General features: G+C 42.7%; 38 protein-coding genes and 4 pseudogenes. 22 read left to right on the plus strand and 20 right to left on the minus strand.

Features of this window, described 5'->3' with window-relative positions:
- The 8 genes and pseudogenes from DWZ47_RS24345 to DWZ47_RS24385 form a co-directional block, all read right to left on the minus strand.
- Nucleotides 1-339: fimbrillin family protein (locus DWZ47_RS24345; RefSeq protein ID WP_117514984.1), on the minus strand; the 339-nt coding region annotated here is incomplete at its 3' end.
- 56 nt (nt 340-395) lie between these two features.
- Nucleotides 396-1,676: a fimbrillin family protein gene (locus DWZ47_RS24350; RefSeq protein WP_117514986.1), complete on the minus strand. Its 1,281-nt coding sequence runs from the start codon at nt 1,674-1,676 to the stop codon at nt 396-398.
- A gap of 336 nt (nt 1,677-2,012) precedes the next feature.
- Nucleotides 2,013-2,303 carry a helix-turn-helix domain-containing protein gene (locus DWZ47_RS24355; RefSeq protein ID WP_008771115.1) on the minus strand — a complete coding sequence of 97 codons (291 nt, stop codon included), beginning with the start codon at nt 2,301-2,303 and terminating at the stop codon, nt 2,013-2,015.
- Between the two features lie 120 nt (nt 2,304-2,423).
- Complete coding sequence (locus DWZ47_RS24360) at nt 2,424-2,621, minus strand: reverse transcriptase domain-containing protein (RefSeq protein ID WP_008775183.1); 198 nt, start codon at nt 2,619-2,621, stop codon at nt 2,424-2,426.
- Nucleotides 2,599-2,949 (minus strand): reverse transcriptase N-terminal domain-containing protein, encoded by a 351-nt coding sequence (locus tag DWZ47_RS24365; RefSeq protein WP_004308130.1) that lies wholly within the window; start codon nt 2,947-2,949, stop codon nt 2,599-2,601. Before DWZ47_RS24365 ends, DWZ47_RS24360 begins: the two co-directional genes overlap by 23 nt.
- Before the next feature lie 971 nt (nt 2,950-3,920).
- Nucleotides 3,921-4,682: a glycerophosphodiester phosphodiesterase family protein gene (locus DWZ47_RS24375; RefSeq protein WP_004308129.1), complete on the minus strand. Its 762-nt coding sequence runs from the start codon at nt 4,680-4,682 to the stop codon at nt 3,921-3,923.
- Between the two features lie 43 nt (nt 4,683-4,725).
- Nucleotides 4,726-6,515: pseudogene (locus DWZ47_RS24380) on the minus strand (RagB/SusD family nutrient uptake outer membrane protein).
- Between the two features lie 18 nt (nt 6,516-6,533).
- Nucleotides 6,534-6,809, minus strand: a pseudogene (locus DWZ47_RS24385) (hypothetical protein); the annotation flags it as partial.
- Between DWZ47_RS24385 and DWZ47_RS24390 the strand changes: the two are divergent.
- Nucleotides 6,800-7,018, plus strand: a pseudogene (locus tag DWZ47_RS24390) (helix-turn-helix domain-containing protein); the annotation flags it as partial. The pseudogenes DWZ47_RS24385 and DWZ47_RS24390 sit on opposite strands and share 10 nt — an antisense overlap.
- 69 nt (nt 7,019-7,087) lie before the next feature.
- Here the strand turns inward: DWZ47_RS24390 and DWZ47_RS24395 are convergent.
- The 5 genes and pseudogenes from DWZ47_RS24395 to cobU form a co-directional block, all read right to left on the minus strand.
- On the minus strand, nt 7,088-8,317 hold the full coding sequence (locus DWZ47_RS24395) for a site-specific integrase (protein ID WP_117514990.1): 1,230 nt from the start codon (nt 8,315-8,317) through the stop codon (nt 7,088-7,090).
- Between the two features lie 423 nt (nt 8,318-8,740).
- On the minus strand, nt 8,741-9,274 hold the full coding sequence (cobC, locus tag DWZ47_RS24400; protein ID WP_117514992.1) for an alpha-ribazole phosphatase: 534 nt from the start codon (nt 9,272-9,274) through the stop codon (nt 8,741-8,743).
- An 8-nt stretch (nt 9,275-9,282) separates the two neighbouring features.
- Nucleotides 9,283-10,029 (minus strand): adenosylcobinamide-GDP ribazoletransferase, encoded by a 747-nt coding sequence (locus DWZ47_RS24405; RefSeq protein WP_004321880.1) that lies wholly within the window; start codon nt 10,027-10,029, stop codon nt 9,283-9,285.
- Nucleotide 10,030: 1 nt separating this feature from the next.
- Complete coding sequence (cobT, locus tag DWZ47_RS24410) at nt 10,031-11,068, minus strand: nicotinate-nucleotide--dimethylbenzimidazole phosphoribosyltransferase (RefSeq protein ID WP_008998847.1); 1,038 nt, start codon at nt 11,066-11,068, stop codon at nt 10,031-10,033.
- 2 nt (nt 11,069-11,070) lie between these two features.
- Nucleotides 11,071-11,578: pseudogene (cobU, locus tag DWZ47_RS24415) on the minus strand (bifunctional adenosylcobinamide kinase/adenosylcobinamide-phosphate guanylyltransferase).
- A 136-nt stretch (nt 11,579-11,714) separates the two neighbouring features.
- Between cobU and DWZ47_RS24420 the strand changes: the two are divergent.
- Together DWZ47_RS24420 and DWZ47_RS24425 are read left to right on the plus strand one after the other, a co-directional pair.
- On the plus strand, nt 11,715-14,471 hold the full coding sequence (locus DWZ47_RS24420) for an outer membrane beta-barrel protein (protein WP_070782892.1): 2,757 nt from the start codon (nt 11,715-11,717) through the stop codon (nt 14,469-14,471).
- A gap of 52 nt (nt 14,472-14,523) precedes the next feature.
- The gene (locus DWZ47_RS24425) at nt 14,524-15,156 is read left to right on the plus strand and encodes an AAA family ATPase (RefSeq protein WP_004299434.1); all 633 of its coding nucleotides are present in this window, start codon (nt 14,524-14,526) and stop codon (nt 15,154-15,156) included.
- Between the two features lie 90 nt (nt 15,157-15,246).
- Here DWZ47_RS24425 and DWZ47_RS24430 read toward each other — a convergent pair whose 3' ends face one another.
- Entirely contained in the window at nt 15,247-16,911 is a 1,665-nt protein-coding gene (locus tag DWZ47_RS24430; protein ID WP_004321876.1) for a putative transporter, read from the minus strand.
- 269 nt (nt 16,912-17,180) lie between these two features.
- On the opposite strand from DWZ47_RS24430, the gene mutA reads away from it, so the two are divergent.
- From mutA to DWZ47_RS24480, 10 genes are all read left to right on the plus strand, one after another.
- Entirely contained in the window at nt 17,181-19,082 is a 1,902-nt protein-coding gene (mutA, locus tag DWZ47_RS24435; protein ID WP_004299438.1) for a methylmalonyl-CoA mutase small subunit, read from the plus strand.
- A 1-nt stretch (nt 19,083) separates the two neighbouring features.
- On the plus strand, nt 19,084-21,231 hold the full coding sequence (gene scpA, locus DWZ47_RS24440; RefSeq protein ID WP_004299440.1) for a methylmalonyl-CoA mutase: 2,148 nt from the start codon (nt 19,084-19,086) through the stop codon (nt 21,229-21,231).
- A gap of 227 nt (nt 21,232-21,458) precedes the next feature.
- Nucleotides 21,459-22,079 carry an RNA polymerase sigma-70 factor gene (locus DWZ47_RS24445; protein ID WP_004312400.1) on the plus strand — a complete coding sequence of 207 codons (621 nt, stop codon included), beginning with the start codon at nt 21,459-21,461 and terminating at the stop codon, nt 22,077-22,079.
- A 119-nt stretch (nt 22,080-22,198) separates the two neighbouring features.
- Nucleotides 22,199-23,182, plus strand: a complete 984-nt coding sequence (locus DWZ47_RS24450) for a FecR family protein (protein WP_004299446.1) — start codon at nt 22,199-22,201, stop codon at nt 23,180-23,182.
- Nucleotides 23,183-23,214: 32 nt separating this feature from the next.
- Nucleotides 23,215-24,360, plus strand: coding sequence for a hypothetical protein (locus tag DWZ47_RS24455; protein ID WP_022199125.1), 1,146 nt, complete (start codon nt 23,215-23,217; stop codon nt 24,358-24,360).
- A gap of 179 nt (nt 24,361-24,539) precedes the next feature.
- On the plus strand, nt 24,540-28,061 hold the full coding sequence (locus tag DWZ47_RS24460) for a SusC/RagA family TonB-linked outer membrane protein (RefSeq protein ID WP_022199126.1): 3,522 nt from the start codon (nt 24,540-24,542) through the stop codon (nt 28,059-28,061).
- Nucleotides 28,062-28,080: 19 nt separating this feature from the next.
- Nucleotides 28,081-29,838: a RagB/SusD family nutrient uptake outer membrane protein gene (locus DWZ47_RS24465; protein ID WP_022199127.1), complete on the plus strand. Its 1,758-nt coding sequence runs from the start codon at nt 28,081-28,083 to the stop codon at nt 29,836-29,838.
- Nucleotides 29,839-29,862: 24 nt separating this feature from the next.
- Nucleotides 29,863-31,422, plus strand: a complete 1,560-nt coding sequence (locus DWZ47_RS24470; protein ID WP_061448595.1) for an endonuclease/exonuclease/phosphatase family protein — start codon at nt 29,863-29,865, stop codon at nt 31,420-31,422.
- A 256-nt stretch (nt 31,423-31,678) separates the two neighbouring features.
- Nucleotides 31,679-33,853, plus strand: a complete 2,175-nt coding sequence (locus DWZ47_RS24475; protein ID WP_022199129.1) for a DNA topoisomerase 3 — start codon at nt 31,679-31,681, stop codon at nt 33,851-33,853.
- Between the two features lie 764 nt (nt 33,854-34,617).
- Nucleotides 34,618-36,657: a hypothetical protein gene (locus DWZ47_RS24480; RefSeq protein WP_061448596.1), complete on the plus strand. Its 2,040-nt coding sequence runs from the start codon at nt 34,618-34,620 to the stop codon at nt 36,655-36,657.
- Nucleotides 36,658-36,738: 81 nt separating this feature from the next.
- On the opposite strand, the gene DWZ47_RS24485 is transcribed toward DWZ47_RS24480, so the two are convergent.
- Nucleotides 36,739-37,605 carry a formylglycine-generating enzyme family protein gene (locus DWZ47_RS24485; RefSeq protein ID WP_061448597.1) on the minus strand — a complete coding sequence of 289 codons (867 nt, stop codon included), beginning with the start codon at nt 37,603-37,605 and terminating at the stop codon, nt 36,739-36,741.
- Between the two features lie 250 nt (nt 37,606-37,855).
- On the opposite strand from DWZ47_RS24485, the gene DWZ47_RS24490 reads away from it, so the two are divergent.
- Nucleotides 37,856-38,914 carry a linear amide C-N hydrolase gene (locus tag DWZ47_RS24490; RefSeq protein ID WP_022199491.1) on the plus strand — a complete coding sequence of 353 codons (1,059 nt, stop codon included), beginning with the start codon at nt 37,856-37,858 and terminating at the stop codon, nt 38,912-38,914.
- Between the two features lie 110 nt (nt 38,915-39,024).
- On the opposite strand, the gene DWZ47_RS24495 is transcribed toward DWZ47_RS24490, so the two are convergent.
- Nucleotides 39,025-40,389, minus strand: coding sequence for a dipeptidase (locus DWZ47_RS24495; protein ID WP_004299465.1), 1,365 nt, complete (start codon nt 40,387-40,389; stop codon nt 39,025-39,027).
- Nucleotides 40,389-41,465: a chorismate synthase gene (aroC, locus tag DWZ47_RS24500; protein ID WP_004306728.1), complete on the minus strand. Its 1,077-nt coding sequence runs from the start codon at nt 41,463-41,465 to the stop codon at nt 40,389-40,391. The genes DWZ47_RS24495 and aroC overlap by 1 nt, the downstream gene beginning before the upstream one ends.
- Before the next feature lie 161 nt (nt 41,466-41,626).
- On the opposite strand from aroC, the gene DWZ47_RS24505 reads away from it, so the two are divergent.
- Nucleotides 41,627-42,193: a calycin-like domain-containing protein gene (locus DWZ47_RS24505; protein ID WP_117514994.1), complete on the plus strand. Its 567-nt coding sequence runs from the start codon at nt 41,627-41,629 to the stop codon at nt 42,191-42,193.
- On the opposite strand, the gene DWZ47_RS24510 is transcribed toward DWZ47_RS24505, so the two are convergent.
- A complete protein-coding gene (locus DWZ47_RS24510; RefSeq protein WP_117514996.1) occupies nt 42,190-42,975 on the minus strand; it encodes a porin family protein in 786 nt (261 codons plus the stop codon). The genes DWZ47_RS24505 and DWZ47_RS24510 overlap by 4 nt on opposite strands.
- Before the next feature lie 32 nt (nt 42,976-43,007).
- The gene (locus DWZ47_RS24515) at nt 43,008-44,093 is read right to left on the minus strand and encodes a PCMD domain-containing protein (protein WP_022199492.1); all 1,086 of its coding nucleotides are present in this window, start codon (nt 44,091-44,093) and stop codon (nt 43,008-43,010) included.
- A gap of 133 nt (nt 44,094-44,226) precedes the next feature.
- On the opposite strand from DWZ47_RS24515, the gene DWZ47_RS24520 reads away from it, so the two are divergent.
- Complete coding sequence (locus DWZ47_RS24520) at nt 44,227-45,513, plus strand: serine dehydratase subunit alpha family protein (protein ID WP_117514998.1); 1,287 nt, start codon at nt 44,227-44,229, stop codon at nt 45,511-45,513.
- A 127-nt stretch (nt 45,514-45,640) separates the two neighbouring features.
- Here the strand turns inward: DWZ47_RS24520 and DWZ47_RS24525 are convergent, their stop codons facing one another.
- Nucleotides 45,641-46,219 carry a peptidylprolyl isomerase gene (locus tag DWZ47_RS24525; protein ID WP_004306740.1) on the minus strand — a complete coding sequence of 193 codons (579 nt, stop codon included), beginning with the start codon at nt 46,217-46,219 and terminating at the stop codon, nt 45,641-45,643.
- 481 nt (nt 46,220-46,700) lie between these two features.
- Here DWZ47_RS24525 and ilvD point away from each other — a divergent pair, with 481 nt between their 5' ends.
- The 6 genes from ilvD to DWZ47_RS24555 all read left to right on the plus strand — a co-directional run bounded on the left by ilvD (nt 46,701) and on the right by DWZ47_RS24555 (nt 54,947).
- Nucleotides 46,701-48,500, plus strand: coding sequence for a dihydroxy-acid dehydratase (gene ilvD, locus DWZ47_RS24530; protein ID WP_117515000.1), 1,800 nt, complete (start codon nt 46,701-46,703; stop codon nt 48,498-48,500).
- 124 nt (nt 48,501-48,624) lie between these two features.
- Nucleotides 48,625-50,319 carry a biosynthetic-type acetolactate synthase large subunit gene (gene ilvB / locus DWZ47_RS24535; RefSeq protein ID WP_004326144.1) on the plus strand — a complete coding sequence of 565 codons (1,695 nt, stop codon included), beginning with the start codon at nt 48,625-48,627 and terminating at the stop codon, nt 50,317-50,319.
- A 57-nt stretch (nt 50,320-50,376) separates the two neighbouring features.
- Complete coding sequence (ilvN, locus tag DWZ47_RS24540; RefSeq protein ID WP_004299476.1) at nt 50,377-50,934, plus strand: acetolactate synthase small subunit; 558 nt, start codon at nt 50,377-50,379, stop codon at nt 50,932-50,934.
- Between the two features lie 5 nt (nt 50,935-50,939).
- Nucleotides 50,940-51,683, plus strand: coding sequence for an acyl-[acyl-carrier-protein] thioesterase (locus tag DWZ47_RS24545; RefSeq protein WP_004326143.1), 744 nt, complete (start codon nt 50,940-50,942; stop codon nt 51,681-51,683).
- Between the two features lie 67 nt (nt 51,684-51,750).
- Nucleotides 51,751-52,794 (plus strand): ketol-acid reductoisomerase, encoded by a 1,044-nt coding sequence (gene ilvC / locus DWZ47_RS24550; protein WP_117515002.1) that lies wholly within the window; start codon nt 51,751-51,753, stop codon nt 52,792-52,794.
- Between the two features lie 191 nt (nt 52,795-52,985).
- Nucleotides 52,986-54,947 (plus strand): LruC domain-containing protein, encoded by a 1,962-nt coding sequence (locus DWZ47_RS24555; RefSeq protein ID WP_117515004.1) that lies wholly within the window; start codon nt 52,986-52,988, stop codon nt 54,945-54,947.
- The last annotated feature ends 178 nt before the right edge of the window (nt 54,948-55,125 follow it).

Genomic DNA, 55,125 nt, shown 5'->3' on the forward strand with positions numbered 1-55,125 from the left:
TCGTGCCTGATAGGGATAGTAGAAATAATAGTGTTCGTCCAACAGCCCGCCTGTGAGCGGTGTCGGACTTTCAGTTTTCCATACGAGACCGCCCGTGTCGGCATCCCTCTCGGCTGTCAGTTTCACGTTGGAATAGACTGTTTGAGTGCCCCGCACCACGTATAGGCCGCAGGCCCCGCCTTCGGAAAACTTGGTTTGGCAGCCATTCTCCACAGTACGGGTGGTTTTGCGAACAGCCGACGTATATCCACCATCGGTAACGGAGAAAGTAAGTTGCTGCGCCTTGTCTTGGTTGCCCGGGAGCTCTTCTTGCGTACAGGCGGCAAGCGATAGGAGCACCGCCGCCGGAATCGAATGTAGAATGCTTTGCTACAGTTTCTTTCTTTTTAATGTGATTAAAAAGCGCACACGGCACGCACATTGAGTGCGCCGTCCTTTTCGCTGAGCTGTGCGAAGGCATTGTAGAAATACACGCTAAAAGCGCCATTCTTATTACTGGGGCTCTCCGAAGAAGACCAGAAACGTTTATGGTTATTGCGCGGTGACAATGCGTCACCGCCAACGGCGGAGATGGAGACTTCGACTATATCCCTCGTCTCTGTGTTGTCCCGTGTGTACGCAATATTATCGACATCCTTATAACATAGCATGTGCAGTTCCTTTACCGACGGCAAGAACCATCCGGGGCTGTTTGCCGGGGCTGGATTATTTGCGATAAATGTTTTCAGGACCTCAGCAGGATTGACCAAGGCATCGGTTTTGCCGTTTGTCTTGCAATATCCGTTATACGCCCACAGCACTTTCGTGTTCTGGTAACCGAGTATCCTGTTTATGTTGCCGGTCGCATCGAAACCAGTGGCAATGTTTACGTACTCATCCTTATCGACAGGATTGAAATCTGTTCCTCTTTGAAAATCCGCCACCCAGTCGTTAACGTTTTGCCACGAGACGTTGCCCGGAGCATCTTTAATCGACACGGCAAGGCCATGGGTGCAATTGGGATGTTCTTTCACCATAATCTTGTCGAAATCCAGAGACGCCGGCGTGATCCGTCCTTCAGGATTGGTCTCTGCCGGTGTCCAGAAGACGATGGCCGCCACGCTTGCCTTCTGCTCCTCGGTCAGGGTAGTACCCTTAGGCAGCAGGTTGCCGTCGGCGAGCAGGTAATCTCCCCGTTGCATCGTGTAGTCCTTTACAGTTGTCACCGCGCCGTCCACCTTGTATCTCTTGTAACTGCCGGTAGAAAGGCCGGACGGGGTTATGGTGAACTCCTTGCTTCCCTCGTCATAATGTCCTTCGATAGTCGGTGCGGGAGTCGCGTGATTCACCAAGTAGCGGTATGTACCATCGTTCACGCGCAGCGGCTGGGCAATGCCAGAGAATGTAGTGGCGGGTGACACGGCGTAATCAGGAATCCTCTCGTCGGTAAACTTGTATTTAACGGTATTCGGCATCTCGATGACGGCCAATGCCATACGATGGTTCATGGTGAAAGAGAGGTGGAGGGTGTTGTCTTCCCCTGTCGTTGCGGAGCCTTCGGCAGTCATCAAGTCGGAGGCGGTATATGCCGCATGAGTACTTTGGTCGTCCTGAGGCTGCCAAGCGGAAACCAACGGGGCGAAGAATTCCGTGTCGGTCAAGGCTGAGCCTGTGGGAGTGGCAGTCTTTCCGCTCATATCCGTTTAGTAGGGATAGTAGAGGTAGTAGTGCTCATCCGACAATCCCCCCACAAGTGTCGTGTTGTCCTTGGACTTCCACACGAGGTCGCCCGTGGCGGCATCCCTCTCTGCGGTCAGTTTCACGTTGGAATAGAGGGTTTGAGTGCCGCGCGTCACGTATCGCCGTCAGGCATGTTTTTCCTGCCGCTATGAACAACGGCGGGGGTATATGGTTATCCGGATGTTGCCGATGGAAAAAATCGGCTGGAAGAAGAAATAAATTTCTCGCAACGTTTCACAACAGCTTTGACCTGATGCTTTTCAACACACGCCACACCGTCATGCCTGAGAGCTTTATTCTCTTCCTAAGCAGATAGTTGGCAATCCGTTGCGCTCCCCATCTTCTTGTCTCACGCACAGATTAAGGATAATGGTTTCAATTTCAGGTGTTATCTTCATATTGGCAAGTCTTGATGAACGTTTAGACTTATCGGACAATTCCGACTTGCCTTGTTCTTTCTCGCAATTTATCCAACGGTATAACGTGGAACGGGTAATCCCGCACCGAAGGGCAGTTTTTGTCACAGAACCCGTTTCGACGTATAGCTCAAGCCATTTTTGGCGCATCCGTATATCTTCTTTCATGCTACGAAGATACGGATTAAGATTTGCCAACGAAAAGAAAAAGTGTAGCGTATCTATTGATACTTTGCAATTAAATACTACTCCGCTTTTCAGCCATCTCCTTAATACCAGCCTGTCAATCTACACATTGTTGAGAAGCCATTCATGATTAATATGATCAAAACAACCCTTAATGTCACCTTCCAGTATCCATTGTGGTAAACAGTCTCTACTCAACCATCTATGAAGTGCGTCTATTGCATCCGCAGTACTTCTAAACTTTCTGAACCCATATGAGTTCGCATCCGCTTCACTTTCAGTTATAAGTTCTAAAGCCATAAGATATATCCTGCACGGCTCTGTCCTTCATGGTTGGTATTCCCAAAGATCTTGTCTTGCCATTTGCTTTGGCTATGTTGACCTTCCTCAGCGGGAAGGCCTTATATCCTCTCCTTTTCAATAAACATATAGCTTCTATTTTCTTGGCATCAGTGTCCCACTTCATATGGTCAACCCCTGCCGTACGTTTACCTTTATTGGAAGTTACTTTCCTTATCGCCAATGCCTTGGCTTCGTAGGAAGTGGCAAGTAGGTACCGTAAGGCCTTTACCTTGTTGTACCTCTTTTCTTTGTGGGCCTTTGCTATTCGGACCTGCAGTTTTCTCACTTTACGCTCATATTTGGAAGAATCGATATCTTTTCATGTCGTGTTTCGTACGGTTAAAGATGCACACTCGGCTTTTGCCTTGCTCATTTGCAGTTTCTTCATTTTATTAAAGTTCTACAATCGTTTCACAAAGAATTACCCTGCGGAAGTCTGCCTGATTTCGCATGGGGTGATGTTTAAACCTCTATCCTCCGCATTACACAGAATCATTCACTTTCTCCGCAATCCTTTACCCGCACCACATTCGGCTTTTCTTGCAATTGGCTTACCTGCCTGACATAGACAGGAGAAATACGGGTTTACCAAGTTCCGTACAAGTAACTGACGCCCGACTTAGAGCCCGCCCCTCCACCGCCAGTATGATGTCCGTGTAGCCTTACATTCCCAAAAGACTATCCTGACTACCCACCTTTTGGCTATAGCTTATAAATATCCGTAAGCTATTTCTTTATTACGATGGTGTAGCGATTCACATATGTTACTCATATCAGTCAGCCTAACAGCCTATACATTGGATATTTCTGTAAAGGACTGCATTGTCAAGAGGGCTTCGCACTAAACCATGACTGGTAAAGCACGCCTCTTTAGACTATTATTGACAGAACAATAGGTTCAGGCACAGTGCTGAACAATTACTTGTACGACTTCTTGTCGCACGGAATACCTAAAGATACAAAAAGGCCAACTAATTCGCAATAATTTGGCTATGAATTAGTTGGCTAATTTTATATTATTTAACAAATACCCCTATTCAGTTCGATTAATGGAGCTGAACTATAAATTTGGACGTTTGCCTTCTTATACAAGATTGACATTCATTGTTTCCGCTATTGTTTTGTTTTCAATCAGCATTCAACTGTATCAACATGAACAGTCGTTTGAAAACTTGAAACTCATTTTCCAAAAACATAAATAATCAACAGATTATTAAAGGTAATCAGTTGGACTATACATTATCTCAGAAAATATATCTATTTGACCTTCATTATATCTTTCAACAGTCCCAACGGCTCATCTGTAGTGATAAAGTCGACTTTATCCCAAAAGTATTGCATGTCCTCTTTTTTATTAACCGTCCATACATTCACTTTTAGCCCCAAGGCATGGCAACTTTCAATCCAATCGGTATAACGGTAAAATTCAGAGAAGTGATAATCCGGTCCGGCACTACCCAATTCTTTCAGTTGTTGTGGAGATAAGTCCCCTTTCAGATAATATACAGGAGTGCTTGTGGGAGCCTGACGGATCAGTTCCTTTAATGCGTGAGACGAAAAGGTGATATATATCATCCGGGGTTCGAGTCCCATCTTCTTTATCATCGAAACGATCTCTTCAACAGCTTTTATCTCCCGTTCGGGTTTACTATGAGCTTTCAACTCCAGCACCAGCTTCAAAGATGTTTTCCGCTTAGCTGTTTCCAGAAGCTCTTTTAAGGAGGGTACGCATTCTCCATTCGCTAACCATAACCCGGTTAATTCCTTCAGAGTGGACTCTTCAACCTTATGCCCTTGAATAATCCCATCATGGCTAACCACCAAACCATTATCTTTTGTCAGCCAGACATCAAACTCCGAACCATAACATCCTATAGAATCCGCTTTCAACAAAGATGTAATGCTATTCTGTGCTGATCCTTGGGTTTTCCAGAAACCACGATGGGCAATCACCCGTGTTTGTGCCGAAGTATTGGCAATCATAAACATAATTGCCAATAAACACATTACCTTTTTCATTTTGTCCTTTCCTCTAATTGTTAGTTATATAAGAGCTGATTCTCTAGTATCCCGGATTCTGCACTAGATTGGGATTTACTTCTATCTGATCTTGTGGAATAGCAAGCCAATAGTTCTTGGGAGCGGTAAAATTACGAACGCCGGTTTCTTTCATGTCCGTAAGTTTATAAAAACTATCAGCGGTTTTTCCGGATAATGTCCAGGATTTCTGATAACGCATCATTTCAGTATGGGCAATTTTCCAACGGCGCATATCATGGAAACGTCTGCCTTCCATAGCCAATTCAATGGAGCGTTCATCATGTAATATTTCGCGCAACTTCTCTCCTGAAGGAATACCACCGGCTTTTGCCCATGAATCTGCAAAGGTAGGTAATCCGCAACGTTCACGTACTTTATTCAAATAGGACAGACTGGCAGTACTCAGTGTGCCGCTATATTCGAAATCCGCTTCTGCATAACTCAGATAGAGTTCGGCCAGACGCATATAAGGAAAGCACCAACGGTTGTAGGTTATTTGATCGGTAGTCCTATTATAGGTATCATATTTAGACACCCATTTCTGACAATAATAACCGTTGTCCGTTTGATACTCATCCTTGGCATTGCCATTATTCTGCTGCATTTCACCACGTCTGCATTTGAGCACTATTGTCTTTCCCTGCACGTCATAATTTCCACGATCAAAGCCAATAGAGGCATAAAAGCGCGGATCACGATTCCTGTGAAAACGTACCGTACTATCACCTGGTGCAATGGAATACGGATCAAGCTTCTTAGTCTCGGGGTCATCTGCCCAAGGTAGACCGTTCTTGGTATAATACCTACTCACACAATCCCACGTCGGGAATAAGGACCCTCTAAAACCTTTGGTCGAATAACTTGTAAATTCAACACGAGGAGCCATATTCTTGATACAGTAGGAAATAGTTCCCTGTTCAGCAAAGCCAAACAGGACTTCATTCCAGTTAAATCCGCTACCACTGATCCCATCACCGACAAAGGCTTCATGATAGTTTTTCTTCCCTTGCTCCAAGTCATTGGTCGAATTTCCATAAAGTTTGTAACCGTTCTCTTCGCAAAGGTCTATGGCCTCTTTGGCAGCATCCATCGCTCTCTTCCACTTTTCCCGGTCATAAGTCTGGTTAATCAGAAAAGTGCCGTCGGGGTTTTTAAAGTCGGAATAAAACTCACTATTCCCATTGACTAACGGCGAGGCGGCATAAAGCAACAGCCGAGCCTTGAAAGCCAAGGCAGCAGAAGAGGTAGCCCTGTTTCTCTTACTTGAATCCCATACGCCAGGAAGTAATCTAGCTGCTTCCGAATATTTATTGGCAATGAAATCGACACATGTATCATAAGGAGAACGGGAGGTCATCATCTCGGCCGGAGAACTTTCCATTGGTATTTCCTTGTCAATAATAACTATCGGTCCATAGTACTCCAGCATGATCTGATGATAATACCCGATCAAAAACAGCGCTTCACCTTTCCACCAGCTCAGGTTTTCGGGGGTAATGTCCGATACCCTATCCAGATTATTAAGCACATTATAGCAATTGCGGATACTTTCCCATACTGCTTTCTTCACAGCACCCTGCGGATAAGATTTTGCTGTATTGCTCCATAATGAGTAATAAGTCGTTGTTGGGGATGGAAATAGTTAGGGATATTCGCGTAGCAAGACAGTACCATTCCTTCAGCCTGATATTGTGTCCGGTAGATATCATCCACGGTAGCAGTACCTTGCGGAACCACATCAAGAAAATCACATGATGCCATCATTAAACAGCCGATTGCCGACAGGCATAACTTTGTATATATATTTTTCATAACTTATTCTGTTCTTAATTAATAATGAAACTGAATCCCGATCTTGGCCGTGCGCTGTAGCGGATATTTCAAACCATTCCCACTTCCCATTTCAGGATCCCAGGTACTGAACGGAGAGAATGTCAGCAAATTAGTACCTGCTGCATACACACGCAGCCACGGGAAGAAGGAATAGCCCAGTTCGGCATTCTTCAGGCGCAGGAAAGCTGCGTTACGTAGGTAATAAGTGCTGGTTTGCGCATTGTTCGTGATAAATTCGGGTGATAATCGGGGATAGGCGGCACCGGCTACGTCCGACAATTGCAGACGAACATTATTTAAGTGGAGATGAAGTATGCCGAATGCTCCATGTTTCCAAGCGTACATTACAAACACTACGGGATGAAAAGGCAATACCTTATACCTCAATTACTGCCACCGGAGGTAAACTGCTCTATCCGGAAAGCGGGTTATACGAGGTACTCAAAAAGAACTATAAAGATTTCAGGCGTTACTTGAAATAGCAATCTGCCGGAATATGAATATGAAAAACACCCTCCATTATGGCCGAAGGGTGTTTTTTTAATTTATTTCTAATCGGCCAAGCGATATACAGAACCAATTTTGTCACACATCCTATCCGTATCTTCCCCAACCTTCGGATTGATCAGTTCAGCATAGACCTGTGTGGACAGAATCGATTTGTGTCCTAATACTTTTTGCAAGGTCTCTAACGGCATGCCTTTCAATATAGCCAAAACTGCAAAGGTATGTCTTCCAATATGAGGAGTGATATTTATATTGCAATTACACTTTTTCCCTAAAATCTTAAAACTACTTTTCATGGTTTCATAATCACCAACGGGGAAAACGCAATCAGGAGAATCCTTCTTTTTGTTATCACCCTTATATTTTTCTACAAGTTCAATTGCTATGGGCAATAATTTCACGACGTATGCTACACCTGTTTTTGTACGGTTTCCCATGAGCCATGTGCCACCGTCAGAATCTGTATGGATATTCTTATAGGTAATTGCTTTCAAATCTGCGAAGGCGAGACCTGTGAAGCACATGAAAAGAAGCATGTCACGCATAGCTTGCTGACGTTTATACCTCAATTCTATATGTATAAGTCTTTGCAATTCTTCTTCGGAAAGGAATGAACGTCTTTTATATCCCGGCTTACATCCAAAACTGGTGAAAGGATGAACTTTTATCAAACCTTTCTCTTGAGCGACATACATTAACCATTTCATGGTATTGACACGTCCAAATGCTGTAGAACTGGCCGAGCCGCATGTACCTAACATCCAATTATAATAATCTTCAATAAAATTTTTATCGAGTTCATCAAGTGTAATGTCCTCAACATGCTTTTTATCCTTCAAGAAAAGCAGTGTGCTCTTATAATCAGCAACTAAACCAAGATATGTACTTTTTGCTTTTTCCTTGCCTACTTTCTCCTTATATGATTCAAGTTGTTCCCTGAAAAGTGCCATAAGGGTGTGGGAATCCTCTTTAAAACCGACATAGCGGCTATAGACTTTCTTGGCTGTGACAAAACTATCATGATCGCAAATGTATTGATAATGCTTGGCTATTTGAGCTTTGGCATTATCAAGTTCTTGGTTTAACATTCTGGCTTCTTCGGATTTCCCTTTAGCCCGGTTAGCTTTGGCATCCCATAAGGAAATAGACACTTCTTTTTTACAGCTAAAACAAGCTGTGGTCTTGTTGATGGTTATACGTCCCATTACAGGCACTTTACCATTCTTAATCGATTGATTTTTAGTGTAAAACAACACTCTGAATGTACTTCTCATAACTCAACTTTTTTAGTTACAAATTTAATTACTATTGAGCTATTTGATGTTATGAAAAATAATGCAATATATTGAAAATTAATGTGTTACATCCGATTAGTAGGCAAATTGGGAGAGGTAACAGATAAGTAACATAACTCACTCCCAAATATGCTCTATTTAGCTTTATTCACCACATCTGACTAAAACATTAGTTTTATAACTATTTGAATTTTAATTGGTTTGCACTATCTTTGCGCATCTTTAAAAAACACTTTGTTTCAAATAATGAAACATTTCGTTTCTCGGTGCGAAACACTTTGTCCCAAGTAATGAAATAAAGTGGAACTGCCGTCAACCGAAAATTCTCCAGTAAGTAATTATTAAACAAGGTGTGAGGGTAAAGACATCGCAAACTTATTAGAGATATCTACACCTGTTTGTTTACGGGCACTCTTGATATAGAAAAACTCCTCCGTAGGCAGGTACTGCCTGAAATGCTTCTTCCTGGTGAATCAACTTTGCATAAATCTGTGCGCAAATCAATACGCCGCCATGAGCAAATACTACTATATTTTCAGCCTCCTTTTGTTTGATTTCGTCTAAAAATGCGGCTACTCGTCTATATTGGTCGGCAAACGATTCTCCATTGGTTGCTTTTACATTCATGTAGTCGTCATACCAGCATTGGAGATTCGGGTCTTTGATTTTATTAAAATACTGCATTTCCCAATCTCCGAAATTAAGTTCCAGTATTCTTGGGTCACGGATGGCATCTCCGAATCCGCAATACTGTGCCAGACGGGTGCATCTGGATAGAGGACTGGTGTAAGCCATATCAAAGTGAATGGATTCGATTTTAGCTTTGGTTACGGCTGCTTCTATCTCAAATGTAGGACGTAAAGGAACGTCTGACTGACCGTAACAAAGACCTTTAGGAACGTCGACAGAGGTATGTCTGATTAGATAAATATTCATAGGTTTACTTATTTTATATAGATAGACATCACTGCTCCCAGCCAGAAACTCATTTCGCTTAAGAGAAATAATGCACCGCAACAATCTCCGGTATATCCGTTCAGACGTCGTTTCATCATCCGGCAGATAAAGAAGAATACCAGAATGGGAAATATACATACGGGCCAGTAGCTTGGAGGAAGTAATAGGAGAGGTAGTATTCCACCCATCGCAGACATTACGATCTCCCCAAAACTCATTCTTGTATATACTGTTCCGGATTTGCTATCTTCTTCTTTCCGTGCATAGGGCAGGTAATTGATGATATTGGAAGAAATGAATTTACTCCAGGTATCTCCGCTTAGTAATAAGAAAGGAGTAACTGCTAAGGGAAGTGCGACCAGTAGATTGTAAGCAAATAAATAATAGATGATTAATCCCAAAACTCCATAGCTTCCGATATGGGAATCTTTCATGATGCGTAATGTGCTTTCTCTGTTCGTCCCACCTCCGAATCCATCGAAGAAATCGGCCAATCCATCCTCATGCAATGCTCCTGTGATAAGTAAACGTGAAGTCAGTGCCAGGATTACGGCTACTCCGTGAGGTAGAATAGTACTGGCTCCCCAGAAAATCAATGCCATCATTCCCCCGGTCAGCCAGCCACTGAAACTCCAATAATTGACAACGTGTTTGAAACACTCCTGCGGAACTTCTTTTATTTTCCAGAAAGGCAATCGTGTAAAGAATATGAGGGCGGCAAGTATCTGGTTCATTTTAGAAATATTTAGTGATGGAAGCATGAGCAAATGAATCCATTTCATTCAGCATTTTCACAGCGGAATCCACAATGGGATAGGCACAAACGGAACCGCTTCCTTCTCCAAGTCTTAATCCGAGATTGAGTAGGGGACGTGCTCCGAGATAATCCAATAATAGCTTATGTCCGCTCTCGTCTCCCTGATGACCGAATATGGCGTAGCTCATCACTTCCGGATAAAGGCGTGAAGCGGCAAGAATACAATTGGTCATTATAAATCCATCAATTAAAATAACCATTCCCAGTTCTGCAGCTTTGAGCATTGCTCCTACGGCCATTACCATTTCGTAACCTCCGAAACGGCAGAGGATTTCTTCTGCGGAATGCTCTCCCGGATATTGTTCGAGAGATCTTTTCAGAACTTCGTATTTGTGGTTTATTCCCTGGTGATTGAGTCCGCTTCCTGCACCTACACATTGATCTAATGGGATTCCGGTGAAGCAAGTCATCCATAGAGAAGAGGACGAAGTATTTCCGATTCCCATTTCACCGAAGCTAATGATATTGCAGCCTTCCTGGTGAGAAGTGTCTACACATTGGACACCATGCTCCAGGCAAAGTTCCATCTCTTCAGGTGTCATGGCTGCTTCATGAAGGAAATTGCGTGTTCCTCTTCCGACTTTCATATTAATGATACCTTTTTCATAAGGTAAATCATAATCGACTCCTGCGTCTACAATTTTAAGAGTGAAACCGTGCTGTCGGCACAGGAAGTTGATCCCTGCTCCCCCATGAAGAAAGTTGCTGATTTGTTGCCAGGTTACTTCTTTAGGAGATGGGCTGACTTTTTCTTCTACGATGCCATGATCTGCGGCAAAGATTATATTTTGAGGATGAGTTAATCGTGGAGAAAGGGATTGTTGGATCAGTCCGATTTGCAAAGCAATTTCTTCCAGTCTTCCAAGCGATCCTTTAGGCTTGGTCAGATTATTGATTTTGTCAATCAGAGCTTCTTTGATAGCTTCATCCGGCTTTTGAATATGAAACGTTTTCATGTTTATTTTATTTTTACGGGAATACCACTTGCCATGAGATATACATCGTCGGCATGCGATGCGATATATTGATTGGTCCAACCTTGCAAGTCTGTGAATTTACGTTGCAGTTTGTTCTCGGAAACTCCCCCCCAACCAATCTCATTAGTTACAAATATGAAAGTGGCATCCTGCTGGGTAAATTTGTCGAATTCTTTTTTAACAGCTTCCAATGAGGAGGCAACGTTAGAATCAAACTCCATAAAGAAGTTAGTGCACCAAAGAGTTACACAATCTATCACTACGACTCTGCCCGCTACATTGTGACGGCTCAATTCTTTTTCTTCTTCTATATTGGTCCATTCAGGACCGCGGTTCTTTTGATGGCGTTCCACCCTTTTTCTGAATTCTTCGTCCCATATCTTGGCAGTGGCCAAGTAAACCGGTGACGTAGTAAGTTCATGCGCTTTTTTCCGCAAACGAACTTTTACCGGATCGTTGTCCTCCTGTGATTAGTATAATCCTTTTCATTAAGTTGCTGATTGAATAATGGATGGACAAAGGTATAAAAAATAACTCTGGGATTAACCGTTTTACGTAAAAGTTATTAACTTTGTCCCGATTTGTTTTAGATCAACATAAATATCAGACTTAACTACTATTAGATATGAACGCTTGTAAGTTAGTGGGATTGCTTTTGCTGCTACTTTGGGGACATACTGCTCTGTATGCTCAACAAGTGAGAACTGTGCGAGGAAGAGTGCAGACAGTGGAAGCCGGCAGTAATGAGAAGCGGGTATTACCATCTGCCAGCATTGTTATTTTGGCGAAAAGCGATTCTGCCTTTATCAAGGGAATAACAAGTGATAAGAATGGGCGTTTCATTCTTAATTATCAACCGCAGAAGAAAAAGAAATACCTGTTGAAGGTCTCTTTTATGGGAATGCAATCTGTATACCGGGCACTGGAAGACTCTGTATCGGTGAATATCGGTACAGTGGTATTGAAAGATGATGATATTCAGATTAGTGAAGTGACGATAACGGGAAAATTGCAGGAAGTAGTGATGGAGGGAGATACTACGGTTATCAACGCTGCCGCTTTTAAAACTCGTGAAGGAGCTTATCTGGAAGATTTAGTGAAGCGTGTTCCCGGATTGGTATATAATAAGAAAGATAATTCGTTGACATACAACGGACAGCCCATCAGTGAAATCAATGTAAATGGCGAAGCTTTTTTCTCCGGAGATAAAAAGACGGCACTCGAAAATCTTCCGGCAGACCTGATTAGTAAGTTGAAAGTATATGATAAGAAATCGAAAGAAGAGGAGTTCACCGGAATTAGTTCAGGAGAAAAGAAATATGTACTCGACTTGCAGACTAAGGATGAATTGAATAAAACCTGGCTGACAAATGCAACGGTAGGATACGGGAATAACCAGAAGAAGGATTTCGAGGGGCAAGTGAATTATTTTAGTAAAGACGGAGATAATCTTTCTTTTATCGCACAGTCTACCAACAGATACCAGAATAGTACGTACAAGGATAATATCAACAATTCGGTAGGAATGAATATGACTCATAAATTCGGTAAGAAATTCTCCCTGACCGGAAGTGTGAACTATAATTTGAACCGGAACGGAAATCTTTCTTCCATTTATCAGGAACAGTATTTGCCGGCAGGTAATCAATACTCTGCGTCTACTAACGAAAGTAACTCTAAGGGGCGGTCGATTAGTTCTAACTTCATGGGAAGCTGGGAAGTAGATAAACGTACACGTATACATTTTACCGGTAATTTAGGAATCTCTCCTAATAGGAATGAAAACAGTAGCCAGAATGCATCTTTTGATGCTCCTCCCGGCATAAGTCATGAGAGCTTGTTTGATGACTTTGAATCTATTCCCCGGGATATAAAAGTGAATCGTAGTGAGAACCGGTCGCGTTCGGAGAATCAGTCGAACCGTTATAGCTGGATGATGAGTATTATGAGACGTCTGAATGAAAAAGGTACAACGCTGGCATTGAATATCCTGAACTCGGATTCGTGGGGAGATAATGAAAGTTTTTCGCTTTCTAAAACTACTTATTTCCGTCTTGAAGATAAATTGGGAAATGATTCGGTGCTTTTTCGTAACCAGTATTTGAAGTCGCCTCAAAAAAATAATTCATGGAGAGTCGGGATTACCTTTGCCCAGCCTATTGGTAAGAAGATGCATTTCCGGGTAGCATATAACTGGGATACTAACTATGAGCGTGATAATCGTGATACGTATGAATTATCTTCTCTGACGAAGTCGGAAGTCTTTGGTGAACTACCTCCCGACTATGAAGCAGGGTATGTGGATAGTTTGAGTAATCGGAGTCATAGTCGTACGAATGGCCATAATCTGGATGTGGGGCTTAATTACTCTGATGATACCTGGATGTTTAATGCCTCATTAGGGATGACTCCGCAAAAACGTGCCATTGAACGGAAAATGGGAAAGCTCTATGCGGACACTACCATGCATACTATCGACTTTCAGCCTATGATATGGGTGAATTGGAAAAAGAAAGAGGCCCGGATCACTTTCAATTATAGCGGTAGAACCCGGCAACCCTCCTTATCAGATTTAATGCCGCTGACGGATAACAGTAATCCGTTGTATATCACCCGGGGAAATCCGGATTTGAAACAGATGTTTTCTCATAGTGTCCGTGTGAGCTTTCAACATTCAAAAAAAGGTATATCTGCGAATATCGGCGGGCAGATGGAACAAAACAGTGTGACGCAGGTAGTGCTATATGATGCAAAAACCGGCGGACGTGAGACATCTCCTATTAATATTAACGGAAACTGGAATGTATATGGAAGTGCCAACTGGTGGAAGCGTCTGGGACATTTTTCCTTGCGGTTGGATATGAACGGTAATCATAGCAATCGTGTCAGTATGATTAATGAAGACAAGAGCCTCGAACCGAAGAAAAGTACGACACGTGATACCGGATTGGGGTGTGACGCGAATGTATCTTATCAGCCCACCTGGGGAGGTATTGATTTCTCTACTTCCTGGAATTATCAGTATTCGCTTAATTCTATCAATGATAACGATACCTATACGCGTAATTATAGTTTTCGTCTTGAGGGGTACGTTGATCTTCCTTTTGGCTTGCAATTACGGACTGACGGGGCTTATTCTTTCCGTAATGGTACGAATATCCGTAAAGGCGAAGATGACCAGATGTTGTGGAATGCAAGTGCCAGCTGGCGGTTCTTGAAAAAGAAAGAAGCGGAACTGTCTGCTTATTGGGCGGATATTCTCGGAAAGAGGAAAAGTTTCGGCCGTACGACTTCTTCTGATGGTTTTTATGAGTTCCGTAACCAGGAAATAAAAGGATATTTCATAGTCACTTTCAAATATAACTTTCGTTTGATGATGTGATTTTTAGAAAAAAGTCGTATGTTTGCTACAGAACCATAAAACAAAATGTACTATGAGCGGTAATTATGTTATCAATATCGGCCGTCAGTTAGGTAGCGGCGGAAAAGAAATAGGAGAGAAGTTGGCAGCCCGTTTGGGAATCAACTTCTACGACAAGGAACTGATTAATCTGGCTTCGGAGGAAAGTGGATTGTGTAAGGAGTTTTTTGAAAAGGCTGATGAAAAAGCCTCGCAGGGTATTATTGGCGGACTGTTCGGTATGCGTTTCCCTTTTATCAGTGAGGGAGCTATGCCATGTAACAACTGCTTGAGCAATGATGCCTTGTTCAAAGTACAGAGTGATGTGATCCGTCATCTGGCAGCAGAAAGATCTTGTGTCTTTGTCGGACGTTGCGCAGATTATATTCTGAGAGAGCATCCTCGTTGCGCTAATGTTTTTATTTCAGCCTCTAAAGAAGATCGCATAGCGCGGTTGTGTGGCATGCATCATATTGATGCGGAAGCTGCAGAAGAAATGATCGAAAAAGCGGATAAGAGACGTTCGGAATACTATAATTATTATAGCTATAAAACGTGGGGAGCAGCAGCTACTTATCATTTGTGCATCGATTCTTCTTCTTTGGGAATTGAAGAGACAGTGCGGTTCATTGAAGAATTTGTAGTAAAGAAACTGCAGCTTGTATGACAGGATAGAAAAGCAGATTGAAAAAATAAATAAAGCCGGCGTATTCCATTTGGATATAGCCGGCTTTATTGTTTATATGCTAAACTTGATTTACATCATTGCTAATAATATCATCTGTCCCGTCAGAATACGGAGGAACATCGATAACGGATAAACTGTAGAGTATCCCACTGCCGGAGCATCTCCGGAGGTTGTTTGATTGGCATAAGCCAATGCCGGTGGGTCGGTATTACTACCGGCTATCAATCCCATCAGGGTGAAGTAGTTTACCTTATAATATAATCTTGCGATGGTGCCGATGATAAGTAGCGGGATAACGGTGATAAGGAAACCGGAACCTACGTATAGTAATCCGTCTCCCTCGACTACCGTTTGCACGAAATTGGCACCGGCATCTATACCGACACTGGCAAGGAAGAGAACGATACCGATTTCACGAAGCATCAGGTTGGCACTCATGGTTGTATAAGTCACTAAATGCAGCTTATGACCGAAACGGCCGATAAGAATTGCCACTACCAGCGGTCCGCCTGCCAAACCTAATTTTAAAGGAGTCGGCATACCTGGGAATGCAATCGGAAGACTACCCAGAAGGATACCTAAGAAGATACCAACGAAGATCGTAACAATGTTCGGTGTATCCAAGCGTTTTAACTGATTACCCAGTACACCGGCAACACGTTCCACTGCATCTTGCTGTCCTACCACCATAACGCGGTCACCTACCTGAAGTATCAGATTCGGATCGGCAAACAGGTCCATACCGGAACGGTTGATACGAGTGACATTGACCCCATACATACTACGGAAGTGCATAGAACCTAATGTTTTACCATTGATTTCCGGTTTGGTAACCAGAATACGACGGGAAACCATTGGGAGGTCTTGTTTTTCCCAGTCGAGCTCCACTTCTTTTCCGATAAATACTACAATTGCAGGAGCGTCTTCTTCCGAGCAGACGATAAATAACTGGTCGCCTATATTAAACACTGTTTCATGGTCGGGAATACTTACATGACCATCATGGCGAATTCGGGAGCAAACGAACTTACGGCCCAGGAAATTCTTGATTTCAATCAGCGTTTTTCCACTAATTGATTCATTGCGAACTTCCAGGCTCATCATGTGAGGTTTGTGGTGTGAATCTCCACTTTGGATTTTCAGGCTTTCTTCTTCTTTCGCCATATTGACACGGAAGATGTAACGGATGGCAATGATAGAACCAATGATACCTACCACACCGAGGGGATAAGCACATGCATAACCGAGAGCAATCTGCGGACCGGTATAATGCAACTGATTCAGAGCCTCATTGGCAGCACCAAGTCCCGGAGTATTTGTCACTGCTCCGTAAAGGATACCTACCATCATCGGCAGTTCTACCCGGCCGTTCCAGAGGTAATAAAGCCCCAGTGCGACAGCAATATTTAACACTACGATGCCTACAGCCAACAGGTTTAATGTCATTCCTCCTTTTTTGAAAGAGGAGAAGAAAGATGGCCCCACCTGAAGACCGATACAGAATACGAACAAGATCAATCCGAATTCACGGATGAAATGTAGGATGTGTGTATCGGCTGTGAAGCCGAAATGTCCCATTAGGATGCCGGCAAACAAAACAAATGTGACGCCCAAAGAAACTCCGAATATCTTTATCTTACCAAGATACACGCCGGCAGCCACTACAAATGCGTAGAGGAGCACGATGTGAGCTACGGAGCTGGGGTCCCATAATAAACTTTGTAACCAATCCATAATATAGCAGTTTTTATAATGTTTTTCTAAAAACGAGTGCAAAATTACTCATAACATTGGAGCTAATCAAATAAAAGAAGAACTAAAAATGAAGAATTTCTATGTAGATTGTATGCACTTGACGAATCGGGGCGTCCTGTGCGAATTTTCCCTAAAAAAGAGATTCGTTTTAACTTATTGGTTATATTTGCAGGTCGAACGACTGACATTTAGAAAGAGATAGATAAAAATAAAGACAATATTAATCTTGTTTTAATTTTAAATAAACTATGGCAGACAAAAAAGAAAAACTCTTCTCAGACTTTTCTCCTGCCTCCACCGAACAATGGATGGAGAAGGTTACAGCCGATTTAAAAGGTGCTGATTTTGAGAAGAAGCTCGTTTGGAAAACAAACGAAGGGTTTAAAGTGAAACCTTTTTACCGGATGGAAGATCTGGAGGATTTAAAAACTACTGATGCACTTCCTGGAGAGTTCCCTTATTTAAGAGGAACTAAAAAAGACAACAATGCATGGTTGGTTCGTCAGGAAATTAGAGTAGAATGTCCGAAAGAAGCCAATGCGAAAGCACTGGATATCCTAAATAAGGGTGTTGACTCACTTTCTTTCCATGTGAAAGCAAAAGAACTTAATGCGGAATATATTGAAACACTGTTAAGTGATATTCAGGCAGAGTGTGTTGAACTGAATTTCTCAACCTGTCAGGGGCATGTGGTTGAGTTGGCTAATCTGCTGGTAGCTTATTTCCAGAAGAAAGATTATGATGTGAAGAAACTGAAAGGTTCTATCAACTATGATTTCTTCAACAAGATGCTGACTCGTGGCAAGGAGAAAGGTGATATGGTACAAACAGCCAAATCTTTGATTGAAGCCATTCAGCCGCTTCCTTTCTATCGTGTGCTGAATGTAAACGCTTTATCATTGAATAATGCAGGCGCTTATATTTCTCAGGAACTGGGTTATGCTCTGGCTTGGGGAAATGAATATATGGGTCAATTGACTGATGCCGGTATTCCTGCTGCCATAGTAGCCAAGAAAATCAAATTTAATTTTGGTATCAGTTCCAATTATTTCCTTGAAATAGCGAAATTCCGTGCGGCACGTTTGCTTTGGGCAAATATTGTAGCTTCTTACAATCCCGAATGTGTGCGTGATTGCGAGAATAAAGGTCCTAACGGAGAATGTCGTTGCGCAGCAAAAATGGCGGTTCATGCCGAAACTTCTACTTTCAATCTTACTTTGTTTGATGCACATGTAAATCTGCTTCGTACACAGACTGAAGCCATGAGTGCTGCATTAGGAGGCGTAGACTCTATGACGGTAACTCCGTTTGATAAGACTTATGAGACTCCGGACGAGTTCTCAGAACGCCTGGCTCGTAACCAACAACTGCTGCTGAAAGAAGAATCTCATTTTGATAAAGTGATCGACCCTGCTGCCGGTTCTTATTATATCGAGAATCTGACTGTGGCTATTGCAAAACAGGCTTGGGAACTCTTCCTTGCTGTAGAAGAAGCAGGTGGCTTCTATGCGGCATTGAAAGCAGGAACTGTTCAGGCTGCTGTGAATGAGAGCAACAAAGCTCGTCATAAAGCAGTTGCACAGCGTCGTGAAGTGCTGTTGGGTACCAACCAATTCCCGAACTTCAATGAAAAGGCTGGCAATAAGCAACCTGTTGAAGGTAAGTGTTGTTGCGGAGGTGACTCTCACACTTGCGAAAAAGAGGTGGATACTCTGGTGTTCGATCGTGCTGCCAGTCAGTTTGAAGCATTGCGTCTCGAAACAGAAGCATCAGGCAAACGTCCGAAAGCGTTCATGTTAACCATTGGTAATCTGGCCATGCGTCAGGCACGTGCTCAATATTCTTGTAACTTCCTGGCTTGTGCCGGTTATGAAGTAATTGATAATCTGGGATTTGAGACAGTAGAAGCAGGAGTAGAGGCAGCTATAGCTGCAAAAGCTGATATTGTTGTTATCTGTTCCAGCGATGATGAATATGCTGAATATGCAATTCCTGCTTTCAAAGCACTGAATGGTCGTGCTATGTTTATCGTTGCCGGTGCTCCGGCTTGTATGGACGACCTGAAAGCTGCAGGTATCGAAAACTTCATCCATGTTCGTGTCAATGTATTGGATACCTTGAAAGAGTTTAACGCTAAACTATTGAAGTAAGATGAGAAAAGATTTTAAAAACATCGATATATATGCCGCATTTCAGCCGACTAATGGTGCTGAATGGCAAAAGGCTAACGGTATCTCCGCTGACTGGAAAACACCGGAACACATTGAAGTGAAGCCTGTTTATACAAAAGAAGACCTCGAAGGAATGGAACACCTTGGCTATGCTGCCGGACTTCCTCCTTATCTGCGCGGTCCGTATTCAGTTATGTACACTCTTCGTCCTTGGACCATCCGCCAGTATGCCGGATTCTCTACCGCCGAAGAATCAAATGCATTTTATCGCCGTAATTTGGCTGCCGGTCAGAAAGGTTTGTCAGTGGCATTCGACTTGGCTACTCACCGCGGTTATGACCCCGATCACGAACGTGTAGTAGGTGACGTAGGTAAAGCCGGTGTATCTATCTGTTCATTGGAAAATATGAAAGTGCTGTTTGATGGTATCCCATTGAACAAGATGTCTGTGTCTATGACAATGAATGGAGCTGTACTTCCGATTATGGCATTCTATATCAATGCCGGTCTGGAACAAGGTGCTAAACTCGAAGAAATGGCCGGTACTATCCAGAATGATATTCTGAAAGAATTCATGGTGCGTAATACTTATATTTATCCGCCTGCATTCTCTATGAAGATTATTTCTGATATTTTCGAATACACTTCGCAGAAGATGCCTAAGTTCAACTCTATCTCTATCTCCGGTTATCACATGCAGGAAGCAGGCGCAACCGCGGATATCGAGTTAGCTTATACATTGGCCGATGGTTTGGAATATCTTCGTGCAGGAACGGCAGCAGGCATTGATATTGATGCATTTGCACCGCGTCTGTCTTTCTTCTGGGCGATTGGAACCAATCACTTTATGGAAATAGCCAAGATGCGTGCTGCACGTATGTTGTGGGCAAAGATTGTGAAACAATTCAATCCGAAGAACCCGAAATCACTGGCGTTGCGTACTCACTCGCAGACTTCCGGCTGGTCACTGACCGAACAGGATCCGTTCAATAACGTAGGACGTACCTGTATTGAGGCTATGGCTGCAGCTTTGGGGCATACTCAATCTTTGCATACCAATGCATTGGATGAGGCTATTGCTCTTCCAACAGATTTTTCTGCACGTATTGCACGTAATACACAGATTTACATTCAGGAAGAAACTTACATCTGCAAGAACGTTGACCCATGGGGTGGTTCTTACTATGTAGAATCTCTGACGAACGAACTGGCACACAAGGCTTGGGAGCATATTCAGGAAATTGAAAAACTGGGTGGTATGGCGAAAGCTATCGAAACAGGTATTCCAAAGATGCGTATCGAAGAAGCTGCTGCACGTACACAGGCTCGTATCGACAGTGGTCAGCAGACAATTGTCGGTGTGAACAAGTATCGTCTGGAAAAAGAAGCTCCGATTGATATTCTTGAAATTGATAATACAGCCGTTCGTCTTGAACAGATTGAAAACCTGAAACGTTTGAAAGATGGACGTAATCAGGCTGAAGTGGACAAAGCATTGGCAGCAATTACCGAATGTGTGAAGACTGGCAAGGGTAACTTGTTGGAATTGGCTGTGGAAGCAGCTCGTGTTCGCGCAACATTGGGTGAAATTTCTTATGCTTGCGAACAGATAGTAGGACGTTATAAAGCAATAATTAGAACGATATCAGGCGTGTATTCATCAGAAAGTAAAAACGATAGCGACTTCAAACGTGCTTGTGAACTGGCCGAGAAGTTCGCGAAGAAAGAGGGGCGTCAACCTCGTATCATGGTTGCAAAGATGGGACAGGACGGTCACGACCGTGGTGCTAAAGTCGTAGCAACCGGTTATGCTGACTGTGGCTTCGATGTGGATATGGGACCGTTGTTCCAGACTCCGGCGGAAGCTGCTCGCGAGGCTGTTGAAAACGACGTTCATGTAGTAGGTGTTTCTTCACTGGCTGCCGGACATAAGACATTGGTTCCGCAAATTATTGAAGAACTGAAGAAACTGGGTCGCGAAGACATTGTAGTGATTGCCGGTGGTGTTATTCCTGCACAAGATTACGATTTCTTGTATAAGGCAGGTGTAGCTGCTATCTTCGGTCCGGGTACTCCGGTAGCGAAAGCTGCTTGTCAGATTCTGGAAATCCTAATGGATGAAGAATAAGGAAAACTTTCTTATTGACAGATTGTATATGCAATAAGTGGGAAACCATGAATTAATAGAAAAAAGGGTCAGTTACTGACCCTTTTTTTGTATCCTATTATTGAAAACTTCCTTTTTGGCGTTTTATAAAAAAGTACCTCAAATTTGATTTATTGAAAAAATATTCATAATATTGTCATCACTTTGTTAACTGTTGACCCGTACCTTTGCGCATAAATTTCTAAACTATGGTAGATTTCATGGATGATAAACAATTATTGGGAGAGCTGAAAAGAGGCAATAATGCAGCTTTTGAGTTTCTGTTCAAGAGTTATTATCCTCGTTTGCGAGGGTATGCTATTCGTTTTATAGAAGATGAAGAAACGGTTCGTGATATTATTCAAGAGTGTTTCTTACGATTTTGGGAACGTCGCGAAATGTTATCTGCCTTCTCACTTACTTCTCTTCTTTTTTCTATGGTCCGCAATGGATGTCTAAATTATCTGAAGCATCGCTCGATTGTTGAAAAGTACCGGGTGGAGTACCTGGCAAAGGTGGATGGGGAAGAAAGACTCTACTATGCAGACTTTATGCAGGATGCAGAACATAAATTATTATACAAGGAATTGCAGGAGCAGATTGCCCTTGTGCTTAATCAGTTGCCGGACAGGTCGCGTGAGATTTTTTTGTTAAGCCGTTTCAGGGGATTGAAGAACAGAGAAATCGCAGAAAAACTACAAATATCTACCACAGCAGTCGAAAAGCATATAGCAAGGGCTTTGCAATATTTCTCCCGGCATTTCAGCGAACGCTATCCGGTGGATCTGTATATAGTGATATTGGCATGGCTGATGATGGAGCAGAAATAATCAATGCACTCTTCGATTATATAAAGAATAAGAAGCAGGAAAGTTTTTTTCTGCTTTTTTTGTTTCAGAGGTTGGGTAAAAGAAATATGGGTTGTTACATCTTATAGAAAGTGAATATAATGAAGCAAGAAGAAAATATCCGTGAATTGGCTATTCAGTATTTTGAAGGACGCATATCAAGAGCTGACGAAAAGAATCTGTTCGAATATATCGAACAGGTGGAAGGTGGCTATGGCAGGTTCCGTCAATGGGAGAGAGAATGGATGAATCACCGGAATACCGATTCGGAGACAGATGCCGAATGGGAAGCTTTGAAGCATAAGATGTATACGCAGGAAGCGATTGTCCCGTTATTGAAAAAGTCGAAACCTGGTATATGGAAGATAGCCCGTATCGCTGCCGTTATAGCATTGATTGTCGGTACTACGTTGGGTATTCAACAGGCTATTTACTTGTTTACGCCAAAGACTTTTTTTGTTTGCGAAGCTCCGTTGGGGGATAAGAGTAAGATACAGCTTTCGGATGGTACAGTTGTATGGCTGAATGCAGGTTCCGTATTAAGATATTCGAATCATTTTAATACAGCCGACCGGGTGGTGGAGCTGGAAGGAGAGGGGTATTTTGAGGTGACTAAACAGAATGGAAAGCAATTTACAGTAAAGACGCATGAATATGATGTGGTGGTAAAAGGTACGAAATTTAATGTATCTGCCTATTCAGACGATTCGTATATAACAACCACCTTGCTGGAAGGAGCAGTAGAGTTGAATTATAAAGAAGATCAGATACGGATGTCTCCGGGAGAATCTATTTCTTTGGATTTGGTAACAAGACAGTTGAAAGGAAAGAAAGTAAATGCACGTCAGGCAATGGCGTGGGCGGAAGACAGGATTGAATATGATGACATTACGTTAGGAGAGATGGTGAAGAAGCTTTCACGTCAGTACGATGTGCATATTCAGTTAGAGTCGGAGAAATTGGGCGATATGAAGTTCCGTGTTTCGTTGCGTAATAAAGAGACAATCGTAGATGTAATGGATGCACTGAAAGAAATCATACCTATCAAAGTAGAATATAAGGAAAAGGATATATATATAAGATAAGAACTCAATGTTTAATTGTAAAGAAATCAAGTATGAATATTACTCAAATAGGCAGATTTGGGATGCTGTTGATGATGGCATCTGTTGCAATCTCGTGTTCTGACCCTAATCCTTTGGACTCATACACTCGTGTTCCGTTCGAAAAAACGGAAACGGATGACGGAAATAGTGATGGTGACGGAGACGGTGCCGGCGGTTTGTTCGAGAAAGGAAACGGAACGGACAGCAAACCTTATATGATAATGAATGCTACGCAGATCAGAAATATGCGTAGTGTGTTGAAATCGGGAATGAAAGTTTATTTCCAGTTAGGTGCTGATATTGATATGGCAGGCATTGATGACTGGCAGTCGTTGAATGGTTCCGGTGATTTTCCTTATGAAATAGATTTTGACGGAGACAGCCATGTCATTAAGAACTTCAAATGTTCTGCCGGTGATTATCCAAGTTTCTTCGGAGTATTGTGCGGTGATTGTCGTAATGTGGGCTTTGTGAATGCTTCTGTATCATCTGCTCGGCAGGGGATTGGAATTATTACCGGTTATCTCGGACTTAAAGATAAAGGTAACGGAAATAAGACAGGAAGAATTGTGAACTGCTATACGACCGGCGAAGTAATCGGTTCTGGTGCGGCAGGTGGAATAGCCGGTGTATTGGCAAATAGCTATGATGGGCAAGAAAGTTATATAAAGAACTGTTATTCAAATGCAACGGTCAGCGATCAGGCGGCAAGTGGCGGAAAAGCAGGCGGTATTGCCGGACGGAAAGTAGGTGTCGGCGGATTTATTGAGAACTGCTATGCATACGGAGCAGTCAGTGCAACTAAAGGAGGCGTAGGCGGTATTTTGGGACAAATCGACAAAAGTTGTGACATTGCTATCAAGAACAGCGCAGCATGGAGTAACTTGACCGGAGTGGATGCTTCGTCAACCGTAGGACGCATTGTTGGGGTCTCTGCTTCATTAGGCAGTTATGAGAATTGTTACGCCTGCGAAAGTATTGTACTCAAAGTGAATGAAAAAACGATTACCGCATCAGACGAATCATCAGCCACGGGAACAACTTTTCACGGAGTGGCGAAGTCAGCGGAAGAACTGGGGAATATCATCGTAGCCTGGAATCCGAATCTTTGGAAAAAAGGAACGAACGGTTATCCGATATTCCAGTGGTCTGAATAAATAAAGCCAGTCGATACAAAAAAGCAGAAATAATCTGCTTTTTTGCTTTTATAGGGGTTGGGCAGATGAATGATGAGTTGTTTTATCTTATAGAAGCGATTCAGAGAAATACTACAATCGAATATATATATCCTTAAATATAAATCACTTTAAATTGTAACAACTTAATTGATAAAATTATGAATGACCGAAGAAACTCATTTTTTAGACTGTTTCTCCTGATTCTGTTGTGTTTGGGCGTCCAGTCACTACGGGCGCAGACAGTTACAAAGGTCTTTAAAAATGAGCCGCTGAAGGCGGTATTGAAAGAAGTTGAGCGGCAGACGAAGTACTCCATTATCTATAAAACGGACGAGGTTAATGAAAACAAGAAGATAACGGCTTCCTTTCAGCAGGCAACTGTTAATAATGTGCTTGCTACTGTTTTGGATAAGGATGTAGAGTATAAACTACAAAACCGGATGATTATCATCACAAAGAAAACAGAACGTAATACTACTGCCGTCCCATCGCAGCCTTTACATCGGGTTAAGGGGAAAGTGGTCGATGTGAACGGTGACCCGGTAATCGGTGCCAGTGTACAGGTGATGGGACAGTCTATGGGAACGATCACGAATTTGGATGGTGAATTTACATTATCTTCGGTTCCGGCCAATGCCCTAGTCGTTGTGTCCTATATTGGATTTGAGAAGAAAGAAATTAAAGTCTCCGACTTGCAGAAATCTTCGAGAGTAATACTCCGGGAGGATACGGCTACGCTGGAAGAAGTGGTGGTGGTAGGCTACGGTACTCAAAAGAAAATAAACCTGACGGGAGCTGTTGCAGTAGTAGACAGTAAAGCGATGGAAGACAGACCCGTGCCGAGAGCCTCACAGATGTTGCAAGGGACTGTGCCCAATATGAATGTAACTTTTGGGTCTGGGTATCCGGGAGCTTCGGCAACTATCAATATCCGTGGTGTGAATTCTATCAGTGGCAATGCATCGCCATTAGTGCTGATTGACGGAATAGAAGGGGATATCGACCGCTTGAATCCGAATGACATCGCTTCCATTTCCGTATTAAAAGATGCATCTTCGGCCGCTATTTACGGGGCTCGTGCTTCTTATGGTGTTATCCTCGTGACTACCAAGGAAGGCTCCGCCCGCAAGACTACCGTTTCGTATGATGGAAGATATTCATGGAGCAATCAGACGACTTCTACTGATTTTGAAACCAGGGGATATTATTCGGCAGGCATCAACGACTTGTTTTATACCAATTATAACGGAAAGCCTTATACCAACTATACGGAAGAAGACTACCGCCAGCTTTGGTTGCGCCGGAATGATAAAACGGAGAATCCCGAACGTCCCTGGGTAGTTACCGACCAACGTGACGGAAGAGATACATACGTCTATTACGGTAACTTCGACTGGTATAATTATCTTTATCGTAAAAACAGACCGATGTGGGAGCACAATATCAGTGTCAGTGGGGGAAATGAAAAGTTGAACTATTATTTATCAGGAAATACAGTTGACCAAACGGGTATCTTCAGACAGAATCCTGATAAATACAAGGTGTATAATTTCAGAAGTAAAATCTCGGCAAAGATCACTCCACGACTGACAATCAGCAATAACACGAAGTACCATTATAATAGTTACTCTTATCCGGGATTATCGGGTATTAATAACAACTTCAATACTGCGGTGAATCATGCACTGGCGAGCTTTGTACCCATTAATCCGGATGGCAGTGCGGTGTATCTGACTTCGTTGAGCAATTCTGCTGTTTTGGATGGCATGGGAGCTATCCTTGCTTATGGAAAACATAAGAATGAAGACCAGCGATATGAGTTTTCCACGACTTTCGAAGCAAGTTTCAATGTAATGAAGAACCTGAATGTCCGTGCAAACTACAGCTACCTGCACTATAACTATCAGACCATGAACAGAACAGTAAATGTACCATATTCCAAATATCCGGGTGAGATATCCTATCTGACTACCGGAAGCGGTGTGAATCAGTTGAAGGAAACACAGACCAATCATTGGTATCAGGCTTTCAATGTTTATGGTGATTATATGCTGGATATTGCCGACCATCAGATAAAAATCATGGCAGGTTACAATTATGAAACCAAGCGTCTGAAAGATATCAAAGTCTCCCGCCAGGGTTTGCTCTCCGATGACTTGAATGACTTAAATCTGGCAGTCGGAGATGCGATGACTATGTCCGGCGGACAGAATGAATATGCGCTTTTGGGAGCATTTTATCGTCTTAATTACTCCTATAAAGGAGGTCGTTACCTATTTGAGACAAGCGGACGTTATGACGGAAGTTCACGTTTCAGAAGCGGACACCGTTTCGGTTTCTTCCCCTCGGCTTCCGTAGGATGGAGAATCAGTGAAGAACCGTTTTTCGGGAATTTAAAGAAGAATATTGATAATGTGAAATTGCGTCTCTCATACGGTTCGTTAGGAAATCAGCAGGTAGGATATTACGATTATATCCAAACCATTAATACCAACGGTACAATGAATTATATCTTTGGCGATCAGAAGAAAGGCTCTTATGCAAGTGTCTCCGACCCGAATTCCGCCGACCTGACCTGGGAAACCGTTTCGACTTGGAACGTAGGACTGGATCTCGGATTCCTGAACAACCGCCTGAACCTGACTGCCGATGCCTATGTTCGTGATACTAAAGGTATGCAAACTTCCGGCAAAAAGCTTCCCGGTGCTTATGGAGCCAACGAGCCCAAGCAAAATGCAGCCAACTTGCGTACCAAAGGCTGGGAATTGATGCTGACTTGGAATGATGCTTTCAAACTGGCAAACAAACCTTTCCGTTATAACCTGTCCGTAGGCTTGGCAGATAATACATCGGAAATAACCAAATTCGATAATCCTTCCAAGATATTGAGTGATTATTATGTAGGTCAGAAATTGGGAGATATCTGGGGATATGTAGTAGACGGACTTTTCAGGACAGACGAAGAAGCGGCAAACTATAACGTCGACCAAACAGCAGTCAACTTCGTTATCAATACAGCGCAGGTGAATCCGGGACTTCACGCCGGTGATATGAAATTTGTTGATTTGGACGGCGACCATACAATATCTTCCGGCTCGAACACGGCAGATGATCCGGGCGACCGCAAAATAATCGGAAACTCATTGCCGCGCTATACATACAGTATTCAAGGTGGTTTCGACTGGTATGGATTCGACTTCTCCATCTATCTTCAGGGAGTAGGACATCAAGACTGGTATCCGGGTACTAATTCTGTATTCTTTTGGGGACCATACGCTCGTCCGTATTCATCGTTCATTCCACGCGATTTCTTGAGCCAGGTATGGAGCCCGGAAAATCCCGATGCTTATTTCCCACGTCCGATAGGGTATCTTGCCCTCGGCAATAACCGTTCTTTGGGAGTGGTGAACGACCGTTATTTGCAGAATCTGGCTTATTGCAGAGTGAAGAATATCACAGTAGGCTATACGATTCCCGCCGTATGGACGAAGAAGGTAAAGATAGAACGCCTGCATATCTATTTCAGTGGTGAGAATCTGTTTACCTTCTCTCCGCTAAAGAGCGACTACATTGATCCGGAACAAGCATCGGCAGAAAATTCCATCCAATCGGCAAATGGTAACGCAAAGTTGTATCCCTGGTCAAAGACCTATTCTTTTGGAGTGAACGTAACTTTTTAAACTAACTAATATTTGAATTATGAAACCTGTTTATATAGTATCTTGGTTGTTCGCGTTGGCGATATCTTTCGTGTCTTGCGACGATTGGTTGGATAAGACACCCAAAGACCGCCTGTATCCGGATGTATATTTCAAGACTGAAGATGAGTTGCGATTATTTACGAATCAGTTTTATAACAATCTGGTTCCGTCCGCTGTCGATATTTATTCCGAGTCGTCCGATTTGATTGTCAAGTCCGACTTGATGCTCGAAATGTCCGGACAGCGCATCATACCCGATGAAGGAAACGGTTGGAATTTTACGGCACTTCGCGATATTAATTTCTATCTGCAGTATTCCCATAACTGCACGGAAGTGAATGCCCGTAACCGTTACGATGGTGTTGCCCGTTTTTTCAGAGCTTATTTCTACTTTGAGAAGGTGAAGAGATATGGCGATATTCCCTGGTATGACAAAGCACTCGACTCGGATGATCCCGAATTGTATAAAGCCCGGGACTCACGTGAATTTGTCATGCAGAAAATGCTGGAGGACCTGGATTTTGCGATAGCCAATCTTCCGAAAACGAAGAATGCGTATGTACTGACCCGGTGGACGGCATTGGCACTGAAATCCCGTGTCTGCCTGTTTGAGGGTACTTTCCGCAAATATCATGGACTGGAGGATTGTGAAAAATACCTGAATGCTTGTGTCTCGGCTTCTGAAACCTTTATGAACGAAAGCGGATATACACTCTATAAATCGGGCAGCACACCTTACAGGGATTTATTCGCTTCCATAAATCTACAAGCGGATGAAGTGATTTTCGGGCGTGACTATGAAGCTTCTCTTTCTGTGCTTCATAATGTGCAGAATTATGAGAACTCCACCACAATGGGACGTCCGGGAATGAACAAGAAGATTGTGAATTCTTATCTGATGGCGGACGGAAGCCGTTTCACGGATAAAGCCGGTTATGAAACGATGACATTCGATCAGGAATGTCAGAATCGGGATCCACGACTGGCACAAACCATTCGTACCCCTGGATATACGAGAATCGGAAGTACAAAGAAAGAAGCCCCGAACCTGGCTTATACTATGACCGGATATCACCTGATAAAATATTCGATGACGGCTAACTACGATGAATATAATAAATCGTGCAACGATATTCCCCTGTTCCGCACGGCAGAGGTGTATCTGAATTTTGCAGAAGCAAAAGCCGAACTAGGCACTTTGAAGCAAGCCGACATCAATAAATCTATTAAATTACTTAGAGACAGGGTAGGAATGACTAATCTGGATATGGAACTGGCAAATTCAAAACCCGACCCGTATTTGATGAGTGCCGCCACAGGTTATCCGAATGTGAAAGGAGCCAATCAGGGAGTAATCCTTGAAATCCGTCGCGAACGAACCATCGAACTGGCAATGGAGGGTTTCCGTTATTACGACATCATGCGTTGGAAAGAAGGTAAACTATTTGAGAACGATCTGCTGGGAATCTATGTTCCCGGGCCCGGAACTTACGATTTAGATAAAGACGGTACGGATGATGTCTGTTTCTACGTAGGAACAAAACCTGCCGGAAATGTACCTTTATATTTAGAGATCGGCGAGCAGATTCGCTTGTCGAATGGCGAAAGTGGTTATATCATCTGTCATAGTCTGATTACCAAGAAATGGAATGAAGACAGAGATTATTTGTACCCTGTTCCTATCAGCGAACGTACTTTGTCCAATGGTGTGATAACACAGAATCCCGGTTGGAATGACGGATTGAACTTTAATTAATTAGATTCAGAAATATAAATTCTTATGAAAAATATGATTTCTTATATATGTCTTTTGGCAACCGTGTTTGCCAACTTGTCCTGTGCCGACGACATGGACAACTCTAAATTCGATAATATGATACCTTACGGTAAACAGGAAGTTTCCTATACTTATCCGAAAGGGGAGGGGAACCTTAGAGTGTTGACCTTTAATATAAGGCATTGTGCCGGTAACGATGACGTGATTAATTATGACAGGACAGCCGCTGTTATCAACGGAATGGAACCCGATGTCGTTTGCCTGCAGGAAGTGGACTACATGACTACCCGCAGTAATAAAGTCGACCAACTGAAAACCTTGGCGGATAAAACAGGCATGAATTACTATTTTAGTAAGTCAATCGCTTACCAGGGTGGTGAATACGGTAATGGCCTTTTGTTCAAAGGGACGCCGATCAGCACGAAGACTTATCCCCTTCCCGGTGCCGAACTCCGTTCTGCTGCCATAGCCGAATTTGAGAACTATGTAGTTATCTCCACCCACTTGGCTTTGGAAGAGAATAATAGAGTTGAATCTGCAAAACAGCTCACAGACCTTGCCAAAACATATAATAAAGTGGTTTATATGGCTGGTGACTTTAACGAGGACTTGATGAATGGCACATTCTTTACGGAACTGAAGAAAGAATGGGAGGTTGTCAGTTCTACAGAAAACACTTTTCCTACCGGACAGGCTACCAAACGGATTGATTTTGTCGTTACTTTGAAAACTCCACCTACCACTGTGGTAAAATCGAATGTAATATACAACCTGGATGGTGTCAACGTAGCAATAACTTCCGACCATTATCCACTTTATTGTGATTTTAAGAAGCCGACCGGACTTGAAGAATATCCGAAGGCAGAAGGTGACCTGCGCATAGGTAACTATTTCCTGACCTATTGTAAAGGTACAGATGGCGTGATTGATTACGACCGGACAGGACGTATTATCGCCAAAATGAATGCGGATATTGTCTGCTTGCAGGGACTGGATAAGGAGACGGAACGTTCGGAAGGTATCGACCAGTTGAACGTACTGGCACAGAAAGCAAATATGTATGATTACTTTGCTAAAGCCATTGATTATAAAGGCGGTGAATTCGGTGTTGGTATACTGACAAAAGAAGAACCTGTAAGTGTAGACAGATACCAAATGGCGGGAAAGAGCGAGATGCGTGCAGCCATGGTAGTGGAATATGAAAAGTTTGTAGTAGCCAGTACCAACTTCGATACGGATATGGCAAAGCGTATAGAGGCCCTTCAAACGTTAGAAACGAAACTGTCTGCCTATAATAAACCTGCATTCTTGTTAGGATACTTCAATGAGGGCGACTTGGAAAGCGAATTTTTCCAAATGGTGAAGAGTAACTGGAATCTTCTTAGTGCCGATAAGTCTACCGAAGTCAGTGGTAAGAAACGTCGCCTTGACTTTATCGTGTCTTTGAAGAGTCACAACGTAAATGTGACACAGGCTGATGTGATAGAAAGTCTGTCGGGAGTAGATGTGACCGTTGCTTCTACACATTATCCTCTTTTTTGTGATTTCTCCGGTTTAAAATAGAAACGTTATAGAGAGGCTGCACAGAGCTATGCACATATCGTGTGTAGAACTGTGCAGCTTCATTATATAGCTTATCAAACATCAAATGGAGTGGTATAAAAAAGGAGAAAGCGGTACATCTTGAAAACTATTCAGTTGAAGTTATCATTCTTTCTCCGATCTATGCCTTTATGGACTTTTTTCTCTCTTCATGCGGTCAATGAGAAATAATCGTGTAACTTTGTAAGCTGTTAGTGTAAAAACAAGAAGAGAAAAAATGATAGTTTGCATAGCCGAAAAGCCATCAGTAGCACGCGATATAGCCGAAGTACTCGGCGCTCATACCAGAAAAGAAGGATATATAGAAGGAAACGGATACCAGGTGACCTGGACATTCGGGCATCTTTGTACCCTGAAAGAGCCGCATGAATACACGCCTAACTGGAAATCATGGAATTTAGGTAGCCTGCCAATGATTCCTCCACGTTTCGGCATCAAGTTGATAGAGAATCCTACCTACGAAAAACAATTCCACATTATCGAGGGACTGATGCAGAACGCAGATGAAATCATCAACTGCGGTGATGCCGGGCAAGAGGGAGAATTGATTCAGCGTTGGGTGATGCAGAAAGCAGGTGCACGCTGTCCGGTGAAACGTCTGTGGATTTCTTCATTGACAGAAGAAGCTATCCGGGAAGGGTTTGCGAAGCTGAAAGATCAGACAGATTTTCAGTCACTCTATGAAGCCGGACTTTCTCGTGCGATGGGTGACTGGCTATTAGGGATGAACGCCACCCGTCTTTACACCATTAAATACGGTCAAAATAAACAGGTACTCTCTATCGGTCGTGTACAGACACCGACTCTGGCACTGATTGTCAACCGTCAGTTGGAAATAGCTAATTTCGAACCCAAGCAATACTGGGAACTGAAAACCAACTATCGGGATACCACTTTTTCCGCACTTATCCGCAAAAGTGATGAAGAAATTGCTGCGGAAGAAGAAAAGAACGGTGGAAAAAAGAAAATAGATAATCCGGGTATCGACCCTATTGCTAACCGGGAAGAAGGCGAGGCATTGGTAGAACGCATAAAGGATCTTCCGTTTGTAGTCACTAGTGTTGGCAAGAAAGATGGGAGAGAGTTTGCCCCACGTTTGTTCGACTTGACTTCTCTTCAGGTAGAATGTAATAAGAAATTCGCTTATTCGGCTGATGAAACGCTGAAACTGATTCAGTCTCTTTATGAGAAGAAGGTAGCTACCTATCCGCGTGTTGATACTACTTTCTTGAGTGATGATATTTACCCGAAATGTCCCGCTATCCTGAAAGGACTCCGTGATTACGAAGTCTTGACGGCTCCGTTAGCCGGCACTACACTTCCTAAATCGAAAAAGGTATTTGACAACTCGAAGGTGACGGATCACCACGCCATTATCCCCACCGGAGTCTATGCTCAAAACCTGACGGATATGGAACGTCGTGTCTATGACTTGATAGCCCGTCGTTTTATAGCCGTATTCTATCCGGACTGTAAGATTTCTACTACTACCGTCATGGGCGAAGTGGATAAGATAGAATTCCGGGTAACCGGAAAACAAATCCTGGAACCGGGATGGCGTGTCGTGTTTGCAAAGGACGTAAAAGATCCTACTGAAGAAAAAGAGGAAGAGGATGAAAATGTACTCCCTACCTTTGTGAAGGGTGAAAGTGGTCCTCACATTCCCGACTTGAACGAGAAATGGACACAGCCGCCCAGACCTTATACCGAAGCAACACTGCTCCGTGCAATGGAAACAGCCGGAAAACTGGTGGATAATGATGAACTTCGTGATGCCTTGAAGGAGAATGGTATCGGCCGGCCGTCTACCCGTGCTGCCATCATTGAAACACTGTTCAAACGAAATTATATCCGTAAGGAGAGAAAGAACCTGATTGCCACCCCGACAGGAGTGGAGTTGGTGCAGCTCATTCACGAAGAATTATTGAAATCGGCGGAACTGACAGGTATTTGGGAAAAGAAGCTTCGCGAAATTGAAAAGAAGACATACGATGCCCGCCAGTTTCTCGAAGAACTGAAACAGATGGTTTCGGAAATAGTGATGAGTGTACTTTCTGATAATACAAACCGACGCATTACTATTCAGGATGCAGTAGCTGCAAAAGCCGAAGAGAAAGCAAAGAAAGAGCCTAAAAAGCGTGAACGAAAACCAAGTACACCGAAAGAAAAGAAACCAAAAACAGAAAAAGCGGCAAGTGAAGTGAGTTCTAATTCGGCACCTTCTCCGGCTCCGGTTACTACTCCTGCTTCAATTCCTTCTGCTACAGGTGATGTAGATACGTTTGTAGGTCAGCCATGTCCGCTTTGTGGTAAGGGAATTATTATTAAAGGAAAAACCGCTTACGGATGTTCGGAATGGAGAAATGGATGTACTTTCCGGAAAAATTTCTAATAGAAAAGGGATAAGATAATTGGAAGTAAAAAGTCCGTCATATCACGAAGAGAGTGAGAGATGGAGGTGCTGCAATTAGCAGGTTAGATTTAATCTGCATGATATGAATGCGGTCTCTTTATTATGCTGTACTGAGATAAATTAAGTGCGTTTGCATTCCAGGCAAATTTCCTATCTTACTATTGCTTTTTACTGATTTATTTTGTATCTTTAGTGATTTTCATCCTTTCAGAGATAGATGGTCACCTTATAAAGTGACATTAGTCATTCTATAAGGTGACCATTGTCCCGTTGTAACGTGACGACTACTCGAGTGCATAAAAGATTCTTAGTTTCTGCATAGAAAATCTTAAATCTATGCACTGAATAATCTTAGATACAATAAAGGTTATGGAGATATTATTTGATGGAAGTAGAATATCTTACTCCATTTTTATACGAATTTTACTTCGTTCCATAGCTGTTATCTTGCGATTAATGTCTTCTTGTACTGGTGAATTTCATTTTATATACTGCCATACGATAACAAGGTAAAGTACACTGCTGAAAATAGTTAAGTGAAAAACTATTTGATTTGTTGAAAAATACTATATTTGTACACAACTCTAAATATTCTATTTATGAAACACGACTGTCAACCAAATCCCATTGATACGGATTATATGGTATTGGTGCATGATATGGTACGATTATCAGAACAAATAGCTCGAAATGTACACAATATGGGCAGGACTTGTATGTTTTGCTATCAATAAGTTATAAGCATGAACCGTTTTATAAACTACTACAAGAAGATATTCTCACAAGAGTATATGGATCGCACCATTTCGGGAGGTATCAAGTCGCAGCTCACCCTGTTACTCGTTACTATTGCTACGGTGCTGGCTATCTTCTTTATCATCGTGATGTTCTTTTCTATCCAATTGTATGGACATGAGGAATGGGGCGAAAGGCTCTGGGTGGTGTACAACAACTTTGTGGATCCTGGTAACCAAATGAACGAGACAGCTTGGTCCAGCAGGCTATTGCTGGGAATTGTTAGCTTTTCGGGATCCATTTTATTGGGCGGTGTGCTCATCTCTACCATTTCCAACATTATAGAGCGGCGTGTGGATGTGGTAAACACGGGGCGAATGACTTACCGCAACATAACTCAACACTATGTATTGATAGGCTTCAATGAACTAACTATCAATATGATACGCGAACTATATAACGAATGTCCTTCGGCACGTATCTTGCTGATGAGCGGTATAGAGGCGGCAACGGTACGCCATCGCATACAGTCTGCCTTGCCCGTCGAAATAGAGCGGCAAGTGCTTGTTTACTTTGGCAACATTGAGTCGATCGAAGAACTTCAGCGGTTGAACATAGCGAGCGCGAGTGAAGTGTATGTACTGGGTGATGAAGAACGTTGCGGACGCGATGCTAAAAATATAGCGATTGTGCATTTGGTGAGTGCTCTGCGTGGCAAATGTTCCGATGGCAAGGTGATGCCTGTATATGTGCAGTTCGACAGTATCCCTTCGTACTCTAACATACAGAAAATGAATCTGCCGCCGGAGGTGTTTTGCATTGAGGGGAAACCTAATATTTTTTTCCGTCCCTTTAACCTCCACGAGAATTTGGCCCGGCAACTATGGAGTCTCTATGCTGCCGATAGTGAAAGATATTATGATCCGCTAGACTATCGCCCCATAAGCATAACGCAACAACCTGATGGAAACTGGACTGCTACTAGTCAAGACTATGTGCATCTGGTTATTGTGGGATTCAATCGGATGGGACGCTCGTTGCTGCTTGAAGCACTACGTATCTGCCATTATGCCAATTACGATGACCGTCTGCCGACAGATGAGCGCATACGTACCCACATCACTTTAGTAGATCGAGAGATGGAATCACAGAAAGACTACTTCAAAGCTCAATTTCCTTATATAGAGAGTCAGATAGGCGATATTGAGGTAGAATATTGCCATGACGACATTTGTAGTACTGCTATGCGCACCCGTCTACAACAATGGGCACAAAATAAACACTGTATGCTTACAGTGGCTATTTGCGTGCATGATCCCGATTTGAGTCTCTCATTAGGACTCAACTTGCCGCATGAGGTTTATCAGCATCAATGTCGTGTACTTATCCGTCAGGATTTCAATAACGATTTGTCGTCGATAGTGGACGATGAGCAAGGGCGTTATCGTTATGTCAAGGTGTTTGGTATGGTAGATAGGGGGATGAAGAAAAATATCTTGCAGGATAAACTGGCTTTGTATGTGAATTACCTCTACGATTGCTGCTATACAGATGAAAGCCTCAAGCAGAAAGAGGTGTTGAAGAAGATGTATGAATCTTATGGCAACCACTCTGCCGATTTCATTTTGATGAATCATCAGGCACAGTTTCTGTGGAACAAATTGAGCGAGCCGTTACGTTGGGCTAACCGCTATCAACTGGATGCCTATAGTGTATTTTGTCGTACGCTAGGCTACGGTATTAAGCGGAGCGACCGTTCGCCGGCACGCATATCCGGATCTATGTTCAATGAGAATCTACCGTCTCAAGTTTTGTATCTACTGGTGCGCATGGAGAAATACCGATGGAATGCCGAACGTACGGTAGCTGGTTGGAGACGTGCCGAGGTGAAAGATAAGGTTTTCTTGCAACATCCTCTCATTATGCCTTTCAACGAATTGCTGCAAAAGTACCCCGAAGAGGTAGAGAAGGATGCCGACGTTATTCTTAATCTGCCTTATGTACTGGCATTGGGAGGATATGAACTCTATAAACTGGCCGATCAATAAGTCGACTTGACATTTGTATATAATAACAGTATTTAGAACAATGAGGAGCTAAAATAATACAGTGAATAATATGCTCCTCTTTTAATTTGGTAGTGACATTACCAACCGTAATCCGTAATCAATATCCCATCGTTGCGGGTTAACTCCGTAGCGGCTGGTGACTTTACAATATTTCTCGAAGGTATAATAACTACCTCCACGCAACACTTTATGCGTATCTTTTTCGCTTATAACCGGAGCGATGTTTCCGGTAAAAGGAACCTTTCTGTCATACCAGTCCATGCACCATTCATATACGTTTCCACTCATGTCATAAAGTCCCAGTTCGTTGGGCTTCTTCGTTCCTGTTTCTTTGGATACGTAAGTATTGTAATATTTTTCTCTAAACCAGGCAACCTGTTCTGCATTATTGCTGCCGGCATAGATGAAATTCTTGGTTTTTAGTCCCCCACGTGCTGCATATTCCCATTCTGCTTCGAAGGGGAGACGGAAGGGTAGACCGCTTAATTGAGAAAGTTTTTGGGTAAATCGTTGAGCGTTGAACCAATTGACTTGGTCTACCGGATAGTTACGTCTGTGTTGGTTAGAAGGATTTTCTCCCATAATGACATACCATTCATCCTGACTAACTTCATATCGGTTGATGAAAAAAGAGGCTACATCCACGGGATAGTTGTTGTTGTCTCCGAGATTGGCTGTACCACCTTCCACATAAACCATATTCCATAGTATATAGCGTATAACCTCTTTTTGTTCTTTATTTATTGTCGGCGACCAATGCAAGGCTTTTTCCAATTTGGAGGGGAGAGTGTCAATAATACTTGCTTCTCTTCGACATTTATCGTGGTATCGTTGCCACATTTGTTGTTCTTGCGCTCTGCTTGATAATGCGATTCCTTGTAATAGAAAGCAAATGATTATAGTTTGTTTGGTGTACCCTTTTATCATGATAATTGTATGTTTATTTATTGGACGAACTAAAGTAGCAATGACTGCAATAGTAACACTTAAATTTATTTAATATTTTTCGCTAAGAAATGATCTTTGTGATGATAACCCTCATACGTTGAAAACCCAAAATTTCTTCCTGCATTGAATAAATGCCTTTTTTTCATTAAAATCCTCTTTCTTTTAGGCAATAATCGTGGCGCGTTTGTTATTTATAAATAAGAAGATCAATTATTTAAATAGAATGAACATGAAGAAAAAATTAGCAGGAGTTGCATTGGTGTTGGCTGCCGTCTCTTTGATGAGTATACAGCCTGTAGAAGCATGTACGCGTGCAGTGTATATAGGCCCTGACCAGATGGTGATAACAGGACGTACAATGGACTGGAAGGAAGATATCATGACGAATATCTATGTATTTCCGCGTGGTATCCAACGTATGGGACATAACAAAGAGAAAACTGTGAACTGGACTTCCAAATATGGAAGTGTGATTGCTACAGGATATGATATAGGTACTTGTGACGGAATGAACGAGAAAGGATTAGTGGCTAGCCTGCTTTTCTTGCCGGAATCCATTTACTCTCTTCCCGGCGATACCCGTCCGGCAATGGGCATCAGCATTTGGACACAGTATGTGCTTGATAACTTTGCCACGGTACGCGAAGCGGTGGATGAATTGAAAAAGGAGACTTTCCGCATTGATGCTCCCCGTATGCCGAATGGAGGACCGGAGTCTACCTTACATCTGGCCATAACCGATGAAACAGGCAATACGGCTGTATTGGAATATCTGGATGGGAAATTAAGTATTCACGAAGGAAAAGAATACCGGGTGATGACAAATTCTCCTCGATATGAACAGCAGTTGGCCATTAATGATTACTGGAAAGAAATCGGTGGCTTACAGATGTTACCCGGAACCAATCGGGCAAGCGACCGTTTTGTACGGGCTTCATTCTACATTCATGCCATTCCCCAAATTGCGGATGCAAAGATTGCAGTTTCCAGCGTATTGAGTGTGATGCGTAATGTTTCCGTGCCATTTGGTATTAATACACCGGAGAAGCCTTATATATCTTCTACCCGTTGGCGTTCCGTATCCGATCAGAAGAATAAGGTATATTATTTCGAATCTACCCTGACTCCGAATTTGTTTTGGCTGGATTTGAAGAAAATTGATTTTAGTCCGAAAGCCGGCATTAAGAAACTGTCTCTGACAAAGGGCGAAATTTATGCAGGTGATGCAGTGAAGGATTTGAAAGACAGCCAATCATTTACCTTCCTTTTCGAGACTCCGGTCATGTAATTTGTCAGTGTGATAGATATATAAAAGAGTGGTGGACAAATGCTTGTAATCAAGCTTGTTCACCACTCTTTTATATGTATCGTTTATAACTTGATTGTTATTTATCCGCTTTATCGTCTGGCATATTCCTGATGAAACTCTATGACTGCCTCTATCCCTTTCCGGAAGATATCCAATGAGCAGTTCTCGTTCGGAGAATGGATCGCATTCGATTCGAGTCCAAATCCCATCAATACGGTTTTGATTCCCAATACCTGTTCGAAAGTAGAGATGATGGGAATACTTCCGCCACGGCGTACCGCCAACGGCTTTTTCCCGAAAGCGATCTCGAAACCTTTCTCTGCTGCCTGATAGGCAGGAAGTGAAATCGGGCACACATATCCTTGTCCCCCGTGCATGGGAGTCACTTTTACCTGTACTGTATCAGGCGCGATACTAAGAATATAATCTGCGAACATTTGCGAAATCTTATGGTGATCCTGATGCGGTACTAACCGGCAAGATACTTTAGCATAAGCCTTTGAAGGCAGTACGGTTTTAGAACCTTCTCCTGTATATCCGCCCCAAATGCCACATACGTCAAAAGACGGACGGCAACTGTTACGTTCCAATGTGCTATATCCTTTTTCTCCGAAAAGCTCTTTTACACCGATTGCTTCTTTGTATTTCTTTTCGTCAAAAGGAATATGGGCTATCATTTCCCGTTCGGTTTGCGGCACTTCTTCCACATCATCGTAGAATCCGGGAACAGTGATACGTCCGTCGGCATCCGTTACTTTGCTAATAATCTGGCAAAGCGCGTTGATCGGATTGGCTACCGCACCCCCGAAATGTCCGGAATGCAAGTCACGATTCGGTCCCGTCACTTCTATTTCCCAATAAGCCAGCCCGCGCAGACCAGTAGTCAATGAGGGCAGTTCAGCTCCTAGCATACTCGTATCCGACACCAGAATAACGTCTGCTTTCAGCAATTCTTTATGTTCTTCGCAGAAAGCTTCCAGACTGGGTGAACCTATTTCTTCTTCACCCTCGAAGATGAACTTCACATTATTCTTCAGTAATCCGTTTTTGACGAGATATTCAAATGCTTTCACCTGAATGAACGATTGTCCTTTGTCATCATCCGCTCCACGTGCCCAGATATGTCCGTCACGTATTTCCGGTTCAAACGGTTCGCTTTTCCAGAGTTCCAATGGTTCGGCCGGCATCACATCGTAATGAGCGTAGATTAATACAGTCTTTGCATCCGGGTTCACGATCTTTTGAGCGAAAACAACCGGATTGCCCTGTGAGGGCATTACCAATGCTTCGTCCACACCTGCTTCCAATAACAGTTGTGCCCAGCGTTCCGCACAAGCCAGCATATCGTCGTGGTGCTCTGGCAGAGCACTGATACTGGGAATGCGAATAAGGCTGAACAAGTCATCCATCATCTTTGGTTCGTGTGCCGCTATGTATTTCTGAATCTCGTTCATTAGAGTTGCGTCGTTTTATCCAGTAAGTAATAATCGAGTATGGTCATGGCAGCCATTGCTTCTACGATAGGTACGGCACGAGGTAATACACAAGCGTCATGACGTCCGCGTGCTTTCAGAGTGGTGTCGACGCCATCAATGTTGACAGTTTCCTGTTCCATCAGCAGCGTGGCAATCGGTTTGAACACTACACGGAAATAGATATCCTGACCATTACTCAATCCTCCCTGAATACCTCCGGAGTGATTGGTGTGCGTCTCGATCCGTCCGTTATTGTTATAGAAAACATCGTTCTGTTCGGAACCTTTCATTTTCAATCCCTTGAATCCTTCACCGTATTCGAATGCTTTGGCAGCGTTGATGCTTAACATGGCGTTACCCAGGGCAGCATGAAGTTTACCGAAAACAGGTTGTCCCAATCCGATGGGGCATCCCTTAATGACACAGGTCAGTGTACCTCCGATGGTATCGCCTTCACCTTTTACCTTATATATAAGGTCTGCCATTTCTTTTGCTTTTTCAGGGTCCGGACAACGTACATCGTTGGTTTCTATCAGGTCGAAATTATAGTCCGAGTAAGTACCCTCAAGCTTGATAGGACCTACCTGTGAGGTATAGGCAGTGATATTGACTCCCAGTTGGCGGAGTGCCAGCTTAGCCAATGCACCGGCTACAACGCGCGAAATCGTTTCGCGTGCAGAGGAACGTCCGCCGCCGCGATGGTCACGGATTCCATACTTCACCGTGTATGTGTAATCAGCGTGTGAAGGACGATATACATTTTTCAGATTGTTGTAGTCATTGGGGTGTTGGTTTTCATTCCAAACGATAAAACCGATAGGACACCCGGTTGATTTCCCCTCAAAAATACCTGAAAGAAACTCTACTTTATCAGCTTCTTTGCGTGGGGTGGTAAGGATTGATTGTCCCGGACGACGGCGATTTAGTTCTTGTTGTACAAATTCTTCGTCGATGGTAATTCCTGATGGGAATCCGTCAATCACTCCTCCAATTCCTTTTCCATGAGACTCACCGAAACTTGTGAGTCGAAAGATATTGCCAAATGAATTAAACATAGTTGTGGCTTTTTTAAAATTACTATATGCAAATATAACAAAGTTTTCGGTAAGAAAGTTGCGAACTCGAAATAACTTCGAAAAAGGAAGCATATTGAACCTTTTTTCTTCTTTTTAGTTTATAAAGGACGAATTTATTGTAATAACTAAACCAAAGACGTATGAAAAAGAATCTATTGTATTTATTGGCATTGGTATGTTCTCTTACTCTCTTTGCTGCTTGTAGCAGTGATGACGACGATAGTGATAACAAGAATAATGAGAATCCTCCCGAAGAGGAAGCTGTGATAACGGCTCCGAATGTAATCGGAACGTATTGGGGAAATCTGGATATATCCATGATACCGGATGGCTCCGATCAGGAAATTGTCATCGGCGACGGAATAGAGAAGTTTATCACGCTTTCGCAGGTCAGCAATACGGAAGTGAAGATTGAACTGAAGGATTTTGAATTGTTCATCAACCAGCAGATATTAAAATTTGGAGATATTGTCATTGATAAATGTGAAGTGAAAAAGGGGGAAGGTATGTCTACATTCACCGGACAGCAAGATCTTACATTTGAAGGAGATGCTGCCTCTTTGGGTACTTGTCCTGTAACAGTTACGGGAACTGTAGAAGGTGGAAATGCAGACATGACTATTAATGTGAAAGTGCCTGCATTGAAACAGACGGTGAAAGTAACCTACTCCGGAGTGAAGCAGGTGGCAGAGCCTAGTGGGACTTAAAAAGCATACCCGAAACCTATATTCAAGTAGATGGGGTACATGGCAAAAGTGACTGTATTAAAATCGTTTTTAAATATATCATTCAATCCCCAGGTAAGATCGGCATACACATTGAGGTGCTTGAAGGCTCGCCATTCGGCTCCTATCTGTAATCCCCACTGGAAATGTCTCAAGTCGTCCGAGAAATCGTATGTTGCAATTTTACCGTCGGTAAACTCAACCTTCGGACCGGTGGGATTATCTTCCCGCAAATATCCTTCGTATACGTGACCTGAAAATTCTCTTGAAAGTAGATAGGAGAAATAAGGCCCGGCTTTGATGTTCCACCGGTTGGTTAGTTTGTAGGTAGCCATCAGAGGTATTGTCAGTCCGGCAGTATGTACTTTGGTTTTTACTCCGCCTGTCCATACTCCGCTGATTCTTTCACCTCCCTGCCCGAGAATCTCCATATTGTAATTCTTCACGGTGGCTTCGGTAGTCATTGCTTTGTTTTCAAGTCGCAATCCGACTATAATTCCGAGCTTGTTCTGAACGGCAATCCATTTGGTCACTTCACCTCCTATACTGATAGCTAATGTCGGGTTATATCCGTCAATGGAACGGATTTCCACCGGAAGAGGAAGCGGGGCTGTGCCGCCAATGCTGAAACCTGCTTTTATCTCATATTCCAGTCCGTGAAGGGCGGAACGGATCAGTGTTTCATTTCGATCAACCTGTGCATAGCCGGGGAGGGCTATTCCTATACAGGTTAGTAAACTGAATATATACGGATAGATTTTCATCGTTTTTGTTGTTATAAAGTTATTTAGTTCCACTAATCTTCCGAGTGATAGATTAACTCGGCCTCGTCAATGAGCAACGTACTTCCGATTGCTCCGTTAAAATGATCTCCTTCCAGACTTGAGGTGAACACTATGGCTATATTATATTTTCCATCCATTAGCTTTTCCTTATCTATGAATTTGCCGGGGAGAGTGGTGAAAGGAAGCTTAAAGTAAGTCCATTCGTTCGTTTCTTTGGCATTATTAATCCGTGCTGTTGAAATCAGGTTTGGGCTGGTAAATGCGTTCGTTCCGTCAAGGGTTGGAACAGATTCGCTGGTTTCGTACATGATGGCATATATGTCACAGATATCCCGTTTCCCATTTACAGGTTTGCCTCCTTCTGTAAACTGATCTCCCGCTTTGTACTTATAATAGCCAGCCAGATAAGTAGGTACATGCCGGAAAGGAAGACCGAATTTAGTTGCTTTAAGCGGATTACTCATTGCATTGCTTACATCAAAGGAACCGATAAACAGATTTCCTGCCGCGATAGGCATTCCTGCTATTTGTCCAAAGAATCCGGTACTGCGTGTCACTAAAGAAAGGCATTTGCCGGCTTTTCCGTCCGTTATTTGGAAAGTGGGATAGTCATCAGCAGTTTTGGCTACGCCGGTCATGGCATAGCCCGCATTTCCGCTGGCCCATTCCATAACGACTTTACCTCCTTCGCGTTCTACAAATATGTAGTACTTCTTTCCGCCAAGCGTATCTTCGAAATTATAGTTCGTGGCAAGTTCCGTGTCGATAACGGATATGATATACGTTTTCTTCCAAACACCATCGGCAGCTGTAACAGTATATTCTTGTGGAGTATTGAAATTTCGTTCCGTACCGCTAAGAGGATTAATTGTAGCTCCCGGAGTCAATGTAAATTCAGGTGTAAGTTCTGAAATATCAGTTCCCGGACCGACGAAGATAGTGATGGAATTATTGTTAATAATAGGACTGGTTGTCATGGCTACTCCTGGTAGTGCGCAACTTAATATGTCTGCTTCTGCATTGAGAGCTTCTTCGCCGATACAGGAAAAGGAAACAATAGCCAGTAGCAAATAGAGAATCACGTGTTTTGCTTTCATTTTTCTATCAATTCTTTCTGTTAAAGTTTGGTGTATGGGAGATTTTATAACAATATGAGATTTTATTTGTTCATTATAGAATGTTGGAAAAGAAAGATTTTCCTATTTTTGTGGAACCAAAACTTATAAGTCCATGACTGAATCAGAAAGAAGGCAAATTATAGAGTTGATTAAGAAAGAAGTCATTCCGGCTATTGGATGTACGGAACCTATCGCAGTAGCGCTTTGTGTAGCTAAAGCTGCTGAAACGTTGGGAGTGAAACCGGAAAAGATAGACGTCTTGCTAAGTGCTAATATACTAAAGAATGCCATGGGAGTCGGAATCCCGGGAACGGGTATGGTAGGCCTTCCCATAGCTGTGGCTTTAGGTGCGTTGATTGGCAAATCAGACTATCAGTTGGAGGTGTTGAGGGACTGTACGCCGGAAGCAGTGGAACAGGGGAAACGGTTCATTGCAGAAAAACGGATTTGTATTTCTCTGAAAGAAGATATTACGGAAAAGCTTTATATCGAAGTGATTTGTAAAGCGAGAGATAAAACAGCTAAAGCTATCATTGCCGGTGGGCATACTACCTTTATATATATAGCCAAAGATGAACAGACATTGCTCGACAAGCAACATACAGTCAGCGAGGAAGAGGAAGATGCTTCGCTCGAATTAAACTTGCGTAAAGTCTATGACTTTGCACTGACTGCTCCGTTGGATGAGATTCGTTTCATTCTTGATACAGCCCGTTTGAATAAAGCTGCTGCCGAGCAAGCCTTTAAAGGTAATTACGGACATTCTTTAGGTAAAATGCTTCGGGGAACTTACGAACATAAAGTGATAGGTGACAGCGTATTTTCTCATATTCTCTCTTATACATCAGCTGCTTGCGACGCCCGGATGGCGGGTGCAATGATTCCTGTCATGAGTAATTCCGGCAGTGGTAATCAGGGGATATCCGCTACACTCCCTGTCGTTGTCTTTGCCGAAGAGAACGGAAAGAGCGAAGAAGAACTTATCCGTGCTTTAATGTTAAGCCATCTCACTGTTATATATATCAAACAAAGTTTAGGACGTCTGTCAGCTTTGTGTGGCTGCGTGGTAGCTGCTACCGGATCCAGTTGTGGAATCACCTGGTTGATGGGGGGAAACTACAATCAGGTTGCCTTCGCCGTTCAAAACATGATTGCTAATCTGACAGGAATGATTTGTGACGGTGCAAAACCGAGTTGTGCATTGAAAGTAACTACCGGAGTTTCGACAGCCGTATTATCTGCAATGATGGCAATGGAAGACCGTTGTGTGACTTCCGTAGAGGGAATTATCGACGAAGATGTAGATCAAAGTATCCGCAACCTGACAAGGATCGGCTCGCAAGCCATGAACGAAACGGATAAAATGGTGCTTGACATCATGACGCATAAAGGATGCTGATTTCAAGTATTAAGTATCAGGTATTAAGTATTAGCTCAAATAACGGCATAAAAAAAGTATTAAGTATTAAAGCCCGGCTGTGTCCGCACGGAATTAATACTTAATACTTTATAATTTAATACTTTATTTAGTGACAGTGTCCGCCTTCGCAACCGCAGTCGTCGCCACAGCCATCACCGCAGCTGTCGCATCCGCAACCACAGCCATCACCACCACTCATCATTTTCACAAGTTCCTGAATTTCTTCGTTCGTAGCAGGACGGCTTTCCAGTATTTCACCTTCAAAGATCAGGTCGGCACCAGCCAACGGATGGTTGAGGTCAACTACTACAATATCCGGTTTGATTTCTACTACGCTGGCATTTACGCGTTGACCGTCACCAGTCATCAAAGGTACGATGTTACCTTCTTTAATACGTTCGCTGTCAAATTTGCCATCTATTTCAAATATATTTTTGGGGAGGTCAATGACGTGTTGTTCGTCATATTGTCCGTAAGCCTTATCTGCCGGAATGGTAAAGTCAAATTTATCACCTTTAGAAAGAGCAGTTATTTGATTTTCGAAGTCTTCGAGTGTTGTTCCTAATCCTGAAATGAATTGAAAGGGATGTTCTGCTTTTGCTTCTTCGAACAACTCTTTTTCACCATCTTCCATTGTATATAGTTTGTATGCAACGGTAATGTACTTGTTTTCTACTGTTTCCATCTGATCTTTTTTGTTTCTGATTAATAATTCCCGTAAATACGGGTCTACAAAGATACGAATTATTTGCTTGTACTCCGGTATAGGGAGGGTAAATTTCAGATTATTAAGTGCTTTTGTCAGAAAAAGAAAGTGAGGTGCGCAGTTAGATAATAGTTGTAAATTCAACCTTTAAGTGATAAAATAGAGAAATAATACCTCTCTTTTCTTACAATTATTCGCTTTTAAGTGATTTTTTTCTTCGATTTGTTTGGATATAATAAAAAAGCCCTTACCTTTGCAGCACGAAAATAAAGAAAAGAAGATATGAATATGTTACATACATCTATTAACCTAGCAGTCCTGCATATTATTCGCGTCGTGGTGGTCCCATCAAGAGCGTGAGAAAGGTTTTTGTGTTGTATGTGTTCGTACCATAAAAGATAGAATTTAGAGCCTTTCTCACTTGTGTGAGGAAGGCTCTTTAATTAAAAGATAGATTGAAATGAAAAAGCAATTACGCAGTTCGTTTAGTACACAAGGCCGTCGGATGGCGGGAGCCCGTGCATTGTGGGCAGCCAACGGCATGAAGAAGAATCAGATGGGTAAACCCATTATCGCTATCGTCAATTCGTTCACACAGTTTGTCCCGGGGCATGTACACCTACATGAAATCGGTCAGCTGGTGAAGGCAGAGATTGAGAAGCTAGGATGCTTCGCTGCGGAATTCAATACAATAGCTATCGACGACGGTATAGCAATGGGACATGACGGTATGCTTTATTCGCTTCCTTCACGTGACATCATTGCAGACAGCGTAGAATATATGGTCAATGCGCACAAGGCGGATGCAATGGTATGTATCAGCAATTGCGATAAGATCACTCCCGGAATGTTGATGGCGGCTATGCGTCTGAATATTCCTGCCGTATTTGTATCGGGCGGTCCGATGGAAGCCGGAGAATGGAATGGTCAGCACCTGGATTTGATCGACGCGATGATTAAATCGGCTGATGAAAGTGTCAGCGATCAGGAAGTAGCGAATATCGAGCAAAATGCTTGTCCTACTTGCGGATGTTGTTCCGGCATGTTTACCGCCAATTCAATGAACTGCCTGAATGAAGCAATCGGACTGGCTCTTCCCGGAAACGGAACCATCGTAGCTACACACGAGAATCGTACGCAGCTTTTCAAAGATGCAGCAGAACTGATCGTAAAAAATGCAAAGTTATATTATGAAGAAGGAGACGAAAGTGTGCTTCCTCGTAGCATTGCTACCCGTCAGGCTTTCTTGAATGCCATGACGCTGGATATAGCAATGGGTGGTTCTACTAATACGGTTCTTCACCTGTTGGCTATTGCTCATGAAGCAGAGGTAGATTTCAAGATGGATGATATCGATATGCTTTCCCGCAAGGCTCCTTGTCTCTGCAAGGTGGCTCCCAATACACAGAAATATCATATTCAGGATGTAAACCGTGCCGGTGGTATCATTGCCATTATGGACGAACTGGCAAAGGGAGGTTTGATAGATACATCCGTTCGTCGGGTAGACGGAATGTCACTGGCAGAAGCCATTAACGAATATTCAATCACCAGCCCGAATGTGAGCGAAAAAGCAATTAAGAAATATTCGAGCGCAGCCGGAAATAAATTTAATCTCGTACTTGGTTCACAAGGTATGTACTATAAGGAACTGGATAAGGACCGTGCAAACGGATGTATCCGTGACTTGGAACATGCTTACAGTAAAGACGGTGGACTGGCCGTATTGAAAGGCAATATTGCTCAAGATGGTTGTGTAGTAAAAACAGCAGGTGTAGACGAAAGTATCTGGAAGTTTACCGGACCTGCCAAAGTATTTGATTCGCAAGAAGCAGCCTGTGAAGGCATCCTCGGAGGTCGAGTCGTCAGTGGAGACGTCGTCGTCATCACGCACGAAGGTCCGAAGGGTGGTCCCGGTATGCAGGAAATGCTTTATCCTACCTCTTATATAAAATCCCGTCATCTCGGAAAAGAATGTGCTTTGATTACCGACGGACGTTTCAGCGGTGGAACTTCCGGATTGAGTATCGGACATATTTCTCCTGAAGCGGCAGCTGGAGGCAATATCGGAAAAATTGTAGACGGAGACATTATCGAAATCGATATTCCGGCCCGGAAGATTAACGTGCGACTGACGGATGAAGAACTGGCAGCCCGTCCGATGACTCCTGTCACTCGTGACCGTTATGTACCAAAGAGCCTGAAGGCGTATGCCAGCATGGTAAGCTCTGCCGATAAGGGAGCAGTGAGAATTATATAATATAGTTGGTGATAGTTGATAGGTAATAGTTAGCTGCGCAGCACTTAGCGCAATGATTGTAAACCATTCATTTTCAACTGTCATTTCTCAACTATCATTTATCATTTATCAACTATCAACTAATATGAAAGATTTAATAACAGGTGCAGAGGCTTTGATGCGCTCCTTGGAACATCAGGGAGTGACTACCATCTTTGGTTACCCCGGTGGCTCTATTATGCCGGTATTCGATGCCTTGTACGATCATCAAAATATATTGAACCATATCTTGGTTCGTCACGAACAGGGAGCTGCCCATGCCGCACAAGGTTATGCCCGTGTATCGGGTGATGTAGGTGTTTGCCTGGTGACGAGCGGTCCCGGAGCAACCAATACGGTAACAGGCATTGCAGATGCGATGATCGATAGTACGCCTATCGTGGTGATTGCCGGACAGGTAGGAACAGGCTTTCTTGGGACGGATGCTTTTCAGGAAGTTGACTTGGTAGGTATCACCCAGCCAATCACTAAATGGAGTTATCAGATTCGCCGTGCGGAAGATGTAGCCTGGGCGGTAGCACGTGCGTTTTACATTGCTCGTAGTGGTCGTCCGGGGCCGGTGGTACTGGACTTTGCCAAAAATGCGCAAGTAGAGAAAACGAAATACGAACCGACGAAAGTCGATTTTATCCGTAGCTATGTTCCTGTTCCCGATATGGACGAGGAGTCTGTACAGGCTGCTGCCGAACTGATTAATAACGCTGAACGTCCGCTTGTATTGGTTGGACAAGGTGTTGAACTGGGAAATGCACAGAGCGAATTGCGCGAGTTTATCGAAAAAGCGGATATGCCTGCGGGTTGTACGCTGCTCGGGCTTTCGGCTTTGCCGACAGAACATCCGTTGAATAAAGGTATGTTGGGTATGCACGGCAATCTGGGACCGAATATCAATACCAATAAATGCGATGTGCTGATTGCTGTCGGTATGCGTTTTGACGACCGTGTGACCGGTAATTTGGCTACTTATGCCAAACAGGCAAAAGTGATTCATTTTGATATCGATCCTGCGGAAGTTAATAAGAATGTAAAGGTAGATGTAGCTGTATTGGGAGATTGCAAGGAAACACTGGCTTCTGTGACGAAACTCCTGAAAAAGAACACTCATACCGAATGGATTGATAGCTTCAAAGAATATGAGAAAGTAGAGGAGGAAAAAGTAATCCGTCCTGAACTTCATCCTGCCACAAACTCTTTGAGCATGGGGGAAGTGGTACGTGCGGTAAGTGACGCTACTCACCATGAAGCTGTTTTGGTAACAGATGTAGGTCAAAATCAGATGATATCTGCACGTTACTTTAAATATACGAAAGAACGCAGTATCATTACTTCCGGAGGACTTGGAACAATGGGCTTCGGGCTTCCCGCAGCTATCGGGGCAACTTTCGGAGCACCGGAACGTACCGTATGCGTATTTATGGGAGATGGCGGACTGCAAATGAATATTCAGGAACTGGGTACGATTATGGAGCAGAAGGCTCCGGTGAAGATTATCTGCCTGAACAATAATTACCTCGGAAACGTACGTCAGTGGCAAGCTATGTTTTTCAACCGTCGCTATTCGTTTACCCCGATGTTGAATCCGGATTATATGAAAGTGGCCTCGGCTTATGATATTCCTTCCAAGCGTGTTTTCACTCGTGAAGAACTGAAGGAAGCTATTACTGAAATGCTGGCAACGGACGGACCGTTCCTGCTCGAAGCTTGCGTGGTGGAAGAAGGCAATGTTTTGCCGATGACTCCTCCGGGTGGTTCGGTAAACCAGATGTTGCTGGAGTGCTAGGAGAAGTTGAGAGTTGAGAATGGAGAGTTGAGAGTTCGCATTTAAAAAATTAGAGTTATGAGTGATAAAACGTTATATACAATCATTGTTCATTCGGAGAATATAGCCGGGTTGCTGAATCAGGTAACTGCTGTATTTACCCGTCGGCAAATAAATATTGAGAGTCTGAATGTATCTGCTTCTTCTATTAAAGGTGTACATAAGTATACAATAACAGCCTGGACTGATAAGGACATCATTGAGAAGGTAGTGAAACAGATCGAAAAGAAGATCGACGTGATTCAGGCACATTATTTCACAGAGGATGAGATTTATTTCCACGAGATTGCATTATATAAGGTGTCTACTCCTGCTTTTCAGGAGAATCCGGAAGCATCCAAGCTGATTCGTAGATACAATGCACGTATAGTGGAAGTCAATCCGGTATTTTCTATTGTCGAGAAAAATGGAATGAGCGAAGATATAACTTCGCTCTATGGTGAACTGAAGGCTTTGAATTGTGTTTTGCAGTTTGTTCGTTCGGGACGTGTAGCGATTACTACCAGCTGTTTTGAACGGGTGAATGAGTTTCTCGATGGACGGGAAGCTATGTATAACCAAAGTAAAAACCAATAAGAATAATGAGTGAAGAAAATAGAATAGGGACTTATCAGTTTGTGGCAGAACCGTTCCATGTTGACTTCAACGGACGTCTGACTATGGGGGTACTGGGAAATCATCTGCTGAATTGTGCAGGTTTTCACGCCAATGACCGTGGTTTTGGTATTGCAACGTTGAATGAGGATAATTACACATGGGTGCTTTCACGTCTAGCCATTGAGTTGGATGAAATGCCTTATCAGTATGAGAATTTCTCGGTTCAGACGTGGGTGGAAAATGTCTACCGTTTGTTTACGGACCGTAATTTTGCTATCCTCGATAAGGATGGAAAGAAGATTGGCTACGCACGTTCCGTATGGGCAATGATTAATCTTAATACCCGCAAGCCTGCCGACTTGTTGACTTTGCATGGGGGAAGTATCGTAGACTATGTCTGTGATGAGCCTTGCCCGATTGAAAAGCCTTCACGCATCAAAGTGACAAGCGATCAGCCGATAGCTACCCTGACGGCAAAGTACAGTGATATAGATATCAATGGTCATGTAAACAGCATCCGTTACATCGAACATATCCTTGATTTGTTCCCGATTGAATTGTATAAGACCAAACGTATCCGTCGTTTTGAAATGGCGTATGTGGCGGAAAGCTATTTTGGTGATGAACTCTCTTTCTTCTGCGATGAAGTGAATGCAAACGAGTTTCACGTAGAAGTGAAGAAGAATGGCAACGAAGTTGTTTGCCGCTCGAAAGTGATATTTGAATAAATGTGAGAATATAAAATCAATTAATAACAGATGGCGTAAGTCATCAAAAACTAAAAACAAAAAGAAAATGGCACAGTTGAATTTTGGAGGTACTACTGAAACTGTAGTAATCCGTGACGAATTTCCATTGGAAAAAGCTCGTGAAGTATTGAAAAATGAAACAATCGCTGTAATCGGTTATGGCGTACAGGGTCCTGGACAGGCACTGAACTTGCGTGATAACGGTTTCAATGTAATCGTTGGTCAACGTGAAGGAAAAACATACGATAAGGCAGTAACAGACGGATGGGTTCCGGGTGAAACTTTGTTCGGTATCGAAGAAGCTTGTGAGAAAGGTACTATTGTAATGTGTCTGTTGTCTGACGCAGCAGTAATGTCAGTATGGCCTACTATCAAGCCTTACCTGACTGCCGGAAAAGCTCTTTATTTCTCACACGGTTTTGCTATCACTTGGAACGACCGTACAGGTGTAGTTCCTCCTGCTGATATCGACGTTATCATGGTTGCTCCTAAAGGTTCGGGTACATCTTTGCGTACTATGTTCCTCGAAGGACGCGGCTTGAACTCTTCTTATGCTATCTATCAGGATGCTACAGGCAAGGCTTACGAAAGAACCATCGCACTGGGTATTGGTATCGGTTCCGGTTATCTGTTCGAAACAACTTTCCAACGTGAGGCTACTTCTGACCTGACAGGTGAACGTGGTTCATTGATGGGGGCTATCCAAGGTTTGTTGCTGGCACAGTACGAAGTATTGCGTGAAAACGGTCATAGTCCTTCTGAAGCATTCAATGAAACAGTGGAAGAACTGACACAGTCATTGATGCCGTTGTTCGCAAAGAACGGTATGGACTGGATGTACGCTAACTGCTCTACTACTGCTCAACGTGGTGCTCTCGATTGGATGGGCCCATTCCACGATGCTATCAAACCGGTAGTTGAAAAGTTGTATAATAGCGTGAAGACTGGTAACGAAGCACAGATTTCTATTGATAGTAATTCACAACCTGATTATCGTGAAAAGTTAAACGAGGAGCTCCGTCAATTACGCGAAAGCGAAATGTGGCAGACTGCTGTAACTGTTCGTAAACTTCGTCCGGAGAATAATTAATTAGACCAGATTATACAAGTTTTAAAAGAAGGAGAGAGCTTTTTGCTTTCTCCTTCTTTTATTAATAAGATATTTAAAAATGGGTAGGTGAAGCTTGCAGAAACTTTTTTTTGAAAAATATATCAATAATGTGATTAAAATATGCAAGTTTATGTTTATATTTGCACTATCAAATAAAATGAACGAGAAGTATGATGTGTTTTAACTTACCCCAAAGAATGATTAACATTGCTAAATTAGCATGTGTTATCAGTGTTGTTTCTGTTGCTTTCTCAAGCTGTTTACAGAAAGATGTATATGATCCTGCTAATTCAGGAGATAAAGAAGAAGTTACTTTAGATAACTATTTCGACTTTGCCACTACTAAGAATATTCAATTGAATATTGATTATGGAAAGGAATGTCCTAGGGCTTATTTTGAAGTTTATGCTGAAAATCCGCTTTCTTATGTGGCAGAAGGCGGTCAGATTATAAAGAAAGCAGGGGTTTCACACATTGCAACCGGATTTACAGATATACAAGGACGTTATATCAAACCGGCTTCTTTCCCGACAGCAGTTTCAGAAGTTTATATTTATTCTCCGGATTTTGGTGTGCCGACTTTGTATAAAACTAAAGTTGTCGGTTCGGATGTCAGCGCAAAAATAACCTTTGAGAATGCTCTTGATGTTACTCCTGTGGATTCATCAACGAGAGGTGCACAAACAAGGGCTGCGGTGAAATTTATTACAGATGTAATCCCGAACGTATTAGGAACTTGGAATGCAAATTCAGGTAAGCCTGACTATTTGGATGCTTCTAAGAAGATCAACATGGATGCAACTCTCAAGAGTTATATAACGACATATTTCCCGGAAGGAAAGAATAACGTAGGACCTTTAGTTACTGATAATGCTGATATTCTGATAAAAGAAGATGCAAATGTCGTTATTAACTATTTTGGGGGAGACACAGGAGCGAAAAGTGTATTTGCTTATTATTGCTATCCGAAAGATGCTTCTACTGATGAAATAAGGAAGGCAACAAAGCATGCATGTGTCATATTTCCTAACGCACATGGAAATAGTTTAGGTTATTATAGTGGGGTTGCGGTTAATTTAAAATATATAAATGAGACTGGTAATTTCCCTCAAGAGGACCCGGAACGTATTCCGGCAAATACAAAGATTGGTTTCTTGATATGGAATAATGGCTGGGTAAATGCCAAGGCTAATGGAAATATGTTCTATTCGACTAAATCTTTGAATAGTGACAAAATTTCTCACACTGCAATTTTTGCAGCAAAAAATAAAGCAGGTGAAAGAGTGAATGTGATAACAATGGAAGACTGGAAAAGTGGAGAAAATGACTATAATGATGTTGCTTTTGTTATCTCTTCTAATCCTATTGCTGCTATTGAAGTTCCGGATGTTCCTAATCCGGGTGATCGGAAAGGAACAGAAAAGTATTCTGGAGTGCTTGGCTTTGAAGATAACTGGCCGGAGCAAGGAGATTATGACTTGAATGATGTAGTCATGAAATATCAGTCAAGCGTTGATTATAATATAGATAATAAGGTTCTTAATATTATTGATAAGTTCACCTTGGCTTGGACGGGAGCTAATTATAAGAACTCGTTTGCTTATGAAGTTCCTTTCGATTTGAGTAAAGCTTCTAAAGTAACGGTTAATGGTAGTGAAGCTTCTTCCTATTCAGGTAATGTGATAACATTATTCAAGGATGCTAAGGCTGAATTGGGAGTATCCAATGTGAATGCGGAGGATATGATTAATCAGAATATTCAAGAGAAGACATATACGGTATCCATACAATTTAATAATCCTACTCTTGATAAATCAGTGGTGGTAGCTCCTTATAATCCTTTTATAAAAGTATTCAACTCTGCCACAGAAGTCCATCTGACAGATCATAAGCCGACAACTGGTGCGAATAATCGTTTCCCTTCCGGAGCTGATATTTCTCGTGGTGATGTAGATGGTACCTATTTCATTTGCAAGGATGGTTTTCCGTTTGCTATACATGTAGATGCTCGTTTGGACGCTTCTATTTTGAATTTAGATCTTAAAAAGGAGAATCAGCGCATTGACAAAACATATCCTAAATTTGCAGAATGGGCAAAAACGCGCGATCCGCAAATAAAATGGTGGAAATAGTTGGAGCGCATTGGAATAATCGACTATCTTTGAGGATGAAAAAATTAAGAATAGTACTGATGTAAAATATTGTTTGTTTTGTTTGTGTTAAATGAAGTGCGGTTTCGTGAGAAAGTGCACTTTGTTAAAGAGGTTGTGTCAAAACGTTGGCACAACCTCTTTTATATTTTACAGTTCT

The sequence above is a fragment of the Bacteroides sp. AF32-8BH genome, assembly GCF_003435205.1.
Lineage (GTDB): Bacteria > Bacteroidota > Bacteroidia > Bacteroidales > Bacteroidaceae > Bacteroides > Bacteroides ovatus.

What these genes read in the sequence shown, in the direction of transcription:
- DWZ47_RS24375 (WP_004308129.1), bottom strand. Translation starts at nt 4,682, where the DNA reads ATGAAAAAGGTAATGTGTTTATTGGCAATTATGTTTATGATTGCCAAT.
- DWZ47_RS24475 (WP_022199129.1), top strand. Translation starts at nt 31,679, where the DNA reads ATGATAGTTTGCATAGCCGAAAAGCCATCAGTAGCACGCGATATAGCC.
- DWZ47_RS24495 (WP_004299465.1), bottom strand. Translation starts at nt 40,389, where the DNA reads ATGAACGAGATTCAGAAATACATAGCGGCACACGAACCAAAGATGATG.
- DWZ47_RS24430 (WP_004321876.1), bottom strand. Translation starts at nt 16,911, where the DNA reads ATGGATTGGTTACAAAGTTTATTATGGGACCCCAGCTCCGTAGCTCAC.
- DWZ47_RS24450 (WP_004299446.1), top strand. Translation starts at nt 22,199, where the DNA reads ATGAAGCAAGAAGAAAATATCCGTGAATTGGCTATTCAGTATTTTGAA.
- DWZ47_RS24455 (WP_022199125.1), top strand. Translation starts at nt 23,215, where the DNA reads ATGAATATTACTCAAATAGGCAGATTTGGGATGCTGTTGATGATGGCA.
- DWZ47_RS24350 (WP_117514986.1), bottom strand. Translation starts at nt 1,676, where the DNA reads ATGAGCGGAAAGACTGCCACTCCCACAGGCTCAGCCTTGACCGACACG.
- DWZ47_RS24470 (WP_061448595.1), top strand. Translation starts at nt 29,863, where the DNA reads ATGAAAAATATGATTTCTTATATATGTCTTTTGGCAACCGTGTTTGCC.
- DWZ47_RS24490 (WP_022199491.1), top strand. Translation starts at nt 37,856, where the DNA reads ATGAAGAAAAAATTAGCAGGAGTTGCATTGGTGTTGGCTGCCGTCTCT.
- DWZ47_RS24425 (WP_004299434.1), top strand. Translation starts at nt 14,524, where the DNA reads ATGAGCGGTAATTATGTTATCAATATCGGCCGTCAGTTAGGTAGCGGC.
- cobT (WP_008998847.1), bottom strand. Translation starts at nt 11,068, where the DNA reads ATGAAAACGTTTCATATTCAAAAGCCGGATGAAGCTATCAAAGAAGCT.
- DWZ47_RS24355 (WP_008771115.1), bottom strand. Translation starts at nt 2,303, where the DNA reads ATGAAAGAAGATATACGGATGCGCCAAAAATGGCTTGAGCTATACGTC.
- DWZ47_RS24520 (WP_117514998.1), top strand. Translation starts at nt 44,227, where the DNA reads ATGACTGAATCAGAAAGAAGGCAAATTATAGAGTTGATTAAGAAAGAA.
- DWZ47_RS24515 (WP_022199492.1), bottom strand. Translation starts at nt 44,093, where the DNA reads ATGAAAGCAAAACACGTGATTCTCTATTTGCTACTGGCTATTGTTTCC.
- DWZ47_RS24525 (WP_004306740.1), bottom strand. Translation starts at nt 46,219, where the DNA reads ATGGAAACAGTAGAAAACAAGTACATTACCGTTGCATACAAACTATAT.
- ilvN (WP_004299476.1), top strand. Translation starts at nt 50,377, where the DNA reads ATGAGTGATAAAACGTTATATACAATCATTGTTCATTCGGAGAATATA.
- DWZ47_RS24405 (WP_004321880.1), bottom strand. Translation starts at nt 10,029, where the DNA reads ATGAACCAGATACTTGCCGCCCTCATATTCTTTACACGATTGCCTTTC.
- DWZ47_RS24460 (WP_022199126.1), top strand. Translation starts at nt 24,540, where the DNA reads ATGAATGACCGAAGAAACTCATTTTTTAGACTGTTTCTCCTGATTCTG.
- aroC (WP_004306728.1), bottom strand. Translation starts at nt 41,465, where the DNA reads ATGTTTAATTCATTTGGCAATATCTTTCGACTCACAAGTTTCGGTGAG.
- DWZ47_RS24395 (WP_117514990.1), bottom strand. Translation starts at nt 8,317, where the DNA reads ATGAGAAGTACATTCAGAGTGTTGTTTTACACTAAAAATCAATCGATT.
- ilvD (WP_117515000.1), top strand. Translation starts at nt 46,701, where the DNA reads ATGAAAAAGCAATTACGCAGTTCGTTTAGTACACAAGGCCGTCGGATG.
- DWZ47_RS24555 (WP_117515004.1), top strand. Translation starts at nt 52,986, where the DNA reads ATGATGTGTTTTAACTTACCCCAAAGAATGATTAACATTGCTAAATTA.
- DWZ47_RS24420 (WP_070782892.1), top strand. Translation starts at nt 11,715, where the DNA reads ATGAACGCTTGTAAGTTAGTGGGATTGCTTTTGCTGCTACTTTGGGGA.
- cobC (WP_117514992.1), bottom strand. Translation starts at nt 9,274, where the DNA reads ATGAATATTTATCTAATCAGACATACCTCTGTCGACGTTCCTAAAGGT.
- mutA (WP_004299438.1), top strand. Translation starts at nt 17,181, where the DNA reads ATGGCAGACAAAAAAGAAAAACTCTTCTCAGACTTTTCTCCTGCCTCC.
- ilvB (WP_004326144.1), top strand. Translation starts at nt 48,625, where the DNA reads ATGAAAGATTTAATAACAGGTGCAGAGGCTTTGATGCGCTCCTTGGAA.
- DWZ47_RS24485 (WP_061448597.1), bottom strand. Translation starts at nt 37,605, where the DNA reads ATGATAAAAGGGTACACCAAACAAACTATAATCATTTGCTTTCTATTA.
- DWZ47_RS24465 (WP_022199127.1), top strand. Translation starts at nt 28,081, where the DNA reads ATGAAACCTGTTTATATAGTATCTTGGTTGTTCGCGTTGGCGATATCT.
- DWZ47_RS24505 (WP_117514994.1), top strand. Translation starts at nt 41,627, where the DNA reads ATGAAAAAGAATCTATTGTATTTATTGGCATTGGTATGTTCTCTTACT.
- DWZ47_RS24510 (WP_117514996.1), bottom strand. Translation starts at nt 42,975, where the DNA reads ATGAAAATCTATCCGTATATATTCAGTTTACTAACCTGTATAGGAATA.
- DWZ47_RS24545 (WP_004326143.1), top strand. Translation starts at nt 50,940, where the DNA reads ATGAGTGAAGAAAATAGAATAGGGACTTATCAGTTTGTGGCAGAACCG.
- scpA (WP_004299440.1), top strand. Translation starts at nt 19,084, where the DNA reads ATGAGAAAAGATTTTAAAAACATCGATATATATGCCGCATTTCAGCCG.
- DWZ47_RS24480 (WP_061448596.1), top strand. Translation starts at nt 34,618, where the DNA reads ATGAACCGTTTTATAAACTACTACAAGAAGATATTCTCACAAGAGTAT.
- ilvC (WP_117515002.1), top strand. Translation starts at nt 51,751, where the DNA reads ATGGCACAGTTGAATTTTGGAGGTACTACTGAAACTGTAGTAATCCGT.
- DWZ47_RS24360 (WP_008775183.1), bottom strand. Translation starts at nt 2,621, where the DNA reads ATGGCTTTAGAACTTATAACTGAAAGTGAAGCGGATGCGAACTCATAT.
- DWZ47_RS24445 (WP_004312400.1), top strand. Translation starts at nt 21,459, where the DNA reads ATGGTAGATTTCATGGATGATAAACAATTATTGGGAGAGCTGAAAAGA.